The 57356-nt window shown below is 51.8% G+C and carries 59 protein-coding genes and 2 pseudogenes (1 of these 61 running past the window's edge); 44 read left to right on the top strand and 17 right to left on the bottom strand.

All coding sequences use genetic code 11. The features are described from left to right. The 17 genes from NK662_RS16065 to NK662_RS16145 form a co-directional block, all read left to right on the top strand. Positions 1-522, top strand: partial view of a beta-galactosidase gene (locus NK662_RS16065; RefSeq protein ID WP_254759959.1) — the 3' portion only. Its footprint begins 1401 nt before the window's first position; only the last 522 of its 1923 coding nucleotides appear in the window; its start codon lies off the left edge, out of view; its stop codon occupies positions 520-522. Positions 523-685: 163 nt separating this feature from the next. Beyond that, complete coding sequence (locus NK662_RS16070) at positions 686-1129, top strand: hypothetical protein (RefSeq protein ID WP_254759960.1); 444 nt, start codon at positions 686-688, stop codon at positions 1127-1129. A 29-nt stretch (positions 1130-1158) separates the two neighbouring features. Then, entirely contained in the window at positions 1159-2223 is a 1065-nt protein-coding gene (locus NK662_RS16075) for a phage tail sheath subtilisin-like domain-containing protein (protein WP_254759961.1), read from the top strand. Between the two features lie 12 nt (positions 2224-2235). Further along, the gene (locus tag NK662_RS16080; protein WP_254759962.1) at positions 2236-2670 is read left to right on the top strand and encodes a phage tail tube protein; all 435 of its coding nucleotides are present in this window, start codon (positions 2236-2238) and stop codon (positions 2668-2670) included. 56 nt (positions 2671-2726) lie between these two features. Next, positions 2727-3119, top strand: a complete 393-nt coding sequence (locus tag NK662_RS16085) for a phage tail assembly chaperone (protein ID WP_254759963.1) — start codon at positions 2727-2729, stop codon at positions 3117-3119. A 206-nt stretch (positions 3120-3325) separates the two neighbouring features. Beyond that, positions 3326-5938, top strand: a complete 2613-nt coding sequence (locus NK662_RS23770; RefSeq protein WP_254759964.1) for a phage tail tape measure protein — start codon at positions 3326-3328, stop codon at positions 5936-5938. Further along, on the top strand, positions 5938-6615 hold the full coding sequence (locus NK662_RS16095; RefSeq protein ID WP_254759965.1) for a LysM peptidoglycan-binding domain-containing protein: 678 nt from the start codon (positions 5938-5940) through the stop codon (positions 6613-6615). The genes NK662_RS23770 and NK662_RS16095 overlap by 1 nt, the downstream gene beginning before the upstream one ends. After that, the gene (locus tag NK662_RS16100; protein ID WP_254759966.1) at positions 6615-7634 is read left to right on the top strand and encodes an XkdQ/YqbQ family protein; all 1020 of its coding nucleotides are present in this window, start codon (positions 6615-6617) and stop codon (positions 7632-7634) included. The genes NK662_RS16095 and NK662_RS16100 overlap by 1 nt, the downstream gene beginning before the upstream one ends. Then, entirely contained in the window at positions 7631-8092 is a 462-nt protein-coding gene (locus NK662_RS16105) for a DUF2577 family protein (protein WP_254759967.1), read from the top strand. The genes NK662_RS16100 and NK662_RS16105 overlap by 4 nt, the downstream gene beginning before the upstream one ends. A gap of 26 nt (positions 8093-8118) precedes the next feature. Beyond that, a complete protein-coding gene (locus NK662_RS16110) occupies positions 8119-8559 on the top strand; it encodes a DUF2577 family protein (protein WP_254759968.1) in 441 nt (146 codons plus the stop codon). Beyond that, the gene (locus NK662_RS16115; protein WP_254759969.1) at positions 8559-8972 is read left to right on the top strand and encodes a DUF2634 domain-containing protein; all 414 of its coding nucleotides are present in this window, start codon (positions 8559-8561) and stop codon (positions 8970-8972) included. Before NK662_RS16110 ends, NK662_RS16115 begins: the two co-directional genes overlap by 1 nt. Position 8973: 1 nt before the next feature. Beyond that, positions 8974-10035, top strand: a complete 1062-nt coding sequence (locus NK662_RS16120) for a baseplate J/gp47 family protein (RefSeq protein ID WP_254759970.1) — start codon at positions 8974-8976, stop codon at positions 10033-10035. After that, positions 10025-10588 carry a YmfQ family protein gene (locus tag NK662_RS16125; protein WP_254759971.1) on the top strand — a complete coding sequence of 188 codons (564 nt, stop codon included), beginning with the start codon at positions 10025-10027 and terminating at the stop codon, positions 10586-10588. The genes NK662_RS16120 and NK662_RS16125 overlap by 11 nt, the downstream gene beginning before the upstream one ends. Before the next feature lie 15 nt (positions 10589-10603). Further along, positions 10604-11884, top strand: coding sequence for an interleukin-like EMT inducer domain-containing protein (locus NK662_RS16130; protein ID WP_254759972.1), 1281 nt, complete (start codon positions 10604-10606; stop codon positions 11882-11884). Further along, the gene (locus NK662_RS16135) at positions 11877-12320 is read left to right on the top strand and encodes a hypothetical protein (RefSeq protein WP_254759973.1); all 444 of its coding nucleotides are present in this window, start codon (positions 11877-11879) and stop codon (positions 12318-12320) included. Before NK662_RS16130 ends, NK662_RS16135 begins: the two co-directional genes overlap by 8 nt. Then, positions 12310-12522: a hypothetical protein gene (locus tag NK662_RS16140; protein WP_254759974.1), complete on the top strand. Its 213-nt coding sequence runs from the start codon at positions 12310-12312 to the stop codon at positions 12520-12522. The genes NK662_RS16135 and NK662_RS16140 overlap by 11 nt, the downstream gene beginning before the upstream one ends. A gap of 13 nt (positions 12523-12535) precedes the next feature. Further along, complete coding sequence (locus NK662_RS16145) at positions 12536-13321, top strand: N-acetylmuramoyl-L-alanine amidase family protein (RefSeq protein ID WP_254759975.1); 786 nt, start codon at positions 12536-12538, stop codon at positions 13319-13321. Between the two features lie 47 nt (positions 13322-13368). Here NK662_RS16145 and NK662_RS16150 read toward each other — a convergent pair whose 3' ends face one another. The 3 genes from NK662_RS16150 to NK662_RS16160 form a co-directional block, all read right to left on the bottom strand. Further along, a complete protein-coding gene (locus tag NK662_RS16150; protein ID WP_254759976.1) occupies positions 13369-15423 on the bottom strand; it encodes an ATP-binding protein in 2055 nt (684 codons plus the stop codon). Between the two features lie 106 nt (positions 15424-15529). Further along, positions 15530-16261, bottom strand: a complete 732-nt coding sequence (locus tag NK662_RS16155) for a cytochrome c oxidase assembly protein (protein ID WP_254759977.1) — start codon at positions 16259-16261, stop codon at positions 15530-15532. Further along, entirely contained in the window at positions 16254-16685 is a 432-nt protein-coding gene (locus NK662_RS16160; protein WP_254759978.1) for a DUF2243 domain-containing protein, read from the bottom strand. Before NK662_RS16160 ends, NK662_RS16155 begins: the two co-directional genes overlap by 8 nt. A 104-nt stretch (positions 16686-16789) precedes the next feature. Here NK662_RS16160 and NK662_RS16165 point away from each other — a divergent pair, with 104 nt between their 5' ends. Continuing rightward, positions 16790-17515: a ZIP family metal transporter gene (locus NK662_RS16165; RefSeq protein WP_254759979.1), complete on the top strand. Its 726-nt coding sequence runs from the start codon at positions 16790-16792 to the stop codon at positions 17513-17515. Positions 17516-17519: 4 nt separating this feature from the next. Here NK662_RS16165 and NK662_RS16170 read toward each other — a convergent pair whose 3' ends face one another. Continuing rightward, positions 17520-17783 (bottom strand): LapA family protein, encoded by a 264-nt coding sequence (locus tag NK662_RS16170; RefSeq protein ID WP_254759980.1) that lies wholly within the window; start codon positions 17781-17783, stop codon positions 17520-17522. Positions 17784-17855: 72 nt separating this feature from the next. Between NK662_RS16170 and NK662_RS16175 the strand changes: the two genes are divergently transcribed. After that, entirely contained in the window at positions 17856-18227 is a 372-nt protein-coding gene (locus tag NK662_RS16175; protein ID WP_254759981.1) for a gamma-glutamylcyclotransferase family protein, read from the top strand. Between the two features lie 255 nt (positions 18228-18482). On the opposite strand, the gene NK662_RS16180 is transcribed toward NK662_RS16175, so the two are convergent. The 4 genes from NK662_RS16180 to NK662_RS16195 form a co-directional block, all read right to left on the bottom strand. Then, positions 18483-20522 carry a methyl-accepting chemotaxis protein gene (locus NK662_RS16180; RefSeq protein ID WP_254759982.1) on the bottom strand — a complete coding sequence of 680 codons (2040 nt, stop codon included), beginning with the start codon at positions 20520-20522 and terminating at the stop codon, positions 18483-18485. 147 nt (positions 20523-20669) lie between these two features. Further along, a complete protein-coding gene (locus NK662_RS16185; protein ID WP_368736070.1) occupies positions 20670-22334 on the bottom strand; it encodes a ribonuclease J in 1665 nt (554 codons plus the stop codon). A gap of 24 nt (positions 22335-22358) precedes the next feature. Beyond that, the gene (locus NK662_RS16190; protein WP_254759983.1) at positions 22359-22856 is read right to left on the bottom strand and encodes a hypothetical protein; all 498 of its coding nucleotides are present in this window, start codon (positions 22854-22856) and stop codon (positions 22359-22361) included. Positions 22857-22862: 6 nt separating this feature from the next. Then, entirely contained in the window at positions 22863-23069 is a 207-nt protein-coding gene (locus NK662_RS16195) for a heavy-metal-associated domain-containing protein (RefSeq protein WP_254759984.1), read from the bottom strand. A 186-nt stretch (positions 23070-23255) separates the two neighbouring features. Between NK662_RS16195 and NK662_RS16200 the strand changes: the two genes are divergently transcribed. Beyond that, positions 23256-27254 (top strand): Ig-like domain-containing protein, encoded by a 3999-nt coding sequence (locus NK662_RS16200; RefSeq protein WP_254759985.1) that lies wholly within the window; start codon positions 23256-23258, stop codon positions 27252-27254. A 214-nt stretch (positions 27255-27468) separates the two neighbouring features. Continuing rightward, a complete protein-coding gene (locus tag NK662_RS16205; protein ID WP_254759986.1) occupies positions 27469-28266 on the top strand; it encodes a glycerophosphodiester phosphodiesterase family protein in 798 nt (265 codons plus the stop codon). A 329-nt stretch (positions 28267-28595) separates the two neighbouring features. Here the strand turns inward: NK662_RS16205 and NK662_RS16210 are convergent, their stop codons facing one another. After that, on the bottom strand, positions 28596-29636 hold the full coding sequence (locus NK662_RS16210) for an NAD(P)-dependent alcohol dehydrogenase (protein WP_254759987.1): 1041 nt from the start codon (positions 29634-29636) through the stop codon (positions 28596-28598). A gap of 146 nt (positions 29637-29782) precedes the next feature. Here NK662_RS16210 and NK662_RS16215 point away from each other — a divergent pair, with 146 nt between their 5' ends. After that, complete coding sequence (locus NK662_RS16215; RefSeq protein ID WP_254759988.1) at positions 29783-30196, top strand: MerR family transcriptional regulator; 414 nt, start codon at positions 29783-29785, stop codon at positions 30194-30196. An 80-nt stretch (positions 30197-30276) separates the two neighbouring features. Here the strand turns inward: NK662_RS16215 and NK662_RS16220 are convergent, their stop codons facing one another. Next, positions 30277-30672 carry a cupin domain-containing protein gene (locus NK662_RS16220; RefSeq protein WP_254759989.1) on the bottom strand — a complete coding sequence of 132 codons (396 nt, stop codon included), beginning with the start codon at positions 30670-30672 and terminating at the stop codon, positions 30277-30279. 83 nt (positions 30673-30755) lie between these two features. Then, on the bottom strand, positions 30756-31655 hold the full coding sequence (locus tag NK662_RS16225; protein WP_254759990.1) for a LysR family transcriptional regulator: 900 nt from the start codon (positions 31653-31655) through the stop codon (positions 30756-30758). 265 nt (positions 31656-31920) lie between these two features. On the opposite strand from NK662_RS16225, the gene NK662_RS16230 reads away from it, so the two are divergent. Further along, a complete protein-coding gene (locus tag NK662_RS16230; RefSeq protein ID WP_254759991.1) occupies positions 31921-33090 on the top strand; it encodes an MFS transporter in 1170 nt (389 codons plus the stop codon). A gap of 48 nt (positions 33091-33138) precedes the next feature. Here the strand turns inward: NK662_RS16230 and NK662_RS16235 are convergent, their stop codons facing one another. Then, positions 33139-34089: a hypothetical protein gene (locus tag NK662_RS16235; protein ID WP_254759992.1), complete on the bottom strand. Its 951-nt coding sequence runs from the start codon at positions 34087-34089 to the stop codon at positions 33139-33141. Between the two features lie 140 nt (positions 34090-34229). Here NK662_RS16235 and NK662_RS16240 point away from each other — a divergent pair, with 140 nt between their 5' ends. The 7 genes and pseudogenes from NK662_RS16240 to NK662_RS16260 all read left to right on the top strand — a co-directional run. Next, positions 34230-34886, top strand: coding sequence for a GntR family transcriptional regulator (locus NK662_RS16240; RefSeq protein ID WP_438503632.1), 657 nt, complete (start codon positions 34230-34232; stop codon positions 34884-34886). A 23-nt stretch (positions 34887-34909) separates the two neighbouring features. After that, positions 34910-35884 carry a DMT family transporter gene (locus tag NK662_RS16245; protein WP_254759994.1) on the top strand — a complete coding sequence of 325 codons (975 nt, stop codon included), beginning with the start codon at positions 34910-34912 and terminating at the stop codon, positions 35882-35884. A 157-nt stretch (positions 35885-36041) separates the two neighbouring features. Further along, positions 36042-36251 (top strand): hypothetical protein, encoded by a 210-nt coding sequence (locus NK662_RS16250; protein ID WP_254759995.1) that lies wholly within the window; start codon positions 36042-36044, stop codon positions 36249-36251. Between the two features lie 122 nt (positions 36252-36373). Continuing rightward, positions 36374-36955 (top strand): GNAT family N-acetyltransferase, encoded by a 582-nt coding sequence (locus NK662_RS16255; RefSeq protein ID WP_254759996.1) that lies wholly within the window; start codon positions 36374-36376, stop codon positions 36953-36955. A 14-nt stretch (positions 36956-36969) separates the two neighbouring features. Next, positions 36970-37095 carry a hypothetical protein gene (locus NK662_RS23620; RefSeq protein ID WP_279664890.1) on the top strand — a complete coding sequence of 42 codons (126 nt, stop codon included), beginning with the start codon at positions 36970-36972 and terminating at the stop codon, positions 37093-37095. A gap of 34 nt (positions 37096-37129) precedes the next feature. Continuing rightward, positions 37130-37336 (top strand): annotated as a pseudogene (locus NK662_RS23775) (alpha/beta fold hydrolase); the annotation flags it as partial. A gap of 41 nt (positions 37337-37377) precedes the next feature. Beyond that, a pseudogene (locus NK662_RS16260) lies at positions 37378-37806 on the top strand (alpha/beta fold hydrolase); the annotation flags it as partial. Positions 37807-37933: 127 nt separating this feature from the next. Here the strand turns inward: NK662_RS16260 and NK662_RS16265 are convergent. Then, entirely contained in the window at positions 37934-38446 is a 513-nt protein-coding gene (locus NK662_RS16265; protein ID WP_254759998.1) for a GNAT family N-acetyltransferase, read from the bottom strand. A 282-nt stretch (positions 38447-38728) separates the two neighbouring features. Between NK662_RS16265 and NK662_RS16270 the strand changes: the two genes are divergently transcribed. The 3 genes from NK662_RS16270 to NK662_RS16280 all read left to right on the top strand — a co-directional run bounded on the left by NK662_RS16270 (position 38729) and on the right by NK662_RS16280 (position 40287). Continuing rightward, positions 38729-39088 carry a hypothetical protein gene (locus NK662_RS16270; RefSeq protein ID WP_254759999.1) on the top strand — a complete coding sequence of 120 codons (360 nt, stop codon included), beginning with the start codon at positions 38729-38731 and terminating at the stop codon, positions 39086-39088. A 126-nt stretch (positions 39089-39214) separates the two neighbouring features. Continuing rightward, positions 39215-39985 (top strand): class I SAM-dependent methyltransferase, encoded by a 771-nt coding sequence (locus tag NK662_RS16275; protein WP_254760000.1) that lies wholly within the window; start codon positions 39215-39217, stop codon positions 39983-39985. A 35-nt stretch (positions 39986-40020) separates the two neighbouring features. Next, entirely contained in the window at positions 40021-40287 is a 267-nt protein-coding gene (locus NK662_RS16280) for a hypothetical protein (protein ID WP_254760001.1), read from the top strand. An 89-nt stretch (positions 40288-40376) separates the two neighbouring features. On the opposite strand, the gene NK662_RS16285 is transcribed toward NK662_RS16280, so the two are convergent. After that, positions 40377-41642: a glycosyltransferase family 2 protein gene (locus tag NK662_RS16285; protein ID WP_254760002.1), complete on the bottom strand. Its 1266-nt coding sequence runs from the start codon at positions 41640-41642 to the stop codon at positions 40377-40379. Next, positions 41635-43347 (bottom strand): DUF2334 domain-containing protein, encoded by a 1713-nt coding sequence (locus NK662_RS16290; protein ID WP_254760003.1) that lies wholly within the window; start codon positions 43345-43347, stop codon positions 41635-41637. Before NK662_RS16290 ends, NK662_RS16285 begins: the two co-directional genes overlap by 8 nt. 333 nt (positions 43348-43680) lie before the next feature. Between NK662_RS16290 and NK662_RS16295 the strand changes: the two genes are divergently transcribed. The 7 genes from NK662_RS16295 (at position 43681) to NK662_RS16325 (ending at position 49108) form a co-directional block, all read left to right on the top strand. Then, positions 43681-43974 (top strand): aldo/keto reductase, encoded by a 294-nt coding sequence (locus NK662_RS16295; RefSeq protein WP_254760004.1) that lies wholly within the window; start codon positions 43681-43683, stop codon positions 43972-43974. A 154-nt stretch (positions 43975-44128) separates the two neighbouring features. After that, positions 44129-44956: an alpha/beta fold hydrolase gene (locus tag NK662_RS16300; protein ID WP_254760005.1), complete on the top strand. Its 828-nt coding sequence runs from the start codon at positions 44129-44131 to the stop codon at positions 44954-44956. A 135-nt stretch (positions 44957-45091) separates the two neighbouring features. Further along, positions 45092-45472, top strand: a complete 381-nt coding sequence (locus NK662_RS16305) for a hypothetical protein (protein WP_254760006.1) — start codon at positions 45092-45094, stop codon at positions 45470-45472. A 203-nt stretch (positions 45473-45675) separates the two neighbouring features. Further along, entirely contained in the window at positions 45676-46257 is a 582-nt protein-coding gene (locus NK662_RS16310) for a hypothetical protein (protein WP_254760007.1), read from the top strand. A 163-nt stretch (positions 46258-46420) separates the two neighbouring features. Next, positions 46421-46774, top strand: a complete 354-nt coding sequence (locus NK662_RS16315; protein ID WP_254760008.1) for a helix-turn-helix domain-containing protein — start codon at positions 46421-46423, stop codon at positions 46772-46774. Between the two features lie 296 nt (positions 46775-47070). Then, on the top strand, positions 47071-48720 hold the full coding sequence (locus tag NK662_RS16320; RefSeq protein WP_254760009.1) for an FAD-binding dehydrogenase: 1650 nt from the start codon (positions 47071-47073) through the stop codon (positions 48718-48720). 187 nt (positions 48721-48907) lie between these two features. After that, on the top strand, positions 48908-49108 hold the full coding sequence (locus NK662_RS16325) for a hypothetical protein (protein ID WP_254760010.1): 201 nt from the start codon (positions 48908-48910) through the stop codon (positions 49106-49108). Between the two features lie 289 nt (positions 49109-49397). Here NK662_RS16325 and NK662_RS16330 read toward each other — a convergent pair whose 3' ends face one another. Further along, positions 49398-50282 (bottom strand): hydroxymethylglutaryl-CoA lyase, encoded by an 885-nt coding sequence (locus NK662_RS16330; protein WP_254760011.1) that lies wholly within the window; start codon positions 50280-50282, stop codon positions 49398-49400. Next, on the bottom strand, positions 50279-50947 hold the full coding sequence (locus NK662_RS16335) for a GntR family transcriptional regulator (protein ID WP_254760012.1): 669 nt from the start codon (positions 50945-50947) through the stop codon (positions 50279-50281). Before NK662_RS16335 ends, NK662_RS16330 begins: the two co-directional genes overlap by 4 nt. 199 nt (positions 50948-51146) lie before the next feature. Here NK662_RS16335 and NK662_RS16340 point away from each other — a divergent pair, with 199 nt between their 5' ends. The 4 genes from NK662_RS16340 (at position 51147) to NK662_RS16355 (ending at position 56965) form a co-directional block, all read left to right on the top strand. Next, on the top strand, positions 51147-51773 hold the full coding sequence (locus NK662_RS16340; protein WP_254760013.1) for an isochorismatase family protein: 627 nt from the start codon (positions 51147-51149) through the stop codon (positions 51771-51773). Beyond that, the gene (locus NK662_RS16345) at positions 51766-53829 is read left to right on the top strand and encodes a hydantoinase/oxoprolinase family protein (protein ID WP_254760014.1); all 2064 of its coding nucleotides are present in this window, start codon (positions 51766-51768) and stop codon (positions 53827-53829) included. Before NK662_RS16340 ends, NK662_RS16345 begins: the two co-directional genes overlap by 8 nt. Then, positions 53816-55573 (top strand): hydantoinase B/oxoprolinase family protein, encoded by a 1758-nt coding sequence (locus tag NK662_RS16350; protein ID WP_254760015.1) that lies wholly within the window; start codon positions 53816-53818, stop codon positions 55571-55573. The genes NK662_RS16345 and NK662_RS16350 overlap by 14 nt, the downstream gene beginning before the upstream one ends. A 189-nt stretch (positions 55574-55762) precedes the next feature. Next, positions 55763-56965, top strand: a complete 1203-nt coding sequence (locus NK662_RS16355) for a CaiB/BaiF CoA transferase family protein (RefSeq protein ID WP_254760016.1) — start codon at positions 55763-55765, stop codon at positions 56963-56965. Positions 56966-57356: the final 391 nt, after the last annotated feature.

A 57356-nucleotide genomic window follows, 5' to 3' on the forward strand; every position in this document is an offset into this window, starting at 1 on the left:
GAATTTGTCGAGCAGGGCGGAACCATTCTGTTCAGCTTCCGTACAGGATTGAAGGACAAGGACAACAACATTCATTTTAAAATGCTATCTCCGGGCTATGTGAAGGATCTTGTCGGCGCGGAAATTGAGGAAATTGAAGCGTTGGCACCGGGCCGCGGCACGACGGTGGCCGGGGGCGGCAAGCAGTTCGCCTGCGAGGTGTGGCGCGATATTTTGACGCCGACGACTGCCGAAGTGCTGTACAAGTACGAGGATCCGTTCTTCCCGCATGCAGCGGTGACGAAGAATCAGTACGGCAAGGGTACGGTGTACTACATCGGCGGCGGCATGGAGGAAGCGCTGGTGGCGGAGATTGCGCGCGAGGTGGTGCAAGCGCAGGGCATTTCCCATATTGAAAGTCCGGAGGGGCTGGAGGTATATCGCCGTGAGGACCATCTGTTCCTGCTGAACCATACGGATGGGGTGCAGGTGTTTAACGGCATGGAGCTGGCGCCTTACGAAAGCAAGATTGTAAAAGCCTAACAAGAAGGGTCTGACCCAAACGCTAATGCGTTTTGAGGTCAGGCCCTTTTTTCATGCCTCGTACTCTCAAAAGTTGAGAGTAACATGACATTGAATGTGAAAGTGTGCAAGTTCTATGATTCTTATGTACATGAGCAAGCAAAAAACGAAAGGGGGGAGAGGCTTGTCACTGTTGCAGGAGATCAGCAGCATCAGCGGTTTCATTTCGGAAAAGTATCCGGATGCGGCCGTGCATGAATTTCAGGAGCCGCCCGGTTTGGAAAGCAATCTGTTTGTCGTGCAGCTGAGGGAGGAGGTCAGGAGAAATGAAACTGCCTCCAGTATGCTGGTCGAACGGCAGTATATCATCACATTCTATGACAGCAATGTCGGCCAGGTCATGTCAACCATGGCGGAGCTGAGCCATTATCTGCTCAGCGAACCGATCCATATTCCGACTCTGGAAGCCGGAAGACTATTAAAAATAGACTCTTTCACTCTGCAATCGGCGGTTCAAGCAGATGGGGATTTGCTGGCTTGTACAGGAGTCTTTGCCACGCAGTTCCGGGAGCTGCGCCGGATGGAGCCGGCGGAGAAGGTCGGCCGTGTGCAGATTCAAACGCTGTAAATTTCAAAAGGGGAAAGGAAGGTGCCCGTATGGGTGGAAAATGGGATGCAACTTCATTGCCGGTGCGTCCGGGCCTTTACATCAACTTCGTAGAGGCGGCTGCCGCACAAATTAAAGGCGGTGCCAGGGGAACCGTTGCGCTGCCGCTGTTCCAATATGGCAAGGCTGCAGCCGGAGAGTTTTATACTGTTGAGAAGGAAAAGGAAGCATTCGACCTGTTCGGCAGTGAAGCCGGCCCGGTTATTCTCGTGCTGCAGGGCGGAGCCAAGGAGGTGCTTGTCTATACAGTGCCAGCGGCCGGAGAAGGAGCGGATGCTGTGAAAAAGCAGCATGCTGACCTGCTGGATGAATTTGAAGCCCGTCCGTTCAATGTATTCGTGTATCCGGATGAAATTGTCTCTACGCTGCAGGGAGAGGTGCAAAATAAGATTCTCTCCTGGTGCACGCGCAATCGTGATGAGGGCAAGCATTTTCTGACGGTGTTCGGCGGCTCGGCGGCAGATGACAAGAATCCGGCAGCCGGGAATACCCGTAGCACGAAGCTGGCTGATCATTATGCGGTGAACCTGATTACCGGGGTGAGCATGAACGGCAAGGAGTACAGCTCAGCCCAATTTGCCCCGTATATCGCCGGCCTGATTGCCGGTACAGGCATCAATAAATCCATTACCTACACGCAGGTGCGGGTGGATGATGTGACGAAGCGCCTGAAGAACAGTGAAATCAAGTCTGCGCTGGAGGCCGGATCCCTTGTGCTCGTGCATGATGGTGAAAAGGTAAAGGTGGAGCAGGGGCTGGTGACAGGCAAGAAGAAAATCCGGGCCATGCGCGCGCGGCAGGCAGTGGCGATGGATATCCCCAAAACAGCTTCAGAGTCCTACATAGGCAAGTTGGATAATAATGCGGACGGACAGGTGGCACTGATCTCTGCCATTAAGGCGTACCTGGAGCGGCTGGAGCTGAACAACGTCCTGACTGATATTGTGGTCGGCCTGGATCCGGGCCGGAAATCAGACGGAGACAGCGTATTCCTGATGATCTCCTTCACGGAAATTGACAGTATGGAACGCATTTTCTTGACTATTCAGGTGTAAGGAGGATATGGGATGCTGGATTCTACACGCGTAATCAATGGAACATTCGGCTATGTGTACCACAACGGGGAATGGCTGACAAACATTAAGTCGGCGGAAGCGACAGTGGAAATTGCGAAGGAAGAAATTAAGCGCGCCGGCACACGCTGGACGGCTCATAAAGTAACAGGGCTGACAGGCTCGGGGACAATCAGCGGCTACAAGGTGACAACGGAGTTTGTGGAGACGATCGGGAAAATTGCGGACGACACAGCAGGCACATTCATTACCGAGCTCATTCTGAAGCTGGAAGACCCGGAATCCTTTGGCGCGTACCGCGTGCGTTTAAAGGGTGTCACTTTTGATAAGATTCCGCTCATTAACTTTGAGGTGGGCTCCCTTGTGGAAGAGGAGCTGCCGTTCAATTTTACAGGCTATGAACTGATTGACACAATCAGCGCAGGCTGACGCATGAAAGCAGGCGGGCTTTCCCGCCTGCTGACTACAAAAAGGAGGTCATGAACATGACATTACAGGTACAGGATGACGTATTGCGGGCATTATTGGGCGCGGACAGCAAACCGGAACGAGATGTGCCCATGAAGCGATTGGGTGTGAGCTTCCGCATCCGGGCTTTGGACGGCAAAACCATTAATAAAATCCAGGAGCAATGCTCCCACTATATCGGCAAAGGCCAAAAGCGCGAAAAGGTGCTCGATGAGGAGCAATTCGGCGCACTGGTCATCCAAAAGGCCTGTGTGGTTCCGGATTGGTCCGCGCGTGAGCTGATTGAGAAATACGGCACACCGACAGAAGCGATCCTCGGCATCCTGCTGGCGGGCGAGATTGCCAGACTGTCCACGGAAATCATGGACATCAGCGGCTTCAACAGCGATGAGGACGACGTAAAAAACTAATCAAATCGGGCGGGGAGGCATTCCTGATCCACGTCATTTTTCAGCGGCACCACATTCCGCCCGATGAAATCTACAACAAGCCGGAGGGCGTCAAGCGGTTCATGTATGAGTCGATGCTCCTTCAGCTTGAAGAGGAAGAAAAAGAGCGCAAGGCGCAGGAACGGAAGTACTCCTCCAAACGGTAGGGAAAGCAGGAGGTGAAGAGTGTGAGTACAGGAAACGCAGCCAGTGCGGCAAGCACCCTGTCCAAGGCGACAGAGGGATGGCGCAAAGCAACACAGATGCTCGGCTCCTATAAGGCAGCCATCAAGGTGGCGGCGGAAGCTTCAGAGGAATTGTCCATGATGACAGGCATGACAGGAGCCAAGCTCAACGAACTGACCGAATCCTTTCGGGCAGTAGCAGCCAAGGTGCCCAACAATCTGGCAGAGGTGCGGGATGTGATCGGCAAACTCAGCAACGACACAAAGCTTGCCGGCGTGCAACTGGAATCTTTTGGGCAATCTGTTTTGACCGGCTCACGTTTGGCCGGTGTGGACGGTGCCGGCATGCTGAATACAGCCAGCAGCACCATGAAGGATTGGGGGCTGTCGGCCGTGCAGGGCATTGGCCTGATGGATACTTTATTTGTGGCGCACAAAAGGTCCGGCATGAGCGTTATGGATTTGAACAGTAGACTGAAGGAGCAGGGAGTCGCCTTTCGGGCACTCGGACTGGATTTGAATCAGACGCTGGCACTCTTTATGGGGCGGAACAACTTTGCAGGTGACTCCATCAAGGCTGTTGACACCATGCAGGCTGCCTTTCAGCATTTGGCAGATACGAAAGTGGAGCATCCAGGCAAGGCCTTGCAGGAGCTGGTGGAGAAAATAAAATCAGCCCAGTCGGAGTCAGTCAAGCTGGGGATTGCCTCCCGTTATTTAGGTGAAGAGCTTGGCAAAAAGCTGGTGGATGTCATGGAGACAGGGGCTGCTGCTGTAAACCAGAATCTGCTTGCGGAGCTTCAGTCTTCCTCCGGTGCCATGGAGCAGCATGAGAAGAAAACACAGTCCTTCCTCCAGAAAATGAAAGGTGCCTTCAGCGCCAATGCCTTTCGTCTAAGTGTCAATGCCGCCGCCATGGCTTGGCCAGTCTTTTTGGATTATGGCAAGAAGGCCGGAGAAGCCATTTTGACGGCCGGCGATAAAGCTAATGCTGCTTTTAAAACAATAAAAGTGGCGACTGGGGCGAACCGGGCTGAGATGGACGTTTTAATGAAGAGCTACAGCACTCTCGGCACGAAGGTGCCCGATGATTTGAGCAAGGTGGCCGAGGTTGTGGCGGACATTAAAAGCAAGATGAACGGGGATGACGGACAAATCCAGTCCTTCGGAAAAGCGGTGCTGGATGTGTCGCGTCTGATTGGCGGAGACAGTTCAAAGCTCATGGGAAGTGCAATCGATATTTTAAAAACATGGGGCGGCACAGCTTCTGATGGAGCCGGTCTCATGGATAAACTGCTGATTGCCAGCCAAAGATCGACAGTCGGCTTTGCCGACTTAGGGGCGCAGATCAATGAACAAGGTGCTGTGCTGCGGGGCATGGGCTTCAATTTCGACGAGTCTTTGAGCATGCTGGCGCAATGGGGAAAGGAAGGCAAAAGCGCCAAGGACACCGTTGACATGATGAACAAGGCATTCACAGCACTGAGCAAGCAGGAGGGTGTTACAGACCCGGTGCAATCCTTCAAGGATATGATTACGCTGATTCAGAACGCCAAGACAGAACAGGGGGCGTTGAACCTGGCGATGGCCGGCTTTGGCGAAGCGGGCAAAGGCATGGCGGAGGCAATCCGCAGCAGCACGTTTGTGCCGGATCCCAATATCCTGGGAGCCATCCAAACGTCGACGGGGGCGGTGGTCCAGCAAACACAAGAAACCATGACTTTAGGGGAACGCTGGGGTATCGTCGGTAATCAAATTCTTATCGCCCTGGCGCCGTTGGGGCAGGCTCTGCTGTATCTGGCGGAAACGGTGGTGCCGTTTGTCGGCGGAGCAGTCGGCTTCTTGGCCCGCAATGCGGACATTCTGGCTCCGGCACTTGCAGGAGTGGCAGCTGTGATTCTCTGGGCGCTTGCACCGTCTCTGTGGGCACTTGTGCCGTCACTGCTGGCATCGGCCGCGGGTGCCTGGGCGATTGTGGCACCGTTTCTGCCGATTATTGGGCTTGCTTTGTTGGTCGGTGCGGCAATCGGCGGTCTGGCTTATTTGTTCCGGGAGCACTTCGGCAAGATCCGCAACACCGTCATGGGTGTGGTGAGCGCGGTTCAGGAATTCTTCGGGCTTGTTGATTCCAAGAAGGACCTTAGCCTGAACACGTCACTCAACCATGACACTGCCATGCCGGCAGGATTTCCAAAGGAGCTGATGGCTGCGCCTTCATCTGTGCTGCCCCCGCTTCCGAATCCAACGGCGGCACAGCCGCTGTTTTCTGCCCCCGCCATGCAAATGCCTGGTCCGCTGGTAAAGCCTGCCGATGTTAAGCCGGATCCTGTACTGCCTTCAGGGGTGGCGGCGAAGCTGGGCAGCGCGGCATCCCCAAGTGCGGCAGTGCTGAACGCCATCCCGGCGGGAGCCGGTTCCCAGACAGGCGCCTATGCCAATCAAGTGTATCAAGGAGCGGCTGCAGCCAGCGCCGGAAAGAAGCCTGCTGCCGGCACCGGGGACATTCAAATTACTGTGACCGGAAATGAGTTTCATGTCCGCAAGGAGTCTGACATCGATGAAATTGCCCGGGCGCTTGCCAAGCAAATTCGCGCAGCAGGGGGGCTGATGGCATAATGGGGACCATGCAATTTTGGCTGCATTTTGATAACAAAAAGGAAAGCCTGCAGCTGCCGGTCAATCCGGAGCAAATCTCCGTGTCCGGCTCCCACAGCTACGAGGACGTTCATGTGACACAGCTGGGGGAATATACCGTCATCGGCAACCGCACGCTGAAAAGCTATTCCTTCTCTTCCTTTTTTCCGCGGGATTATCACCCGGGCTACTGCGAGTATGATGAAATTCCGCGGCCGTGGGAAACGGTGGCGCTGATTGAGCGCTGGATGCACTCCGGCAAAACGATGCGGCTCACCGTCACCGGAACGCCAATCAATGATGAGGTCACGCTGCGCTCCTTCAACTACCGGGAGCAGGCCGGCAGCCCCGGTGATGTGTATTTCGATATGGAGTTCAAGCAGTATGTGCATGTGGAGTTCCGGAAAATCAATGAGGAGAGCAAAGAGAGTGCCGCAGGCGGGCAGCAGGGCACCACTGTATCCAATGTGAAGAAGCGGCCGAACCCGAAGGAGAAGCTGTCCTCCTATGAGGTGCAAAACGGGGATACGCTTTGGAAAATTTCGCAAAAGACACTGGGCCGGGGAGACCGGTGGCAAGAGATTTATCAGGCAAATCTCTTACTAATTGGCAAAAATCCGCTGCGCCTCCGCCCCGGCTGGAAGCTGGTGATTCCGTAATGGAGCTGCAGATTGTTTACAACGACGGTCAAAAGGAAACGCAGATTGAACAAATTGTAAAATCCATCAAATGGTCCGGCGATATTAAGCAGGCGGCACGGCGGCTGGATTTGGAAATGACAAACACGGCAGACGGTCGCACCCGGCTCTTTGAGATTCAGAAGGGGCATGAAGTCCGTCTCCTGAAGGACGGCAAAGAGCTGTTCCGCGGCATCATTTTCACAGATTCCATCAATGCCGCCGGACAAATGTCCGTCACCGCCTACGATGAAAATATCTATCTCACCAAAAACAAGGATACGAAAATATTCCGGGATGTGACAGCCGGGGCGATTGTGAAGCGGCTCTGTAATGAGTTTGGCATTCCAGCCGGCCAAGTTGCCGATACCGGATATGTAATTAAAAAGCATATTTTCCGGGACAAAACACTGTTTGACATGATGGTGACGGCGCTGACGACAACGGAAAAGCAGACAGGGCGGCGCTTTTTCATCACGTCCAGAGAAGGCAAACTGCAGCTGTTCGAGCGCAAGGAGCAGAAGGTGAAGTGGATGCTGGAAAACGGCGCCAATATTATGGATGCTTCCTACTCGCAATCTATTGAAGAGTTGCGCAGCCAGATTAAGGTGATCGGCAGTGATGAGAAGAAGAAGGGTGCCACAGCCATGGCCAAGGATGATGAACTGGTCAAGCGCTTTGGAACGATGCAGCATTTGGAAAAGGTGGATGGCGACATGACGAAATCCCAAATGGAGCAACGGGCTAAGCAGCTGTTGAAGGATTTGGGCACCATCCATGATGAGGCGAGACTGGAGGCGATCGGAATCGATGGCGTCACGGCAGGCATGGCAGTATACGTGAAGGAATCCCTAACCGGCATCATTGGGGGCTACTACATTTCCACTGACGAACACACCTTTGAAAACGGGAAGCACACAATGTCATTGTCGCTCTCAGCGACGGATGACCTGCCGGAGCTGGCATATGAGGAGCAAGGGAAAGGCGGCAGTAAGCGATGACGGAACGCATGGAAGGATCCGGGGCAAGCCAGCTTGTCCAGCTCATCCGTATTTTGGCGTATAACACGGAGGTGAGCTTTGAACTGGCCACTGTGCTGGCTGATCCGCCCGATCTGAAAATTCAGATTGATCATATGGCGGTTCCGCTGGAGAAGGATGATCTTGTCGTGGCGGAGTCGCTGACCAAGCACCAAAAGAAAATGAAGCTGACAAGCAAGAAGACAACAGTCAAAAAGGACAGTCCCGCTCCTATTGGCAAAACGGATGAATACCCTGGCGACAATCAAATGCCGCCCCATCCCCACGGAATGACATCGGCAAGCTTTCGGGATGCGAGCTTCACCATCGAAGAAGGAATGATAGAGTACCAGCATGAGCTGAAGCAGAATGACCGTGTGCTGGTGGCCTGTAATCAGAATCAAAGCTATTTTGTGTTGGCCAGACTGGTTGCCTATTAGGAGTTTATGAGAAAAGGGGGAATAGCATGAATGAGCGAGTAGAAGGGTCCGGGGCTAGCCAGCTTGTCCAGCTGATCCGCCAGTTGGGATACAACACGGATGTCACAGTTGAATGGGCAACTGTAGTGGCCGCTCCCCCCGATCTCAAAATCCAGATTGATCATATGCCGGCGGTGCTGGAGAAAGACGATGTACTTGTGGTGGAGCAGCTGACAAAGCATAAGAAGAAAATTAAGCTGAGCGGGGGGAAGGCCACTTTGTCCGGCGGCACAATCGGCGGAAGCACGGATGCAATTCCCGGCCACTCCCATAAAGTGACGGATTTGTCTTTGTCGGATGCCAGCTTGGAAATTGCCGAGGCAGAGATCGAGTATGACCATGAGCTGAAGAAGGATGACCGCGTCATTGTGCTGGGCATTCATCACGGACAGACTTACATCATTTTAGACAGGGTGGTGATGAAGTAATGGCACTCTCTCCATTCAAGCGGACAGAGGAGCGGATTACGGCGGTGCAGCCGAAGACGGCACCGTATCGTACATACAAGCTGAATTTTGATACGGGGGAACTGGAGGAAGGAAGGATTGACGGCCAGGAGGCGCTGATTCAATTTGCGCAAAAAGCCCTTGTGACGCCGCGATTCCGCCATCTGATCTATGATGATCAATACGGCTGTGAGCTGGAGGACCTGCTTGGGCAGGATATTCCATATGCGCTGCTGGAAAGCGAAATCTCCCGCTTGATCCGGGAAGCGCTTATCTATGACGATCGTGTTGTAAACGTAAAAGACTTTGTGATCAGGCGGGAGGGCAATCAAGTATTTGCGGCCTTCACCGTGGTGACGCAGGAAGGCGCATTGGTGCAGGAGGTGATGCTGTAGCATGTTCGAGCAGCAGACAAAGGAGTCCATTTTAAAGAGGATGCTGGACGCATCCCCGGAGGAGCTTGACAAGCGTCAAGGGTCGGTGACGTTTGATTTGCTGTCGCCGGCAGCCATTGAGCTGGCACATGCTTATATCCAACTGGAGCAGGTGCTGACCTTCGGGTTCGCGGGTCCGGCCCAGCCCGGTGAATTTTTGGATAAACGCTGCCGGGAAATCGGGTTGTCGCGCCGTCCGGGCGTGAAAGCAAGCGGAAAGGTGACATTCACAGGAAAGAAGGACACCACCATTCCGGCAGGTGTTGAAGTATCCACCGAGGGGGAGAATCCTGTTTACTTTGTGACAAAGGAGCAGGGCATCATTACGGCTGACACAGTAACTGTGGCGGCAGAAGCGAAAGCAGAGGGGCGGAGCGGCAATGTCGCCGCCGGCATGATTAAGCTGACAACCGGAAACATTACCGGAATCATCAGCGTGACCAATCAAACTGTGTTCATTAACGGAGCGGACATTGAATCGGATGAGTCCCTGCTGCAGCGGTACTACGACCGGCTGCAGCGGCCGTCGACGAGCGGCAATGTCTGGCACTACCGGCAATGGGCGCTGGAGGTGGCGGGAATCGGCGATGTCAAGGTGACGCCGGTCTGGAATGGCAATGGTACAGTGAAGGTAACACTTCTTTCTGATGATAAGCGGGCGCCCATTCCATCGCTGGTGGATGCGGTGCGGACCAACATTGAGAAGTACCGGCCGGTCGGCGCCCAGGTTACTGTTGTACCCGCGGTGGAGTTTCCTGTTCATGTATCCGCCAAGCTCAAGGTGAACAAAGCTGGTACTGCGGCAGAGGTGACAGCCGCTTTTACAAAGGGGCTGACGCAATACCTGGCTGAGCTTGCCTTTAAGGAGCCGATTGTCCGCCACACCCGCATTGGCGCCATTTTATTAAATGTCCCGTATATGATTGATTTCAGCGAGCTGAAGATCAACGGCGGCACGGCCAATCTGGAGGTTCCGGAAGGCCAAGCGGCCGTGGCGGGGACGGTGAGCTTCCTTGAGTCTTGATATTGAAAAAGATATGCAGGACTACCTGCCGCGCTATTATGTGCAGTCCAAAATGGTCGGCAACCTGCTGAAGCAGGAAGCAGCGGAGATTTCCCTGCTGCATACGAGCTTGGAAAGCATGCTGGCACAGTTTTTTGTGGAAACGGCGACATGGGGCTTAAGCAAGTGGGAGGCTGTATGCGGCATTCCGGCGGACCCCTTGAAGCCAATTGATCAGCGCCGCTCTGTGGTGCTTTCAAAGCTGCGGGGCACGGGCACAGTGACGGCGGCACATATCAAAAACGTGACCGAGTCCTTTGAGAACGGGACGGTTGAGGTGCTGGAGCAATTCTCCAATTATGAGGTGATCATCACTTTTGTCGGCAAGCGCGGGGTTCCGCCGAATTTGCGGGACGTGGAGCGGGCTGTGCGCGAAATCGTGCCGGCGCATCTGCAGGTGACGTTCAAGTTTACGTATCTGCGCTGGGATGAATTGGATGCTGCCAAGTTGACTTGGAACCAGCTCGAGGCCATGAACAAAACATGGGAAGAGCTTGAGAAATGGAAGCCGTAGAAAGGAGGAGAGGGCATGGCGAATTTGCCAAGCGGTTTAAAAACGTTTGAGGCAAATGATAATGTGCTGCGCAAAGCGCAAAACGACAATATTGAAGCAACAGACCGGCTGTTCAATCCGGCAACCGGACACAAGCATACAGGGCTGCCGGGGGATGCGCCGAAGATTGGCAGCTCAGGGCTGGACGATCTCACAGGCACACTGACGATGAAGGGCGGCGGACAGCTTCAGATGCATAACCCGAACAATAACGGGGCTTATATGCGGGTTGCATGGGGTCTCGACCGGCCCAAAATTATGCTGGGCGGAACCGGGATTGGCTCTCAGGAGGCATTTCAAATTCAAAATATGGATGGCACAAGCCGGTTTGAAGTGGATAAGGATGGGAACGGAAAGTTAGGCGCCAATGAGATTTGGCATAAGGGCAATCTGAAGGCGCAGCGGATTGACGCCTTTCGGCTCATATCGGCTGGATTGGGAGCCATCCCGCCGGTTGCGCAGGCCGGGGTGCACCAAAATGGAACGTATGTATCCGGTACGACGATTTCCTATGGCCTTACTGTCATTGATAGAGCCACGCACAAAATTCTTTCCAACAAATCCTATGACGTGTATAACAGTGCGGAGCAGGCGACAGCTTTGGCAAATGCCTTAAATGTCCTTGGCAGCGATAAGATTGTAATCATTACCACCTATGATGAGCCGATGAGAAACAGACTGGCCGGGGACCTGCCAAAGGCAATCAAACGCTGCGGCGGCAGCCGGGCTATGTTTGAGAGCGATGCTTTCCTGTACCGCTGTGCTTATGTGCTTGTCGGGATTCCCGGGATTGGTGAGGGCAATGGCATGGAACGCATTTCGCCCACAGGCAACCAAACCGATTCCTGGCTGGATGTAAGCTTCACGCTGATTGACGGAAATCCAATGATTGGCGGAAGCGGAGTTTCCCCAGTAGTGAATGGAGGAATTAACTTCCGTTCAACAAACGGGTTTCTGGAATACAATGACGGATCGGGGTGGAAAGGCGTGGGGATTAAGAGTGTACAGAGGGGGCAAGTCTGGCTGTATGACAGCAATGTGGCATATTTCTATATTGCGCCGGTCAACATGGCAAAGTCCTTTATTAACATTTCAAGCACCGGCTACCACTATGAATGGAGGACGGACCGCTATTTGGCACAAGCAGCGACTGCCAGAGGCGTTATTTTTTCATCTAATCAAATTTCAGTGGTGGCAGTGGGAATCTTCCCTTATACATACTGCCTGGTGTCTTACGAGGTGATTGAGTATGCCTAATTTCTATGCGAATATTAACCCGGCAACCGGTAAAGTGATAGGCGTGAGTGAGTTGAGCGCTGAAGTCGTTTCTGAGACGCTTGTTCCCATTACACAGGAGCAGTATGGAAATCCGAACATCTTTTATACAACCTATATAAACGGCTCTTTCACCGGATATTTTCCGCAGGTGAAGGCTGATAAGGAAAGTATTATGGCCAACGGTACTGATACAGCGACCATTACTGCCTCCATTTATGATTGGCAAGGGGTTTTACAGACGAGTTACAAGGAGGAGGTTCTGTTTGAGGTGAACGGAATGCAGCTGTCGGTCCCGCCTGTAAAGGGCGCAGCCACCATGACCTTCAGCAGCGAGGAGTCCGGGGAGTATTACATCCGGACTAGGAATCTTGCACAAAATCGGAGTGTAAAGGTGGTGGCAGCAAGTGCCGGCTGATAAGAAGAACCACATTCATATCCCCGCCAATCCGGACCGCCTGAAAGCAAAGGAACTGAAGGATAAGCAAAAAAAGCGCCGGGACAATGTGAAGACAGACAAGGTAACGCTTGAGCTGCTGTACGATGTCATGCTGGACATCATGGATAAACAGGAGCTGCTGGAGAAAAAGCTGGACCAACTTGCTGGAAAAGTAGAATGAGGGGGTAATAGAGATGGTCAAGAAGATTTTTTGGGATAAGGGACACGGTGGAGCGGACCCTGGTGCGTGCGGCAACGGGCTGCGGGAGTCAGATCTGACGCATGCGATTGTGGAATACGCCATGGGTTACATGAATGCGAACTACAGTGGCTTTGAGCAGCGCACGAGCCGGGCCGGCGATCAGACTGTGCCGCTTGGACAGCGGGATGATCTCGCTGACAACTGGGGGGCGGACATTTTCATTTCTGTACACATCAATGCGGGGGGCGGCACCGGCTTTGAGAGCTATGTGTACAATGGCGGCGTGGACGCCCAAACCTTGGCGCTGCAGAAGGTGCTGAATGACGAGATTCTGGCAGCAATGCGCCAGTTTGGCAACATTCAGGCACACGGCGGTGCTGCGGCGCGGCAGGACAATTTCTCTGTCCTGCGCGAAACCAATATGCCGGCGGTGCTGACAGAGAATCTGTTCATAGATTCCAATGACGCACAGTATTTGAAAAACACGGCGTTCCTTCAGGCGGTCGGCGAGGCGCACGCGAGAGCAGCGGCGAAGCATCTCGGGCTGCCGGCGCAGAGTCCAAAGCAATTCTTCTTTTATACAGGCGGCTATTCCGGGGAAGGGCTGGCGAAGATCCACAGCTATTTGATGGGCAAAGGGCTTGGCTTCACACCAAGCCGCGGCAGGGAAGGACATTTATTCTTTACCGTGGGTCCGTTTCAGGAGACAGCCGCATCGGCTGACGTGGAGGGATTTTTGAAGGAGAACGGCTACTGGTACAGTAAGCAGCAGGGCTGAACCATGGATACCAGGCAGGGGTGCTGTGAGGCGCCCCTGCCGCCGTATTAAGAATCATAGAGTATATGAATGAGTTCCTGGCTCAGCTTATCAAAGCTTTTCTTTAAATAACGATAATAGGTGCTGGCGGACAAATTGAATTGGGATGCCACCTTTTCATGGCTGCCGGTCTTTTGTATGTAAAACATCTTCAGCATATGCGACAAAATCCGGTCCTCCTCCGACCGTTTTTCCAGGCTGGACAGGGCCTGAAGCAGACAGAACTTAAAGTCGCCGGGGCGGAGTGTCTGCCGCAGTGCAGGAAACGTTGCAAACAAGGAATCGATCGTCTCCTCTCCCTCTTTCTGGTGATAGTGGGTCAGAATGTGCTTCAATGCTTTCGGCAAAGCCTGCCGAAGCTCTTCGCAGTCCTCTGTCTGCTGTTCATATGGATTTTGCAGTGCAGCTGATAAGTCCCGGTTGCGCAAATCCAGCTGCAGCAGCTGAAATGGAACCTCCTCTGCATAATCCTCTTGATAGAACGGCAGCTCCTGGAATCCCAGCGTTTTCAGCATGCGTATAAAGTCCGGAAACGGGGACAGGGCGGTAACCAGCTTATCCTCCGTCATCTGCGAGAACAAGTAACGAAATAAATAGGAGGTCGCATCCGGATCGTATTCGGGCATGGAGGAAATCAGCCAGATTAAGTACTCCTTATCCTGTAAGCCGGAGTGCTCCACGTAGGGACGATACACAGGATTGCGCGAAAACAGCTGTCTCATCCGCTCGTGCAGCGGAAGAAAGGAGACAAAGCCTGCGAGTTGATTTCCGTGCCAAATGCCCGTAAAGGCGGAAGGTTCTGCCTGCCAGACCTCCCGGATATATTGCACCTGCTGCCATTTATCGTCAGCAAACGGGCGCAGTGTGAGGATATAGCGCGAAAACATGGACTCCACAGCAGGCAAATCCTGCGCCTCAATCTGCCGGCAGGAAAACTTGATGCCGCCGCCGGCAAAGCTCAGCGATTTCGGCACACCGTCCTGTATAAAATGCAGCAGATTGTATATGTAGTCCAGCCGCTTCTCCACAGGGGCCGTCTTCAGCCGTTCGCGCAGAACCTGAATCCCTTTTTTGGCGGCAGCCGCAAAATCGTCCGGATTGAACAGCTGGTATTCCCGGCTCATCCAGTCCCGCAGCATATCGTTGATGCGCCAATATCCATTTTCGCTGCGCTCGATCACGTGGAGCTGGCAGAAGTGGTAGAATTCTGCCGGTGTCAGCTTCTGATGGCACACCTCATTCAGCAGATGATAATCAAACCACCAAAACAGCGAAGCTGCCCGCAGCTGGTCGCGGAATTCTGCGGAAGAATCGCTGCAAGCGAGCAGCCGTTTGCTTAACAGCTGGGTCAGATGCCGGAAGGGGAAGCCTTCATCGAGCGGCACATGCCGGTTTTCCAGCACATACTTGCACAGAATCAGCAGGACGGCAGGAATTCCCTTGCAATCATTCCCAATGGCGTGCTGGAGCAGATTGTCATGGATGCCCCGCAGCCTGAGATAATCCTGCACCTCTTTTTTGCTCAGGGATCCCAGCGGCAGCTCGTAAATCATGTCAGTCCAGCCGGGCGTGCGGTGCCAGACCTCGCAAAGCCGGTAGCGAGCGGCGGAGATGAAGCGGACCCGGATGGAGAGCTGGGGAATCCAGTGTTCCCGCAGCCACATATGGATGGGGGCCCATTGATCGAGCGTGTCAAGCAGCAGCACCACACCGTCCCGCTCTGCGGCCAATGTATTCAGGGCGCCGGCCAGGGATTCTCCGTCCATCGGCACCTGCCCGATTTCCCCTTTGAGCGCGGCATGCAGGTCGCGCAGGAACTCCTCCGGTTCCCTGTAGCCTGCCAGCCCGCTGAAATAATAGATCCTCCGGCCGGGATGCATGTTGCGGAACTTCTTCAAGAGGGTGGTTTTGCCGATGCCCGGCGGCCCGCAAACATGGAGAAATTGCCAATCATGCTGTGAAAAGGTCAGGTTTGTCAGCATGCCGAGTTCATGCTCCCGGCCGACAAACCATTGATCCTCCACCTGGGAAAGAAGCTGGCCGATTCTCATTTGGTAATCCATTCCTTCCTACTTTTTTGTTTATTTTAATAGTTTCTTTTTCTGTTTTTTAAAATCCTTCCTTTCCGGTGCCCGGACATGAAAAGAAGAGACGCACGCACGTCTCTTTTCAGTCCGTCCCCGCAGGTGACAGCCGCGGCTGCGCCTTCTGAAACCATTGCCGGCAGAACATATATATAAGCAGCAAGTCGATAAGATCGCCGCCGTAGTACATGAGCATCGCGCCGGCCTCCGCCTGCGCTGCAGAGATGCCTGCCGGCGGATGGGCATAGATGTATTTCGTCAAAATCCCATGTCCGGCAAGTGCCAGCACAAATACAGTTGCGCGGTACGGAAAGCTGAAGCGGCTTGGCACCGGGTCTATATATATAATAGAAGCGGTAAATAGATATCCGGCGAACAGCACATGGATGTGAATCAGCGTATGCAGGAGCGGGCTGTGGTGCATATGGCCGTACAGGCCGCCGGCGTACAGCACCCAGAGTCCGCCGATGTTCAGCAGTGCGGCAACTACTGGATGGTGGTACACCTGCACAGCCGGACTCCGCAGAAAGCGTGTCACCTGCCGGGCTGCGGCTGTGGGCAGTGTTTTCAGCAGCAGCGTCACCGGGGCTGCCAATACAAGCAAGAGCGGCGCCAGCATGCCGAGCAAGAGGTGCACCAGCATATGGACGGTAAAATCCATGTGCGCCCGCTTCATCAGCAGGACGGCTGTTTCCGCCGCAAACACCCCGGCAATCCAGCACAGCGACCTCAGCTTTGGCCATTCCTGCCGGGACTCAGCCGCCAGATAGACGACAATCGCCAAGGCGAAGGGAAGCGCCCGCAGGATTTCATTCATAGGCTGCCTCCCGCCTCTTCATGAGGTACAGGCCAAGTGCGATGGCGGACACTGCCGCCACGTTCCATAAAATATCGTACGGCAGAATCTCAACATTGTAGCGGATTTGATGCAGGCGCATCACCTTATGCTGGATCGTGCCGTCATAGAAGTTGAAGCCGCCCGCGCCAAGCAGCACCGCTCCCGCCCAGTGCTTCGGCTGCCAGGCTTGCCGCCGGCGCAGATCGGCTACAAGAAAGAGGGAGCCGACTGTGGCGAACCAGCTGACGGCATGAAACAGGCCATCTGATACAAGGCCGATGGCCATGGTCGATTTGTCATAAAAATGATGCCAGTGCAGCAGCTGATGAAAGACGGTTTCATCGATAAAAGCCGCCACGCCAAGCCCGAAGAGGAGACCGGCCCATACATTCTGCTTTTCCATGCTCTCACTCCTTTTTTCCTCAGTGTGGACGGGCGCCGGGCGCTTCAAACATAATTCCGCCGGCTTGTACATATATAAGTAGAAAAACGAGTATGGGAGAGCCTATGGACGAAACGTATATCGGAAGTGCCCTGACTGCAGCCTGTACTGTGCTGGGCGCGCTGCCGGCCATCTTTTTTCAAAATGTGTCACACCGCAAAAAAGACACGCTGCTTGCCTATACAGCGGGCATTATGGTGGCGGCTTCCACCTACGGGCTGATTCCGTCTGCCCTGAAGCTGTCGAATGTGCCTGTTTTAACAATTGGCATTTTGCTTGGGACCGTAACACTGACTATATTGGAGAAGTACATAGCGGGAGGGGAGCAGCACCTGAAGGGATCGCTGAACCGGCGGCGTGCGCTGGTGCTCCTGATGTCCATGAGCATTCATAATTTGCCGGAGGGGCTGTCGGTCGGGGTGAGCTATGCGAGCAACCCGTATGAGCTCGGGCCGCTTGTATCCTTTGCGATGGGGCTGCAGAACATTCCGGAAGGCTTCCTCATGGCGCTTCTGCTTGTGTCGAATGGCATTGCCCCGTTCCGGGCGTTTTTATATGTCACCTTCACCGGGCTTCTGGAGCTGTTCTCCGCCGCCATTGGCATTACGTTTGCCGGTGCCTTTGCCCATTTGATTCCGTATGGCTTGGCATTTGCAGCCGGCTCCATGCTGTTTGTCGTGTACAAGGATTTGATTCCGGAGAGCCACGGCGACGGCAACGAACAGCCGGCCACCTTTTCCTTTATCTTCGGGCTGCTGACGATGATCAGCCTGACGCAATGGCTCAGGTAGGTGTTCACTGCTCCCTGGCTTCCTGAAGCTCCGCTTTTTCCTTTTCCAGCGCTCTGACCTGCCGCTGCAACACGAAGCTGCGGAACAAGCCGATGGAGCCCATGATGAGCCCGCCGAGCAGGGCGGAGCCGAGAATCACGAGGATCAGCGGGATGCTTGCTGTTCCAAACACGTAGCTCACCTGTACAGGCTTCACGTTCACAACTGCGAGCACCGCGATGATGATCGCAAACAGCAGGGCAAAGATAAGATTCCATTGCAGCTTCATGACTTGCCTCCGTTCCTCTTTTCTTTTATTATGCAAAGTAATCCAGCACGACATACAAAGGGAGGAAAAGAGATGCTGTTGTTTGTGTACGGCACATTGCGCAAGGATGAGCATAACCATCATTATCTGGAGGGGGCGGAATGCGTGGCTGAGGTCTGCTGGACGGCGGGGCGGTTGCACGATACCGGCCTTGGCTATCCGGCGCTGGAGGAGGCGGAGGGGCAGGTATACGGAGAATTGTACCGCATCACCGAGGCGCACCTGCCGGCCATTGATGAATTGGAGGACTATGTGGAGGGCAGCACCGACAATTTGTATGAGCGGGTGACCCGGCAGATTATGACGGAAACGGGGGCGCATGAGGCATTTGTGTATGTCATCCATCCGAATTACCGGCATCTGCTGCAGGTGCACCTTGCCGGTGGCGATTGGAGGAAGCGCTGAGCGGGCCGATTCTAATTGTAGGAAAAGCGCGGTGAATTGTAGGAAGCATGCTGTGATTTGTAGGAAAGTCCGTTTGATTTGCAGGAAAAGCAGGCTGACTGTCGGGAATCGCGCTCAATTGTAGGAAAAGCACGGTGAATTGTAGGAAGCCTGCTGTGATTTGTAGGAAAGTCCATTTGATTTGCAGGAAAAGCAGGCTGACTGTCGGGAAGCAAGAGCAAAAAGAGCCAACCCGATGCCGGGTTGGCTCAGCAATTATATCTTGAAGACAGCAACGAGCTCTTCGAGGCTTTGGGACATGCCGCGCAGCTCAGTTGTCGCGGTGCGCATGCTTTCCACCGAAGCAAGCTGCTCCTGCATGGCTGCCGCGGCTTCCTGCGTGCTCACAGAGGAGTGGCGGGAAATGCCGGACAGGTTCTCGACAGAAGCACTCAGCTCTTCTGCGCTGGCTGCCATCTGCTCGGAAGCTGCGGACACCTCTTGGATCTGGGCGCTGACCTGCTCCACCAGTGCCACGATGCTTGCAAAGGTATGGCCTGCTTCCTCCACGACAAGCTTGCCGGCCTTCGCTTCGGCTGTGCCTTTTTCCATTGCCTGCACAGCCTGGTTTGTGTGCCCCTGTATATAGCTGATCAGGTCGCTGATTTGGGCTGCCGATTCGGCGGACTGCTCCGCGAGCTTGCGCACTTCCTCCGCCACAATCGCAAAGCCGCGTCCATGCTCGCCGGCACGGGCTGCTTCAATCGCAGCATTGAGCGCCAGCAGATTCGTCTGATCGGAGATGGAAGAAATCACGCTGATGATCTCGCCGATTTCTTTGGAGCGCATGCCAAGCTCGGCGATGACGCCGGCTGACTGTTCCACTGTTTCATGGAGCGCCGCCATCTGCTGGACAGAGCGTTCAATCGCTGCTTTTCCATCCTTCGCCTGCAGCGCTGCCTGCCGGGAATCCGCAGATACACTGGAGGAGGCCTCCGCAATGACCTGAATGCCCTGAGACATTTCCGTCATGGCGCGCACACTTTCCTCCAGGCTGTTCAGCTGGGTCATGGAGCCGGCTGCGACCTGCTGCATGGCTGCTGTAATCTGCTCGCTTGCCGCGCTTGTCTGGCCCGCATTCTGCTCCAGCTGCTCCGCTGTTTGCAGCACATGCTGCGCATTGTCAGATACCTTGCCGATCATTTGGCGCAGGTTCTCTGTCATGGCATTAAAGTTCTCTGCCATATCGTGGAATTCATCAGCGGAACGAATGTCCAGCTGTGCTGTCATATCGCCCTCCGCCATGACCGTGGACAGAGCATTGACCTTCTGCAGGTTTTTGGAGATATAAGAAATATACAGGTACACGGCAATGCCGATTACGACAAGAGCCACCACGCCGATAACACTGAGTGTCAGCAGCAGCTGATTGGCCGGACCGTTGATTTCGGCATCCGGCATGGTCAGCACCAGCACCCAGCCGGTCTGCTCAATCTTCTCGGCATACACATGAGTGCCGTCTGCCAGCCCGGTTGTTTTATCCTTGGACAGGATGGAAGCAGCCAGCTGCTTCAGTTCTTTGCCGGAATCCTTCTTCAGGTTCGCTTTCATAACTTTGCTGGCATCCGGATTGGCTAGATACACGCCGGAACGGTCCACCAGAAAGGCGGAGCCGGTCTTGCCAACCTTCAGCTTTCGCACCATGGACTGAATCTGGCCGATTTCAATATCGCCTGTTACCACACCCATCAGTTTCTTCTCGGCATTATAAAATGGAATGCTGGCGGTAATGGTCGTGGCATTAATTTTTGGATCATAAAACGGATCGGTGTACACCACTTTGTCTGTCTTGTTTTCGGCACCCATGGAGTACCAAGGCTGGTCCGGATAGTTTACGCTTGGATCGCTGTACTCCTCAGTCAGCTTCACGCGGCTTCCGTCATGGTAGCCGTACGTGGAGAAAAATTTCGTGTCGCCCTTGTACTGATACGGGGCAAAAAAGACACCAAGGCCGTACAGGATATCGCCGTTTTTCTCCAGCATATTTTGCACCATGCTGTGGTAATCCTCCAGCGTATATTGGCCGGCCTTCTGCTCAATGGTGCGGGCAAAGCCCTGAGCGAGAGAGGAGTGGGCCGAAATGCGGGCACGAATCACGTTGGATGTGCTGTCGAGCAAATGGTCCATCTTTTGGTCCGCTTCATTCTGAATCAGCGTACGTGCAAACAAGAAGGATACGCTGGACATAACCAGCAGGGTAACTAGAATAACAGGCAGAATAATAGCAAGCGCCTTTGTTTTAATCGTTCTCAGCACAGCTTCATTTCCTCCTTATGATTATTATAATAAGATTTTATAATATTACTCATTGATTATATCCGGGATGGTCTGACCATGCACTAGGAAGACCCTCCTAATTTTCACATGAAAAACAGCCTGCCCCCATAGGACAGACTGCACATCTTATACTTCAATAATAACCGGCAAAATCATCGGCCGGCGCTTTGTCCGGGCAAATACGAACTGGCTGAGCTTTTCCTTCATTTCCTTCTTCATCACGCTCCACTGATGCACATGCTCCCGCTGCAGGTTGCGCATCGTGGTCGCCACAAGATTGGTAAGCTCGCGGATGAGGTCTTCAGAATCGCGCATATGCACGAAGCCGCGGGAGATGATGTCCGGTCCGGAAATAATTTTGCCCTCGGAACGGCTGAGCGTCACAATGACAACAAGCATGCCATCCTCCGCGAGCTGCTTGCGGTCGCGCAGCACCACCGTGCCGACCTCTCCGATGCTCAGGCCGTCGACATACACGTTGCCTGCCGGAACAGTGCGCGTGCAGCGGGCTTCGCCGCCCTGGATGTCCACGACATCGCCATTTTTAATAATGAAAATATTCTCCGGCTTCACGCCGACGGACTCCGCCAATTGCCGGTGATGATGCAGCATGCGGAATTCGCCGTGGATTGGCACAAAGTATTTCGGCTTCATGAGCGTGAGCATGAGCTTCAGCTCCTCCTGGTAGCCGTGGCCGGAAACGTGCATGCCGGTTGAGCTGCCGGAGCCGTAAATGACGCGGGCGCGCAGCGCGAACAGATTGTCAATCATCCGGGATACGTTGCGCTCATTGCCCGGAATCGGGCTCGCCGCCAGGATGATGGTATCCTCCGGCAGCACCTCCACCCCGCGGAAGCTGTTCGTGGCAAGACGCGCCAGCGCCGCCATCGGTTCGCCCTGGCTGCCGGTGCAAAGAACAGCGACCCGTTCCGGCGGCAGCGTGTTGATGTCCTGCTGCTCAATCAGCATGCCCTCCGGAATGTGGAGATAGCCTTGCTCCATTGCCACATTCACGACATTGACCATGCTGCGGCCAAGCAGGGCGAGCTTGCGGTTTGTTTTCATCGCAGCTTCGACGACCTGTTGGACACGGACGACATTGGAGGCGAAGGTGGAGACGAAAATTTTGCGCTGTGCCTTCAGAAAGGCTTCCTCCATGTGCTTGCCCACCATCTGCTCAGACGGGGTGAAGCCCGGCCGCTCCGCGTTCGTGCTCTCGGAAATAAGGAGGAGCACACCTTCCTCACCGATACGCGCCATTTTATGAATATCCGGATATTGGCCGTTGACCGGGGTCAAGTCGAAGCGGAAGTCGCCTGTATGCACCACAACTCCCTCAGGCGTGTGAAAAGCGATGCCGAGGCAGTCCGGGATACTGTGATTCGTCCGGAAAAAGGTGAGTCTCATCCCCCCAAACTGCAGCTCCGAGTCCAAGGTAATCGTATGTAATTCTGTCTCCCGCTGCAGCCCATGCTCCTGTAGCTTCAGGTCGATGAGCCCGAGCGTAATGCGCGTGGCATAAATCGGGACGTTCAATTGCTTTAAAAAATAGCTGACGCCGCCAATATGGTCCTCATGGCCGTGGGTGACGACGAGCGCCCGCACCCGGTCCCGGTTTTCCAGTAAATATGTCACATCGGGAATGACCAAATCAATGCCGGGCAAGCCCTCATCGGGAAACTTGGCCCCCGCATCCACGACAATGATGTCCTCGTCATATTGAATGGCATACATATTCTTTCCAATTTCGTTAATGCCGCCGAGGGCAAAAAATGATAGTGCTGCCGCCACAGTCCGCGACCTCCTTCAAAAATCTCATTCTTCTGTTACCATTTCCCTATTTTTACCGGTTTTATTCTGCCTGTACCAGCAGAGCCCCTTATAAAACAGCAGCAGGGACGACATGGCAAGGAGATATACGGGCAAGGGGTAAATCAAATGCCAGCCGTGATAGGAAAACACCCGGATGCGGACAAGCAGATATTCAAAGCCGACCGCAAACAGCGACCAAACGACAAAATAGAGGATGGGAGCGAGCTTTCGCGGCTTGAGCCAATCGTACAAATAGATGAACAGGTAGCCGAATGCCGGATATACCCCGTACAGGAGCAAATTAAAGAACCCGTATCGTTTCATATCGGTAATATCGTACAGGTCGTACGGAGCAACACCCAGTGTGTGGTCCGCGATTTTCGGAAAAGAAATGCTCAACAGTACAAGCAGTGGCGTAATGTCGCCGGGCAGCCTGCGCTCCCAGGAGAAGGTGACCAGCAGCAGGAGCACGAGGATGCACAAAAACAGAGACAGGATCATAGCGTCTTATTGCAGGTGAAAGCCGTGCTGCTGCAGGGTGATGACGATGCGCTCCTGTGAGACGAGCGTGTCGTCATACTGGATTTTCACCTCGCCGTCGCTCGTATCCACAAGCGCGCGTTCCACACCGTGCAAATCCTTCAGAATGCCCTCAAGCGCCTGGATGGACTCTGCGGAATTTGCGTCTGTAACATGTAACGTTGCTTCAGCCATTCGTAAAACCTCCTTATTTATACATGCTTAGTATGAGCAGAATGAGGGCAAGTACACATGCTATGTAATCTGCATGTCATTTCCAATATGTGCATAGCCGGAGGGAGAGGAAAACGATTGCTTTAAAGTTTTATAAATATATAATTAGATATATAAATTATAAAACGAATTACAGGGGGTACCCATTTGAAAAAAGCTGCTATTGCTGCTTCTCTTGCTCTCATGACAAACACACTCCTTCCGCAAAGCTCCCAGGCCGTCACATCCGTATCCACACCGAACTACACCCCGGCAGCGTGGCCTGCCGATTTTGACACATATACAAAGAAGAACGGGCAGCTGATTTTTGATGAAGCAGGCGAATCCGGCATCAGTCCGGGCGCAGCTGATTTGACAAGCGGCCTGGATGATGGCACAGGCACAAAGCCGACTGTGTACTACTCCTCTGACGGCACCAATATGTTTTTCCGTATTCGCATTAAGGATGATCCGTATGATGTGAAGGGCGGCTATACATCGACGTTCTGGCTGGTGAACCTGGCGGTGAACGGTGTGCACAAGGCGACAGTCGGCTTGTACGGCAAGGAAACCTCACAGGACTATGTGTACGTGACCGATAACAACGGCGCTACAGTTGTGCCGATTTACAAAACGGACAGCTCAGGCGACCATGTGCCGGGCGCACGCATCGTGCCGGCAGAGAACGGACAATATTTCGTGGACTTCCAGGTGCCGATTGCGGCGATTACACAGGTGGCGCCAAGCATCACCGCGACAACACCGGTGCAAATCTTCTTCGGCTCCTCCCAAGCAGCCAATTTGGCTGTAATCAACAAGGACTACATGAGCGGATCAAGCGTCGTGTTCACGGACCTTATGACAGTCCGCCTCGGCAGTATTCCGGCAGTGAGCATTGACGGGGGCAGCCAACAGACTGTCACGGTGACGCGCCCGACGCTGACCGGCACAACAACAGCAGCGGATGGCAGCCAAGTAAGCTTAGTGATAGACGGCCACACCTACACGGGAACAGTGACCGGCGGCAAATGGAGCATTCCAGTTGCACATGACCTGGCAGCGGGCAGCTATCCGGTGACAGTGACCATTGTGGATGACCTCGGCAATACGATCAAGGATACCCAAACGCTTGTGTGCGATACTGTTGAACTGGCCATTGCGGGGGGCGCGAGAACAGCGGATCCAACACCGGTTGTGGCGGGCACAACTGATGCGGCAGACGGCAGCACGGTAAAGGTGAAGCTTAACAATCATGAGTACACCACAGCGGTATCCGGCGGCACATGGTCCCTGACAGTTCCGGATGGGGATTTGCTCCCTGACGGCTCCTATACAGTAGAAGCGGAGGTAACAGAGACAGGAACGAATCTGAAAGCAAGCACGACAAAGCAGCTCACTGTGGATACGCAAACCCATGTGGAGATTGGCAGCCCGGCTGACGGGGCAGTCGTGACCACAAAGCGGCCAAGTATGGCCGGCACCGTGGAAGAGGGTGCGGCAGTTCAAGTACAGCTGGATGGCGGTGCATGGATGAACGCAACTGTGACAGGAACAACGTGGACGTATACGCCGGCGGCAGACCTTGGCGAGGGCGGCCATACGCTTGTGGTGAAAGCAACGGATGCAGTTGGCAACGAGGCGGTGGACAATGGCTCCTTCCTCGTGGACACAGTAACTACTGTTACAATTGACAGTCCGGCAAACGGCAGCACTGTGCCGCAAAAGCGTCCGGACATCACTGGCACAGCCGAGATCGGCGCAACAGTCGAGGTGCAGGTCGATGGCGGTGCATGGACGGCAGTTCCGCTGGAAGGGCTGCATTGGACGTATCAGCCGGATGCGGACCTCACCGAAGGCAGGCATACCGTGACGGTCCGGACAACGGACGAAGCGGGGAACAAAGCAGTGAAAGCAAGCACATTCACGGTTGGGTTGCCCATCACGACGACGATTCTCGGCGGAGAGGAAGTTGTGACTGCCGATTCAACTCCGATGTTGGCCGGCACAACCGATGCGGCGGACGGCAGCCAGGTGAAGGTGTTCATTACAGATCAAGACGGCAAGGCAGTTCGCATGCTGACAGGCAGCGTGCTGGGAGGCGAGTGGCAGTTTGCACTGGAAGAACCTCTTCCGGCGGGTGTATATACGATTCGGGCCGAGGTGAAAAACAGCATAGGCATGACGGCTGAAGACACACAAACGCTGACTGTCCAACAGGAAGCGGCGGCGCTGAAGCTGTCCACCTCCCGCCAGGCAATCGTGGGCGACGGCCAGTCGCAATCCGAAATTGTGGCAGTGCTGCGCGATAAGGAAGGGCGGCCACTTGTTGGGGAGCACGTCAGGTTTACGGCAGAAGCCGGCACTTTGTCTGCAGCTGAAGCCATCACGGATGCACAAGGACGCGCCGCAGTGGTGCTGACTGCCCCGGACATGAGCGGCACCATCACGCCAACGGTCAAACTGGTGAAGGCTGTTGTGGAGAATGAAGCAAAGGGCCTGTATGCGGAAGAGCAGATTGCGATGCAATTTCTGCCGGCCGCACTGAAGGGGCAGGTCATTGACTCCGTCACGAAAAAGCCGCTCGGCGGGTCTGTGATTACGATTCGCGAGGACTTCAACAGTGACGGTGTGATTGATTTCAACACGAGGGTTGTCACAGACGCGCAAGGAAATTATGAAATTGCGGTGCCGTATGGCAACTGGACGTACAAAATGAAGATCGAGGCCAAGATGAAGTTTAAGGGAGAAGAGGTGCCTTTCAGCTTTGTCCAGCAGGCGACTGTCGGCCAGCTGTCCGGCAACGGCGGCAAGGTGCAGGCGGAGCAAACCTTCTCCGGGCAGCTGCTTGTGGCGGAGCCGGGGACAAATAAGCCGGTGAGCCTGCAGGAGCTGTTTGGCAATGAGGTGACACTGCAGCCGAATGTGCTGAACGACCCATCAAGTTCTCTGCAGGTGCATGTCCACGATGGAGGTACGTTTGAGGTTGCCGGCGGCGAGCCCGGCAAAACGTACGAGGTTGTGCTGAATGTTGTGGCGGATGGCAAGGTGCTTGTCGGCAAGAAGATGTTTGTACAAATTCCGCAAGACGGGGTGGCAGCTGTACAGGCTGAACTTATCGACCCGTACGGCATTGTACGCGACAAGGAAACGGGAAAGGGCGTAACAGGCGCGGAGGTGACGCTGCATTGGGCGGATACCGCACTGAACCGGGCGAAGCACCGTCCAATCGGGGGGCTTGTAGACCTTCCGACGCTGAAGGACTTTGCGCCAAACCAAAACAAAGATCCGCAGTATACAGATCAAACAGGCGCTTATGCCTGGATGGTATATCCGGATGCGGACTACTATATTGTAGCGAAGAAGAATGGCTATGTTGTGTATGACAGCCGCAGCGAGAAACGTGACGTGGCGCAGCAGCCGGGAGAGGACAGCTATATTCATGATGGCGTCATTCATGTGGGGCAAACAATTATGAACTATGACTTCTTCATGTCCCAGCTGTCGGCCGGCGGGCTGAAGATTGCCGACAGAAATGTGGAAACAAAGGTCAACACGGCCGTCACCGGTACAACGAACACGCCTGCCGGCCAAAGCGGGCCGTTCACCTACACGCTGGGCGCCAAGCCGCTGCATGGCACGGCTGTGCTGAACAAGGACGGCAGCTACACGTACAAGCCTGCGGCCAACTACGCCGGCGGGGACAGCTTCACGGTTGTCGTGACGAACGAAAAGGGACAAAAGGGCAGTGCGACTGTGTATGTCGAGGTGGAGCGCAACGCGCTGAAGCTAGCAGATCAGCAGGTGAACCTCGGCTCCGGAGCGGCAGTAAGCGGACGGACGAAGGGAACAGGCCTGGAAGCGGACGGTCTGGTGTACAGCATCGCCGCACAGCCGAAGCATGGCACTGTGGCGATTGGCGCAGATGGAACGTGGACGTATACGAAGACTGGTGATTTCACCGGCCAGGATATGTTCCGGATCCGCGTGAAGGATGCGACTGGCGCCACTGCCACTGGGGCGGTGTATGTGTCCATGGATGGCCTGGAGGTGCGGGAGCTGCCGAAGACGGGTTCGCCAATGGACCGCAGCCTGTTCTTGACACTGGCATCTTTGCTTACGTTGGGCGGCTTCACGCTTCGCCGCCGCAAGCGCACGGACAAGCAATAAAAGCATGGGGGGTGCAGCGGCACCTCCCCTTTTTGTTGTGCACCGGCCGGAGAACGGCTCCTTGGCCGCAGGGTTCGCTTTGTATAAGGGAGAATATCCCGGTATATGATAGGGCACAGGAACGTCCAGGCAGCAGGCTTTTCCTTTTGCTGCCGGGATGCAGAACGGCCTCTTTCTTCATAATAAGAGGAACAGCATGAGAGGGGATATGAGAATGGCTTTCCCACGCACAATCTGTACGGCCCTGCTCTTTTTGTATTTCGGAAGCAGTCCCTTGCAGGCCTCCATATTAAACATCGCCCACGGCGGCGCCTCCGGCTACATGCCGGGGAATACGCTGGCTGCCTTCAAGCTGGCCCGGCAGCTGCACGGCGATTATATCGAAATGGATGTACATATGACGAAGGACGGCCAGCTGGTGGCGATCCATGACGCCACCCTGGACCGGACAACAAATGGGACGGGCTTGATCAAGGAGCATACGCTGGCGGAGATTCAGCGGCTGCGGATGGACATGGTCTGCGAAAATTGTGCAGTGCCCTCCCTGGCCTCCATTCTGGAGCGGTTTGGCACAGGTGCCAGGTACTATATTGAACTGAAGTCGCCATGGAGATATCCCGGCATGGAGAGGAAGCTGCTGGAGGTGCTGTGGACGCATGGGCTGACCGGCCCGCAGGCGCAGCCAGGCGGAGTTATCCTCGAATCCTTTGACGCCCGCAGCCTGCAAACCATCCATCGGCTGGAGCCGGACATTCCCTTAATTCAGCTTGTCGGCAGCACCCCGGCCACAGAGCGGCAGCTGGCAGCGTACCAAACGTATTGCGCCGGCCTCGGCATCCCTTATCAATCCCTCAGCCAAGCCTATGTGCAGCAGGTGCGGAAGCATGGCCTGCAGCTGCATGCCTTCACTGTGAATGAGAAGGCTGACATGCGCCGCCTTGTGGAGTGGGGCGTGACCGGGATTTTTACAGACTTTCCCGACCGTTTGTATGAAGTGTTGCAGGAAATATAGGAAGGGAATGCTGAAAAATAGGTAAGAATCAGCATGGAAAAGATGTATTGCGGGGGATTTTCCGGAGGTGCTACGCTGGATGGCCAGCTGGTTTGATAACATCGCCCCCGTCCTTTGCAAATATGACAGGGGATCAACAGGAATTGTTTCACTTTTTGATTTTTTTGTTTCATTTTCGGAAAGGATTGTTTCAGTTTTTAGATTTTTTGTTTCATCTCATCAGAACGGCACCTCCGGTTTGTTTCATCATCCTCTTGATTGGTTCACGCCAGTAAGCCGCCAAACGAAAAAGGGCGCTGGCCATGTTAGACCAGCGCCCCGACATATGTTCACATAGTACTGATGTCAATTACGAAGCGGTACTTCACATCGGAAGCCAGCACGCGCTTGTAGGCTTCATCAATTTCGTCCGCGGAAATCACTTCAATTTTCGGTGCAATATTGTGCTCCGCACAGAAATTCAGCATTTCCTGCGTCTCGCGGATGCCGCCGATCAGGGAGCCGGCGAAGGAACGGCGATGGCCAATCAGCGAGAATACGTTCACAGCCAGAGGCTCTGGCGGCGCACCGACATTGACAAGCGTGCCATCCAGCGTCAGCAGGGAGAGGTACGCATTGAGGTCAATGGGAGCACTGACCGTGTTGATGATCAGATCAAAGTAACCCGCAAGCTGCTGGAAGGTTGCAGGGTCCTTTGTCGCATAGTGGTTCACGGCCCCGAACTCCAGGCTGTCCTCTTTTTTGCTCAGCGATTGTGACAGCACCGTCACTTCGGCCTCCATGGCATGTGCAATTTTCACTGCCATATGCCCAAGGCCGCCCATCCCGACAACTGCCACCTTCTTGCCCGGGCCGGCGTTCCAATGCTTCAGCGGCGAGTAGGTTGTGATGCCGGCGCAAAGCAATGGCGCTGCCGCGTCAAGCGGAATGCTGTCAGGAATGCGGACGACAAAGCCCTCTGTCACGACAATATGGGTGGAATAGCCGCCTTGTGTAGGCTCGCCGTATTTGTCCACGCCCGCATAAGTCGGGATGTTGCCCTTCAGGCAGTATTGCTCTTCGCCCTTTTGGCAGTTCTCGCATGCGCCGCAGGAGTCCACCATGCATCCAACCCCTACCCGGTCGCCAATCTGATACTTGGTCACCTCAGGGCCGACAGCGGCGACAACGCCTGCAATTTCATGCCCCGGTACAAGAGGATAGTTCACAGGGCCCCATTCGCCGTGGGCTGTATGAATGTCGGAATGGCAAATGCCCGCATAGTGGATCTCAATCAAAACATCGTGTGAATCCAGGTCGCGCCGTTGAATTTCGGCAGCCCGAAACGGTTTGTCCGGTCCGTCGACTGCCCGTGCTTTTGCAATAACCATGCAGAAAACCTCCTGAAATATAATTTTTTTCCATGTCACTATGTTAAGCCCTATAGTTAACTCTAGGTCAACCCTCAAATTTTCGTGGCTTTGACAGACAGCATATGCCGTGATAGAATTTTCGCTAAAAATCAGGGGGAGTAGGGATGAAGACATATTCAATCGGCGAGGCGGCCAAGGAATTGCATCTGACGGTGTACACCTTGCGCTACTATGACAAAGAGGGGCTGATGCCGTTCGTGGAACGGACACCAGGCGGTGCGCGGGTATTTACGGAGTCTGATATCGGCGCTTTGCGAATTATTGAATGCCTGAAGGCCACCGGGATGCCGATCAAGGAGATTAAGACTTTCATTGATTGGTGCGCGGAGGGAGACGCCACGCTGCAGCAAAGATATAACATGTTTTTGGAGCGGAAGGCCATTGTAGAAGCACAGATGGAGGAGCTGAAGCGGACAATGGATTTGATTGAGCATAAATGCTTCTATTATGAGACTGCATTGGATGCAGGCACGGAAGAGATCCATAAGCACGAGGCAAAGCTTGCTGGTACGAGGTAAGGGGAAAGCCGGAGCAAAGGCGTCTCGTATGATGTGAGACGCCTTTTGATGTATTCGAAGTATTCGTTGGAATATTGGCTTTACAGCCCATTAAACCATTCGTCGTCAACAGGCTCCAGCCAGTCTGTTTCCCCTGGCGTGATTGCCAAATGGACAAACCAGCTATCCTTGGTTGCCCCGTGCCAATGCTTGACATGCGGCGGAATATTCACCACATCGCCAGCTTTCAGTAGTTGCGCTGGCTTTCCAGCTTCTTGATACCAGCCTTCGCCTCCTGTAACCAGCAGAACCTGGCCAATTTTGTGGGAGTGCCAGTTATTGCGCGCCCCTGGGGCAAAGGTTACATTCCCAATCGGCGCATTGAGCGGCGTTGGGTCTGTAAACACCATGTGCAAGTATGCATCTCCGATGAAATTTGTCTCAAGCTTTGTTCCTAATGGAAAGATTGTGCTGTTGCTCAGTTCCTCATGAGCCATATTTCCATTCCTCCTTTCCAACTTCTGTTTGCTACAGTATAGACCCTAGAGTGCACTTTAAGTCAAGAGGTGCAATGGCTGTTTCAGCTTGACGTATCTAATGCCGCCTGCATTTCCTGTAAAAACAGCTTCGCGGGGGCGGAAAACATCTGATGCTTTCTCCAAACAATATGCAGGCCGGATGACAGCTGCGGCTGCAGCGGCCGGAAGCAGAGGCTGCTGTCACGGGACGTATTTACAATCTTATCAAGAGCAACTGCATACCCCACCCCTTCATCCACCATAATGGCTGCGTTGTAGGCCAGGTTGTAGGTGGCCGCAATGTTCAGCTTATGAAAGTCCTCCCCAAACCAATCGGCAAACTCATTTTTGGAGAATGTTTGCTTCATCACCTGCCGCGAGCAGATGAGCGGGACCTCCAGTAAATCCGCTGCTTGTATGGCGGCTTTGGCGGCAAGCAGGCTGTCCTTCCGCATCACAACACCCCATACATCCTCGCCCGGCATGTCGATGTAGTTATATTTGGATACATCTGCCGGCTGAATGAGGACGCCAAAGTCCAGCAGCCCTTTGTCGAGCCGTTCCGTCACATCATCTTCATTTCCGCTGTAGAGGTGATAGCGGATATGGGGATACTGAGGCTGTAAATCCTTGACCACCCGCGCAATCTGCCTCATCATGTCCGTTTCTCCGCCGCCTATGTACACATCCCCGCTTATTTCCTCCTCCAGGGAACGGAATTCCGCTTCCATTTTATCGACCATCTCAAGAACTTCTTCCGCTCTCTTTCGCAGGAGCAACCCTTCCTCAGTCAGAAGGATGCTGTGGCTGCTGCGGACAAACAGCTTTTTTCCGAGTTCTTGCTCGAGCTCCTTCAACTGCCTGGACAGGTTCGGCTGGGTCACATGCAAAGCATTTGCAGCGCCTGTAATGCTTCCTTCTCTGGCAACCGCCAGAAAATAGCGTAGTATTCTGAGTTCCATATGAACCACCTCTTCTCACAGTATATACCATTCAGAAATGCCTTTAAAGCATATCTTGATATAAGACATAAGTATTTGGCATAGGGGAAGGATGCCGTTAGAATGGATAACAACAAGGGAGGGTGTTCAAGCCCGGAGCTGAGTGGAGCATCGGCCTGAAAGCAGAGGATGTATGCGATCGGCACACCTGAAACAATTGCCGTCAGTGAAATCATTCTTCGCCCGGCACAGCAGGTAGATTGACAGATAGAGAGGGGGAAGCTTTTTGAGAAAGGGAAATCATGTATTGGTGTTCATCTTAGCTGTAGGCGTATTCGGCATCTTAAATACTGAAATGGGCGTAATTGGGATCTTGCCGGCCATTGCGGATCATTTTCATATCAGCATTGCCAAAGCAGGCTGGCTGGTCAGTTTGTTTGCCCTGGTAGTAGCTGGCGCCGGTCCAACAATGCCACTCTTATTTTCAGGAGTCGACCGGAAGAAGGTCATGCTGCTTGTGCTCGGTGTTTTCGTTCTGGGGAACGTGGTATCCATATTCACCTCCAGCTTCACGGTTCTATTGCTTGCCCGGATCATCCCGGCCTTTTTCCATCCGGTTTATTGCTCATTGGCATTTTCGGTGGCTGCCGCATCCGTAAGCAAGGCGGAAGCTCCCAAAGCGGTTGCGAGAGTATTCGTGGGCGTATCCGCCGGCATGGTGGCCGGCGTGCCAATCGCAAGCTTTATTGCCAGTGCGGTCTCTTTACAAGCGGCGATGGCCTTCTTCGCTGTTGTGAACATCATTGTATTTCTTGCGACATGGGCTGCTGTACCGTCCATGCCGGTTACAGAAAGACTTTCGTACGGTTCACAGTTCTCCGTATTAAAAAAATCTCTGACATGGCTTTCCATCCTGACGGTCATTCTACTAAATGCGGCTATATTCGGCGTATACAGCTATCTGGCGGACTATCTGAAAACGGTAACGCATATGCCTGCCAGTCTCGCAAGCTTCGCCTTGTTCGTGTACGGCGGAGCCAATATAATTGGAAATATGGTAGGCGGCAGGCTGCTGAGTGCCAATGCGAACAAATTCGTTGCCGCTTTTCCTTTTGTATTAGTGGGACTCTACACACTATTATTCTTATTCGGACAGTACAGCCTGCCGATGCTCGCCATCACCTTCATCTGGGGCATCTTGGGTGGAATCGGGGGGAACATCAATCAGTATTGGGTGACATCCGCAGCTTCCGAAGCGCCTGATTTCGCCAACGGCTTATTCATCTCCGCCTGCAACGTCGGCACAACCCTCGGCGCAGCCGCGGGCGGGCTGCTGGTATCGGGACTGGGCACCGGATATGTTGTGTTCCTGGGCATTCTGGCCGCAGTGCTGGGCTGGGTGACAATTAGGGTGAGAAACAATATGTACAGCCCTGTGAAGCAGCTCTCCGCGTAAGAGGGCTTGTTCACAGCAAAAAACCGCTGCGGAGAAGCAGCGGTTTTTTTATTGCAGAACCGCAATCCCGTAGGACAAATATACCTGGTTCTTTCCGTTCACCTTTTTGACGACAGGATCCACGCTCAAGGTAACCACTTCCTCGGAAGTGCCGGGTTTCACCCAGTACGCGCTCATAGAGTAGAATGTTTTGCCGTCCACCTTGGTCGGAAATGCCTTGTAGTTGGTTTCCAAAGGCTTGCCGTACAGCTTTGTCAATCGTTTCACCATGTCATCAAATGTCGCTTTGCTTTTCGCCTGAATGGTCTTGTCGTCTGTTGGCTGGTAGACTGCAGCAGTCATGTCTGCGCCTATTGCTATGCCGCACAGCTTCTCCTGGTTAAAGATCAAGAGTGTCTCAGTCTGCACGCTTCCAATTTGAAATGCCTTGGCACCAGACCAGTTTTTGTAGGTAAATACGCCGTCCGTCACGGTCTTCTTGCCCTCTTTATGGGGGAAGAAAACAGCCTGTGACGCTTGTCCCAATGCTTTCTCCGCATCCATAATCATCATGCCGTACTCCAGCTGCGGCGCAATCTTATTCAAATACTGCCGGCTGCTGGCGGCTGTTTTCAGCTGAACCTTCACCGGTTTTTGCGCAGTCTTCAGCTGGTCGAGCACCGCCTTCGGGACAGCCTCAAATGTCACTTTGCTTTTTTCGATGTACCCGTCCCGGTCCGGGTCCCCACCGGACACATGATAATACTTGCTGTCAGCGGAAAGTGCCAGCAGCGTTTGGCCCTTGGTCACTTTCCATGCCGTATTCACCGTATATTTGCCGGTGCTGCTTTTCGCGGATAAATAGGAATCTGCCCGTACCACAACTCTTCCTGTGATGTCCTTCGTGGCGTATATGTCTCCCCATTTGACAGCAGTGGCGGCATGCGCTGGCTGTACAGGGAGGATGCCAAATAATAAGGGTGCCGCAAGAACTGCGGGAATTAGCTTTTTGAACTTCATTGTGTCCCCCTGGTTTTGTTTTATATGACATATTTATTGTAATTTATCTTGATTCAGGAAACATTCTGTAAAAAATGGAAGCCTAGCGCTTTCTCCCTTCATGTCTACACCATGAAAAAAGAATTGTCTGAAAAATTGATATGCGATATATTGGTTGTATGGAAATTCAGCCAATTAAACGTCTGTCATTTCGGGATGAAGTCTATGGAGCCTTGAAAAAATCAATTATTACCTTGGAGCTGCAGCCGGGGGAACGCCTGAGCGACAAGGAGCTGGCGGAGCGGTTCGGCATCAGCCGGACCCCGGTCAGGGAAGCGCTGAAGCGGCTGGAGGATGAGGGGCTGATTCAATCACTCCCCGGGTCCTCCACTCGTGTGGCGCCATTACAATGGGAGGAGGCAAAGCATGCTTTCACAGTGGTAGCCGCCTTGCACGCGTTGGCGGCCCGGCTGGCATGCCCGGTGTTACAGGAAACAGATATCCAACAGCTGGAGCAGCACAACAAAGAGCTGCATCTCGCAATTGAGGCAGGAGATGTGATTGGAGCGATGGAAGCGGACGAACGGTTTCACCAGGTGTTCCTGGATGCAGCGGGAAATCCGGAAATTGTCGCAGCTTTACGAATGAGCCTGCCGAAAATTCAAAGGCTGGAGGTTTCGCAGTTCACCTCCCAAAACGGGCTCGCCTCGGTTGCGCAGCACGATGGAATCATTGCAGCCTGTAAAAAGAGGGAGCACGAAGCAGTTGTCCGCCTCGTCGAGGAGAACTGGCTCAGTCTTGGCGGGCTGCTCATCTAACAATCAGAAGCGAGGGAAAACAGGTGAAGCCCATTCTAATCGGTATATGCTCCGCACTCTTTTTTGCTTCCACATTCGTTTTGAACGCATCGATGGAATTGTCCGGCGGCAGCTGGATTTGGAGCGCCTCGCTCCGGTATATCTTTATGGTTCCGTTTTTACTCTGTATTGTCATGATGAGAAAAGGCCTGCGCCCGCTCTTTCATGAAATGAAGAAGCAGCCGGGGACGTGGCTGCTGTGGAGCTTCGTCGGATTCGGGCTGTTCTACGCCCCATTATGCTTTGCGTCCGCCTATTCGCCAGGCTGGCTGATTGCAGGCACCTGGCAAATCACTATTATCTCTGGCGCGCTGCTGGCACCGTTGTTTGTGGAAACCATCCAAACAAAGAAGGGACCTGTGCAGATCAGGGGACGGATTGCCTTGAGAGGTCTCATGATGTCGCTCATCATTTTGCTGGGAATCGTGCTCATGCAGGTGGAGCATGCCAAGCGGCTGCCGCTGGAAAGCCTGCTGCTCGGCGTTCTTCCCGTCTTGGTGGCATCGTTTGCCTACCCGCTCGGCAACCGGAAAATGATGGAGGCCTGCGGCGGCAGATTGGACGCGTATCAGCGCGTATTGGGGATGACGCTCGCCAGCCTGCCGTTTTGGCTTCTGCTTTCCATCTACGGCTTCTTCACGGTCGGGCTGCCAAGCGGGGGACAAAGCCTGCAATCGCTGCTGGTGGCGCTTTGCTCCGGCATCATCGCCACGGTTCTGTTCTTCACGGCCACTGATATGGTACGAGGAAATATGCAGCGGCTGGCCGCCGTGGAGGCAACGCAGTCCATGGAGGTGCTGTTTGCCTTGATGGGGGAGCTGCTGTTCCTGTCCATCCCGATGCCGTCTCTGTTGTCCTGGTGCGGGATGCTGGTCGTCACGCTCGGCATGATTTTGCACAGTCTTGTTTCAAATAGAAAGCCGGCAAAGAAGCTGGAGCAGTCTGTGAATATAGGTTGATTTGAATTGCATTGTATGAAGCCGCCTCCAAAGCATGGAGGGGGCTGTTTTTATGTCGTGAAGATTTCTGAGCATGTATTCCTTTTCCAGTCAAAGGGGTGTAAAGCTACACCTATAGAATAATTTTAGACTTGGTTCACAGATAGGGGATGTTGGCATGGGCAGTGTAAAGATAAGAAAGATTCGTATGTTCATACTCTGCTTGTACTGTTTTCCATTTGTGTATGCTGCTATGTATCAGGATTTTCAAAACCGTTCCATGCTTGGGCACTTGCTCGTGATTGCTGCGCTGTTTCTAATCGTTGTAAGTGTCTTCGACCTGCTGCCCCAGCTTTTGGAAATAAGATTGGCGAAAGGAAAAAGGTGACCGTAAAGCACAGAAACAGCAGGCTGCCCAAAAAGCTGAAATTTTGCGGGACCGCATAGAATTTCCGGATGGAACTGTCTTCTGCTATAGCATAACCACCTATAATATGTAATTCTATTAGTATGACAGGTGCTAAAAGCAGTCATTTCTATTACATTGTTGAGGTGGTTCATTTGGAAATCAGACAAGCAAGCCGACAGGACATAGCGGGCATAGCCAAGGTCTACGTTGACGGATGGCAAACTACATATCAGGGGCTGGTGCCCGATTCATACCTCAATGGACTATCCTATGAAGAGGCTGAAGAGCGATGGAATCAATTTTTGGATACTGGGCATGAGCCATTTATATATGTAGTGATAAATGGGGAAGGGAGCATGGCAGGCTTTGCAGCGGGGAGGAGCATGGAGGGAGAACCTTCTGCCGGTGAATTATATGCGCTGTATTTGCGGCAGGAATGCAGAGGCTTGGGCACAGGTAGGCAGCTTGTCGCAGCCGTTGCCCGGCACTTTCAGGAAAGCGGCATAGACTCCATGCTGGTATGGGTTATGGAGCAAAATAAGTCCGGGCTTGGCTTTTATGAACGGCTGGGGGGAAAGGAATACAGCCGCAGAACCAGTACGTTTGGAGAAACAGTGGTGGACGATGTGGCCTATGTCTGGCGTGACATTTCGATACTGTATGAAGCACATGGATCACTGTAGGAAGGGGGATTTTTTTGAAGTATAACAGAGTGGGGACGTCAGGCTTACGGGTGAGTGAAATCAGCTTGGGCAGCTATCTGACCTTCGGGGAAAAGGTTGTAGAGAAAGAGTCTGTTCAGACCATCCATAAGTATGTGTAAGACTAACTATATGAAGATGAAGGGGGCGAATCAAATGTCCACGGTTGAAATCAATGGGGCATCTATACATTATGAAGTTGTCGGAACGGGAGAGCCCATCCTGTTTCTGCACGGAATGGGTGCAAGCTGGCCCATGTGGGAGCCGCAGATTGAGGCATGCAAGGAGCATTTCCAATTCATATTGGTTGATTTGCACTTTCATGGCAAGTCCACGGAACTCGGGGATCAAGCCTTTTCCTACAAAGAGATGATGGAGGACCTGCCAGGGCTGCTGGGGTTGCTTCTGCGCACGTGGTCGGCGTATCAATGGGCGGTGTTGTGGCGCAAATGCTTGCTTACAGCTATCCGGGCTATGTCAAAAGCCTGGTCCTGGCCGATACGTGGTGTGAAATGCCGGATCAGACGAGCAAATTGGTTATGGCTCTTACCGTCCTTTTGACCAAGCTTCTTCCTGTCCAGTTCATCAATTCAGCTACATACTCCCTGTATAAGGGAAAACAGCCGGATCAAGTGTACACGCGGGAGATACTCAGCAAATCGCTCAAATTTACCAAGAAAACGTTCCTTGTCATGAAAACCACGCCGCTTCCTAAGATCAAAGAGCACCTTCATCGCATTGCTGCTGATACGCTGGTGATGTACGGGGACAGAAAGTCATATGGCATTGATGAAGAAAGAGGGGCTGCCTGCGCTGGATGGCGTTTCCTATGAGTATAAGTAAAACAGGCAGCCATTTTTGCAACCTGTCCCTCTCTTTGGGAGGAGTGACAAGTGAAAGGAGCAGGGTGATCTCATCTCTGCTCCTTTCACTTGCTTATGGGAACATGGAAAGTATATGTCAATCTTCTAAGGGCGTTGCAGGTCCTTGTAAATCCAATTGATAAAAGGCAAGATCCAGCCATCTGCCAAATTTGAATCCGGCTTTTTTAATGGTGCCGGAATATGCAAATCCCATGCGCTCATGCATTTTGATGCTGCCTTCATTTGCCGCATCAATGCCGGCCACAAGCGTTGCATATTCCCGCTCGTTCGCAATTTGTATGAGCTCCTGCATTAATTGTGTGGCAATGCGCTGCTTTCTATAATCCTTATGGACATATACAGAATGTTCTATTGTATACTTATAAGCCGGCCAAGGCCGGAAAGGACCGAATGTAGCAAAACCGGCGACTTTGCCGTCCTGTTCGCATACTAAGACGGGATAGCCTTCCTCCAGCTTTTGCTTGTACCACATTTGTCTGCTTTCAAGAGTCTGGGGTTTGTACGTATAGATGGCGGTGGTAGTAAGAATGGCATCATTATAGATGTCCAAAATCTCTATTAAATCTGTTTCAGTAGCTTGTCTGATCATGTTTGTCTCCCTTTCAGCATACGTTTGGCTTTCTATATGTATTGTAGAACTCTCCATGCCTGACGTAAAGCTGAACTTTTTTGTTTCTTGCTTTACTTCCTCAGGGAAATCATCATCTGCGGAGGAGGTTTCTTCTTGGATTACATGTGTTCCTTTCTCAATGGTTTTAGTGTAAAATTACACCATGCAGGGTAATTTTTGTATAACCCGTAGATGGGAGGAAGCTGGCATGGGAAGTGACTGTAATCGCTATACATAAAATGACAGGGAGGTTGCGGGGAAATGAAAAAGATTCCTATATTCATCATTTGCTTGTACTGTTTTCCTTTTGTATATGTTGCTATGTATCAGGATTTTCAGCACCGTTCTATGCTTGGGTACTTACTCATGGTGACAGCGACACCTCTCTTTGCATTCTGCGGCACCTTCTTTGGCAACACAAAGATTCCAATTGCCGGCAATCTATTATCCGCCGCTTCCTCTTTGTATTGGATCAGCAGGATGATGGGAGTTGTGGGGTGGGATGGCTTCTTCAAGCCGCTTACACCTCAGCTGCTGCTGGCTGCTGTGAGTGTCCTCAACCTGCTGCCTCAGCTTTTGGCGATCAAGCTGGCAAGAGGTTTAAACAGCAATCAGAAATGAGGCAAAGAAGAAGGCAGAGGCGGAAACACAGGCGCAGGAATGTACGACCGGCAAAATTTCCTCACACATCCCTTATAATGAATGGTATAATAAGGAAATATTTTTGATGCAAAGGGGGAATTGGTGATGGGAGACTCTCAAGTAAAGAATGTATGGAATGCGGATTTATACGATGAAAAGCATTCCTTCGTATCAGCATTCGGGCGGGGAATTGTGGAGATTTTGGATGCGCAAGAAGGGGAGCGGATTCTGGACCTGGGCTGCGGGACTGGGGAACTGGCAAATCAGCTGCACCAGACGGGGGTCCATATTGTTGGCATGGATAAGTCCGGGGAAATGGTTGCGAAGGCGCAGGCCAAGTATCCCTATATTTCCTTTCAGACGGGAGATGCGGCGGCACTGCCATTTCAAGAGGAATTCGATGCCGTGTTCTCCAATGCAACCCTCCATTGGGTGAAGCCTCCGAAGCAGGCGCTGCAGGGCATCTATCGAAGCTTGCGGCATGGCGGCCGCTTTGTGGCTGAGTTCGGCGGAAAAGGAAACGTCCAAATCATCACGGATGAGATGGTCCGGCAGCTGGAGGCGGCCGGGACAGCGCTTGAAAAAGAGCAGTTTCCCTGGTACTTCCCAAGCATCGGAGAGTACACGGCACTGATGGAGGAGGCCGGGTTCCAGGTCGTCTTTGCCCAGCATTTTGACAGGCCCACACCGCTGGATGGAGAAGAAGGCTTGTGCAACTGGATTCATATGTTCGCCGGCGGCATGCTGGAACACCTGAACCCTGAAGCGAAGGAACAGGTGATTGCAAAAGTGGAAGAGCAGCTCAAGAGCGTCCTTTTCACAAAAGATGGCTGGGTCGCGGACTACAAACGAATTCGGGTGGTTGGAATCAAGTAATCGATGCAAAACTTCCTTCAGAAGGAGTTGTACGCATGCTGCGGATTAAATTTATGATAAAGCAATTCTTGAAAGAGCCTTTATGGTTTAAATTACTAATTTCTACAACTTTACTTATTTCAATCATTTTTAGCAGTTCATTTTTTGCAAATCATGCTTATTATCGAAGCTTCTCAAAAGTGGCAGCTGCTATCTTTTTTTGTGCATATGGAATTAAATTCAGGAAGAGTCGTGTAACTTCTGTCATTTTGTTAGCTGCATCAGCTATATGTATATCTCTATCCATTCTGGCTATATCTTAGCGAAGATTCTGTTCTGCTTTCACAAAAAAGCTCCCCTGCCTGAAACGCATCCAGGAGAGCCTCTATTTGTAATATAAGTCCCGACGCGGCTACATGTCCTTCGGCTGCTGGAACCGGCTTGTTTTGTACCAGCGGACTTCCTGCTTGAACAGCACGCGCTTGATTTCGAGATAGAGCGCGTAGACAACAAGGCCGATCCATACCTGCGAGTAGGTGAAGTACATAATCAAGATGGTCAGGATGTTCTTCAGCGTCAGCTGCTTTTGTTCAATTGTGATGGTGAGCGCTGCTTCGACTACGAACAGCAGATAGGCGAGCACCATGAACCAGAAGGTGATGCGGACGGCAGGCAGCTGCAGGCCGAATAGAAGGCCATACAGGAAGATGCCGTGGGAAATCAGAATGCCGGCCAAAAAGACAATGTATGTAAAATACAGATACACGATGTCAAAGTACAGCCGTTTCACGCGCAGAGAGCGGAAATTGGCCAAGTATTTCAGGAGCACATACAAATTGCCGCGTGCCCAGCGTGTCCGCTGCTTCCACCATACCTTCCAGTTCTCCGGCTCCTGTTCCCATGTCACCGCGCCCGGATAGAAGCGGATGTGATAGCCCAGGTCGTAGACACGCAGGCTGAGCTCGGTGTCCTCGGATAATGCGTCCACATCCCAGCCGCCCAGCTGCTCGAGCACGGAACGGCGGATGGCGAAGTTGGTGCCGGGGATGGTGCAGAGCTTCAGCCAATACCAGCGGCCGGCCTGCGCCATCCATTGAAAGCAGATGGTCTCGATATTGATGAAGCGCGTCAGCAGATTGCGCGTGGCGTTGATGACACGGAACTTCCCGACAACGGCGCCCGCCTTTTCATCATGGACCAGTGCCATTGCCAGCTTGTATACCGCATCCGGCTCCGGCTCATTGTCAGCATCATAGATGGCGATGATTTCGCCTGTCGCGGCGGCCAATCCCTGGTTCAGGGCGCTGGACTTGCCGCGCCCGGCAAACGGAGGCTTTGTGGTGATGCATCGGATGAACGTATACTGCGCCGCGAACTCCTCGCAGATTGCGCCGGTCCGGTCCGAGGAGTTGTCATTGATGACAATGACCTCCAGTTCCGTTTTCGGGTAGCGCAGCCGCGCCATGGCAGTCAGCGTCTGGCGAATGACAACCTCTTCGTTATGCGCCGGAATGAGGACGCTCACCCGCGGCACCACACGCTTGGTGATAAAGTTCCATTCCTTTTCCAGCCTGCGGAATTGCAGCGCATGGAGGAAGCCGCCCTGCATCAGGAAGATGTAGTACAGCAGGATGAACCAGATAATATAGAAGGAAGAGAGATATAACACTTCAGCCATGGAGCTGCTCCTTTCTTTTCCAAATCAGATAGCCGATGTTGAGAAGAAACAAGAGTACGGCCGTTCCGGAAATCCATAGAATGACCAGCAGTGTGTCACTTTGCGCATGGCCGAGCATTTCTTTCACTTTATAGACCGACAGCGGTGTATCGTCTTGTACATGAATGCCATTGGCGTCAGTGTGGATTTTCAGATTCGGAATCTTAACGGTGTTCGGCTGCTTCTGCAAATCAATCCAATGCAGATGTGGCACCTTCTTCAGTTCTTTAATGAGAACGCGGAGGTGTGCAACGCCGAGTGCCGGGTGGTAGAAGCCAGCGATATAGCTGTCGGAAAACTGTGCCTGCTCCTTTGCGTGCGACAGCATATCCCGGATCGGGTCCTTGCCCTCCTGCACCATCGCCATGTCATAAAAGCCGATTGTCTCGGGCAGCAGGCGCATACCATGCAGGAAGGACGGACGTGTTTCGTATGACGGCACGTATGAATGTGTCCACGTTTCGTCGCTGATTTGCACCCGGCCGACGTAGGTGGAGAAATATTCCGACGCGACCTGATAGCCGGTCTGTGACATCGTGTAATGCGGCGCTTCAAAGGCAAGCGGGTATAGCTTGTGCACGGTAAGCTCCTGGACGCCATGTTCAATGCGCTTGCGGATATAATTCTCTTCAAATGTCCGCCCGGCTTGTATATATGCCTTGTACGCTGCTTCGTCAGCGAAGTCGGCTCTTGTTTTTCGCTTACTGTTCAAGTCTGCTTCTTGAAAGATGGGCGAGTTACGCAAGACATCCCAAAATTCAAAGCCCTCGCCTGTTTTTTCATCCGGGCGGTACTGATGGGAGTAGCCGTGAAGGACAATGCTGCCTCCGTTTTTCTGCATATACTGCAGCACATCCACGAGCTCCGGCACGTCCGCCATATGCTGTCCGGTGTCCATATTCACAGGGATGACACTCATGATATAGGGAATGTGCTCATCCTTCAGGTAGTCGGCAATTTGCCGCAGTACTGCGGGATCGGAGCCGGGCCGGATGTCCTCCAAGCGCAGATAGGCATTGTGTCCCGATGCGGGTTTGGTTTTAAATAATGGAAACATGGCTTCGCCGAGCACCTGTCCATAGGGATTATCAATTTTGTCCGACGCAAAGTAGTAGCTCTGCCCATCCTGAAGCAAAATCGGCACCGGCTGTCCATCCTCCAAGCGGTTGGCATACAGGATGACAGAGGCAGAAGGCGCGGCGCTTGTCTGAAATAGAGCATAGGAGCTCGCCTCGCCATCTGCATGTACAATCGGCAGCGGCTGCTTGGCGTCTGGCGGGAAAATACCGCTTGCATTGATATCCTCCCCGATTGTGACAAAGGAAAAGCGCTGCAACTGTTCTGTGTTATAGCCCATCGCCAATAGCGGGCCTGAGAAGCTGTTCAGATAGGCGGCAGCGGCTGGCGGCAGCTTGCGCCGCTTCAGTCCGGCATAGAATACGTGCGTATAGCCTGCGGCCGTCTGCGGTGTGAAGGCTTCATCGCTGACGACGGCAATGTCCCCGGCAAAGTGCCCGAGCAGTGAATCAAGAATGCGTACCTGCGCCATGTCTTCTTCGCTGTCGGCGCTGTACAGAAGGAGCACCTTCGAGGCAGCGGCAGCTTGAAGCGGCACAGACTGTCCCAGAAGGAGGAAGCAGAGGAGTGCGGACATAAACTTTTTCATAGGCAGGATATCTCCCCGTATGTATTGTTCTTAATACAGAACATAATGGATAACTGTATATTATAAGGAGTGAATGGAGGTGGTCAAGCGGTAATTCCTGGGTAAATTTTGAGGGCTCTCTCTTTCCCCTGGTTTCTGAGAGACCATCCTGCAGCCGTTTTGAATACGGGGGCTATTTGCTGCCATACATGCTGAAGGAAATATTGCAGGTTTTGCAGATGGGAGAAAGGGAGATATCTACAAAATCAGCATGCTCGGAGGCACAAGCTTGGACGATGCGGCGTGTGGCTGGAATGACCGTTTCGTGCTGTATGAAGCAAATGAATTTATAAGATGGTAAAATTTTATTTGAATGGCGGAAAGGGGATATTTTTCAAATATAACAGATTGGGGACATCAGGTTTACAGGTGTGTGAGCTCAGCTTGGGCAGCTATCTGACCTTCGGGGACAAGATTGGAGAGAAAGAATCTATTCAAACCATCCATAAGGCATTTGAGCTGGGCATCAATTCATTTGATACGGCCAATGTCTATCAGAATGGGGAAGCCGAGCGCGTTGCTTGGCGCCTCCAGCCCGGAGCAGATAGTGGAAAATGTAAGGGGGACTGTCGAGCAGATTTCAGATGAGATGGCATTGGAAATTGAGAGAGTATGTCTAAGGCAGATGCAGCTGTCCGCTTCCCAAATCATAAAATGAGCTTTGAAACAAGGCATACCACTTAGATTATCATTTTAAGAGTACAGCATGACCTATGCGTCAGGATGAAGGAGGGCGAATCAAATGGCCACGGTTGAAATCAATGGAGCACCTATACATTATGAGGTTGTCGGAAAAGGAGAACCCATCCTGTTTCTGCATGGAATGGGCGCAAGCTGGTCCATGTGGGAGCCGCAGATTGAGGCCTTCAAAGAGCATTACCAATTAATATTGGTTGACCTGCGCTTCCATGGCAAGTCCAATCCAGAGTTTGGGGACCAGGCATTTTCCTACGAAGCGATGATGGAGGACCTGCCGGGGCTGCTGGATCATCTTCAGATTGCTGCTGCGCACGTGGTCGGCGTATCAATGGGAGCGGGTGTGGCGCAAATGCTTGCCTACAGCTATCCGGGCTATGTGAAAAGCCTGGTCCTGGCCGATGCGTGGTGTGAACTGCCGGATCAGACGAGCAAGCTTGTGATGGCGCTTACCGTTTTTTTAACCAAGCTTCTTCCCGTCCAGTTCATTAATTCGGCTACATACTCCCTGTACAAAGGAAAACAGCCGGACCAAGTGTACACGCGGGAGATCCTTGGCAAATCAATCCAGTTCACCAAGAAAACATTCCTTGCCATGAAAACTACGCCGCTTCCTAAGATCAAAGAGCACCTTCACCGCATTGCTGCGGATACGCTGGTGATGTACGGGGACAGAAAGTCATACGGCATTGATGAAGAAAAAGGGGCCAGAACCATTTTCCATGAAATTCCGCACAGTACGCTGGTTGGATTCAGGGATGCATTTGATCCCGTAACTTTAATGAGGAAAGAACAATTCAACTCCATCTTGCATGCTTTCCTAAAGAAAGAGAGGTTGCCTGTGCTGGATGGCGTTTCTTATGAATACAAGTGATTCTTCACCTGCCTTGTTCCTGAAGCAGGAAAAGATGCCCCTGGAATGAGGCAAAAAGGTCCTTTCTCTTTGGGAGTATGAATGCTCTCCAAACAGAAGGGGGCTCTTAGATAAATGAAGAGAGAGGGGATTACTTTGAAAAAAATAATATTGCTGACGGTCTCAGCGGTGCTGGTGTCGGGTGTGATGGCCTGCTCCAAGCAGGAGAAAACAGAAACAAGCCATGGATCCGCTGCAGGCAACAGCACAGCAGCAAGCAATATGACAAAAGATATGAAACAGATTGCCTGGGAACACTTATCGCAGGAGCAGCAATCTCATGTGAAGGGTTCATGGGAGAGTGCAACAGTGCGGAAGCTCACCCTGAAGAATAGTGTGTTAAAAGGAACAAAATATGATGGAAAAGAAGTCTATCTGGTGGATTTTCCATCCGATGAAAACCCGACTCTTGGCGGCATTGGTGTATATATCAGTACAGATACAAAGGAATTCATTCAGCTGGCTCCGAGGGATTAGAAAAGCATAGCTGCCAAAACAATCAATCATTCATACTGAGAGCACGGTGAACCAGCAACTTCTGTCCGGGAGTTGCCTTTTCTTGTATGCCGCTGGATTCTTTCCTGGCAATGCTGCGGGGGCGTGCTTCTCCTCATATGTCTTCTGCGGCCGCAGATGGGATACACTGGATGCTATGCAGAGGCAGGAAGAGAGGGGCACATATGAGAAAAAAGGTAATGATGGGATTGGGTTGCATCCTATTGGGTGCGGGCGGGTATCTTGTGCACGCAGCATCTAATGGCAGTCCGCCAGTGTCTGTTAAGGAAGGGATGGAGGTTGCCAAGAGCCTGATCCAGAGAAAAAGTCCCGAGATTCACCATAGCGAGCTGGTCTTCGTCAGGAACATCTATGATGTGGATGATATCGCAATTGCTTATCAGTACGACATGATTACGGCCGGCCAAAGAAACGGATATATTGTGATTGGCTCCCGAACGGACCTTCCTGTATTGCTCGCGTACGCTCCCGGCAGCTCCTTGGAGGAAATGCCGGTTTCCCAAGAGAAAAAGCTATATTATGTGGGACCTATGCAATTCCTGGCAGCGCAGAACAAAGAGCAGCTGCAGGCAGCTTTTCAGGCAAAGAAGAACAAAATGCTGGAGCTGTTCAGGCAAAATCGAAAGGAACAGACCAGTGAGTTTAGAAGTCTTCAGAGGAGAGAATTGCAACCCATTCAGAGAGACGCCAAGTACAAAGAGAAATGGGGCGAGATAAGGGGAGAAGCTCCAGGATTACCCGAATGATGCGAAATGTCCAACAGCAGCAAGCTTTGCGAAAAAGGCCAATGGAAAGGAACAGCTGGCGCACAAGGCAGCAGCTTCCTCTCGAATCGTAAGAAAAATCGGATTGTTACAGCCTTGATTCTGTAATAAAATGGTTGTAATTCTTGTATTTGGACGAAAAATCATGGAGCAGAGAAGTGCTTGGATTATCTTTGTGGCCTTGCTCATGTTGTCGGGTGCCATCATTTGGAACGGCCAGTCGGGAAAGCTTGTGGAGGCTAAACCAACAGCCGCCAAGGTTGAGGAACAGGGGGCGTCAAAGGATGTGCTGAGTTTTTCGGAGGCGGCAAAGTATTTGCAGGTATCAGAGGAGTACCTTCAGTTTATGATTGACCGGGAGGAGGATGCATTGAAGAAAACAGGTGCATTTGTCGGCATGAGGCTCCCTTACATAAAAATTGGAAAGAAATACGTATTCAGCAGGGACTCCTTAAAACTTTGGTTGGCTGAGGCTGCCAAGGAGAATAAAGCATATTAAATGGCGGCAGATAAAAAATAGAATAATAGTAGCTGTATAGTCTGCGACTGCTATCAGTCTTGTGCTTGGGTGAATGGCTTTACTTGTTTCTGTTTTTATAAGGTTGCGTTCAGATCCCATAAGCAGGATATACTGGGCCACTTGTTATTTTGGCGGATCCTGAGACGAAAAAGGTTTTGCGTGATGAATAGGCAATTCCAATCGCTGCAGATGATTTTCATTTATGTAGCGCTACAATAATTATATTGATATAATTAAATGACGTTATCTGAAAATAGAAAATAGGGGGACACAATGTGGATTTTGACGCGATAGTAGTGGGCGCCGGGCTTGCTGGTTTAACAGCAACAGCCGAAATAGCCGATGCCGGCAAACAGGTGCTGCTTTTGGACCAAGAGCCGGAAGCCTCCATGGGCGGACAGGCTTGGTGGTCCTTCGGCGGCTTGTTTATGGTCGATTCACCGGAGCAGCGCCGGATGGGGATAAAGGATTCCAAAGAGCTGGCATGGCAGGACTGGCTGGGCACGGCCGGGTTCGACCGGGAAGATGACGAGGATGATTGGGCAAGAAAATGGGCCGAAGCGTATGTCGATTTCGCTGCAGGTGAAAAGCGTTCCTGGCTGTATGAGATGGGTGTCCGCTTCTTTCCGGTCGTAGGCTGGGCGGAGCGCGGCGGGTATCTTGCCGACGGGCATGGAAACTCTGTGCCCCGCTTCCATATTGTCTGGGGAACCGGTCCCGGTCTTGTTGCCCCGTTTGAGCGCCGGGTTCGTAAACACATGAAAAACGGATTGGTCAAGTTTCTGCCGCGCCACCGGGTAGATCAGCTTATCACAAGCAATGGTGCGGTTGTCGGGGTCAGCGGCTCCGTTCTGGTCCCAAGTTCGGCAGCCCGCGGGGAGGACAGCAGCCGGGAAGTGATTGGCGGCTTTGCATATCGTGCACCGGCGGTATTGGTATCGAGCGGCGGTATCGGCGGCAACCTTGACTTGGTGCGGCAAAATTGGCCAAGCCGGCTGGGTGAGCCTCCGAAGCACATGGTTACCGGTGTGCCGGCCCACGTTGACGGCAGGATGCTGGCCATCACAGAGGAAGCGGGCGGCCGAATTGTAAACCGTGACCGGATGTGGCACTACACGGAGGGGCTGAAAAACTGGAATCCGATTTGGAGCAACCATGGAATACGGATTCTTCCCGGACCATCCTCACTTTGGCTGGATGCCACAGGCAAGCGGTTTCAGGCTCCGAATTTCCCGGGCTTTGACACATTGGGCACCCTGGATGCCATCAAAAAGACTGGATATGATTATTCCTGGTTCATCCTGACACAGAAGATCATTGAAAAGGAATTTGCCCTTTCCGGGTCGGAGCAGAATCCGGATTTGACAGGAAAGAGCATTCGTCAAGTATTGGGAAGAGCATTGCCCGGTGCCTCAGCCCCTATCAAAGCTTTTATGGACAAAGGCGAGGATTTTGTGATTGCCGATAACCTGGCTGACCTTGTGAAGGGTATGAATGCACTAACCGGTGAAAATCTGTTGAACCTGTCCGATATGGAACGGCAAATACAGGCAAGAGACCGTGAAATCGACAATACTTTTACGAAGGACCTTCAGATTACGTCTATACGCGGGGCCCGCAATTACCTGGGCGACAAATTGATCCGAGTGGCTCCTCTGCATAAAATACTGGATCCGAAAAATGGGCCGCTGATTGCTGTCCGCCTGAACCTGCTAAGCCGCAAAACCTTGGGGGGACTGCAAACCGACTTGTCGGGCAGAGTCCTGAATGCTGCAGGGAACCCGGTTCCCGGACTGTACGCAGCCGGTGAAGTTTCCGGATTCGGCGGCGGCGGGATGCATGGATACCGCTCACTCGAAGGGACTTTTGTGGGCGGCTGCCTCTTTACAGGACGTGTGGCCGGCAGGGCGATAGCTGCCGAATAGTGCTGTTGGTGCTCCTTTTCGCATACAAGGGAGAATGAACGAAGAGGGGTGCCGACGGTCATCAACCTAACCAAAATAAACTGTCCCAAGCCGGTAAAAGTGGGCGGTTTCTGCAAAATTTTCGCTTTGGGGGTACGATTAAATTCTTAGACGGACAGAACCCTTCCTGCAGCTGCACGGAGCATCCATGGTCAGCCTGCTCTATTTCATTTTCGGCGGATTCGTTTCTGGTGGATTGACATATACCTCAATGAAAGAAGTGGGGAGCCGTTTAAAAAATACAATGTACGATTCTTTAAACGATTCAACAGAGGAATTGCAAAAGGATTTGGAGGAAATCAAGAAAGAAATGCCTGACGTAATTGATGTAGCATTTGAAAAGGTATAGAATTAACTTTCAGTTAAATCCCCCCAGGGAGCGTAAATATTTTTGTGTAAATGGTTTTCCAACTATATGATGAGACACGGCATGACTGGGAGAGGGGGACATGATAGGCCGGTGTGCCGGGCGCTGCCTTGCCTTTTCAAAGGTAGCGCTCAAGCAATGGGCATCATGCCCGAGAGACTCCCTGTCAAGCCGGACTAGCCAAACATCACCAAATATTATCAACTATTCAGATACAACCGTCCCCATTGGATTCCGTCCTATTTCCACATTTTCTAATAAACATAAACTATCAAGAAACCCCTACCTTCATAAGCATACCATCAAGAGGACGATCCATTTGTGCTTCCAACCACTTAGCTGTTTCTATTAATGCTTTCAAGTTGACATCCACTGCAACGCCCATCTGCAGAAACATATTCACCATATCCTCTGTACACACATTCCCCACAGCCTTAGGTGCGAACGGACAGCCCCCAAGCCCTGCAATGGAAGAATCAAAGCGTCTAACACCCGCCTGATATCCAGCTAACGTATTGGCCAAACCCAGTCCCCGAGTGTTATGGAAGTGTAAGCCCAATTTGCACGAAGAGCCAAACGTGTTCATGAAAGTTTGTACGATTTCTATAACTTGTGCAGGATTCGCCATTCCGGTTGTATCAGCCAAGGTAATCTCTTCAGCACCTGCTGTTAGGAATGCTTCTGCTACCCGCAGCAAGCGCTCAACGGGAACTTTGCCCCCATAGGGACAGCCAAAGGCTGTTCCGAGAATGCCAACACTCTTTTTTCCCGCATGCATTCCATCTCGTATGACTTCAACAAGTTCAGAAACGGATTGGTCAACGGTTCTTCTTGCGTTTCTCATATTGAATGCATCACTTGTAGCGGTTACAACATGGATGGTATCAACTTGTGTGTGGGCAGCTCTCTCCATTCCCGAACGGCTTAGAACAAGCCCCGCGTAGGAAACGGCCTCTCGTTTGGGGAGCCGGGCCATGACTTCTTCCGCATCCGCCATTTGTGGAATGACTTTAGGATTTACAAAAGAAACTGCCTCAATCTTTTGAATACCGGCTTCTATCAACTTTAGAATGAGATTTACTTTTGTGTCAGTTGAAATCTGTTGTTTCTCATTTTGCAAGCCATCCCTTGGACCCACTTCACAAATATGAATCATACAAATTCCCTCTTTTCCATCCGATTTTGTATTTCCTCCAAATGGTCGAGTACATGGTCTCTGGCCTGGTATACGTGTTCTTGCATCACAATCTTGGCTCGTTCGGCATCTTGACGCTCAATGGCTGTAACCATTGTCTCATGCGCCTGCAAGGAAGCTTGGATTTGCCCTAAATCATACCAGTAGAAGGAGTGGAACATCAGCGGCAGCATTACTACTTTAGAAATATGGAATCGCAGGTGCTCATTTTGGGAAGCTGTAATCACAGCTTCATGGAAGAGCTGATTGATTTTCATTACTTCGTGAATGGTGTGAAGATCTAAGGAAGACTCCTTTTGTAGGGCTTCCTTATAACGAAGGTTTGCTGCACGCATGCTTGCAATGTCATCCACTGAACGATAGACAGCGGCCTGGCTAGCAGCGTAGCTTTCTAACAATGCCCGCAGGTTGTAGATTTGTTGAATGTCCTCTCTCGTAAAAGAGCGAACAGACACCCCTTTCTTTAATGCTGTAACCAGCCCATCGTGCTCTAACTGCTTAAGGGCCTCCCGGATTGGCGTTCGACTGACATGGAACTCACTTGCCAGCATCTCTTCTGTTAACCTCTTTCCGGGTTCAAACGTACCAGTAATGATTGCATTTTTAATAGCTTCATATAAATCCATATGTCACCTCTATAACATTGTATACAATGGTGCCTTTCTACAGAAATATTCCATGATTGCAAAATTAAAACGATGACTGATAAATAAGGGATTTACCCATATTTCTCTATATCCATTGTAAAAAAATATTGACTCTTTGTATACAGTAATGATATATTTTTTTACAGAATTATCAGAATATTAAGGAGGGTGGTGTGCGATGAAACAGGATGTGTTTGAAGGTTTTGGGTCGGCAGTGGGACCCGGGGTGCGACCTGCCATCATTGTGGTAGATTTTATCCACGGATTTACAGATCCCGATTGTCTGCTTGGGTCTAACATGGACAAGGAGATTGCCGCTACGAAAGAACTGTTAGATATTGCAAGAGAAAAAGGGATTCTCATTGTTTTCACCACAGTCGTGTATGAGACTCACTATAAGGATGGGGGACACTTTATTAAGAAAATCCCAGCTCTTAAGGCTTTGACTGCAGAGAGTGAATGGGTAAAAGTGGACAAGAGACTCACAAGAAACGCAGACACAGAACCTTTAGTGATTAAGAAATATGCAAGCTCCTTCTTCGGCACTTCACTTTCCTCCATGCTGACAGCTGAGAAAATCGACACGGTAATCCTTGCAGGCTGCACAACATCAGGCTGTGTCCGGGCCACAGCTGTTGACGCGCTTCAACATGGCTATCGTGTCATCATCCCTGAAGAGTGTGTTGGCGACCGCTCTTCACAAGCACATCAAGCAAACTTGTATGATATTCAAACAAAATACGGGGATGTCGTAACGCTTGAAACTGTAAAAACCTATTTGAAAGGGGAATTTGTTCATGTTTAGGGTTGCTGTTGACGTAGGAGGAACCTTCACTGATATCGTGCTGCAAGATGAAGCGACGGGCCAGATTTATGGCACAAAAACACCGTCTACTCCATCAGACCAGTCTATTGGCCTGATGAATGGAATTGAGAAGATTTGTAAGGAAACAGGAATAGACATGGGTGAGCTCCGTTCCATTATTCACGGGACAACAGTGGCAACCAATGCTGTATTAGAAGGGAAAGGGGCCAAGGTTGGTTTAATTACAACGATGGGCTTTGAACAAATTCTCCATGTGGCGCGTTCCTGGACACCGGCTCCTGTAAGTGCCTGGATGGGGTTCCTGAAACCAGACCCATTAGCAGACCTGGTGCTCACCCGGGGAGTGAAGGAACGAATTGCATCAAACGGGGAAGTTCTAGTACCCATTGACATTGTAGATGTAAAAGAGAAAATCCAAGATTTATACGCAAAAGGCGTAGATAGCCTGACCATTAGCTTGATCAACTCCTATGCCAATCCTCAACATGAGAAGTTGATTCAAGACATTGCTGAATCAATCAATCCAACAATCCCTGTCACCATCTCCTACGATATCCTTCCTGAATTCAGAGAATATGAAAGAACCCTAACAACCGTAATGAACTCCTATGTCCGTCCATCCATGCAAAGGTATCTCCGTAACATTGAAAATAAGCTCCAAGATCAGAATTTAGATAAAAGAGTCAGTATTGTACGGTCTGACGGCGGACTGATGAGCATTCCAGCTGCAGCTGCGCGTCCTGTTCATACCATGCTGTCAGGTCCTTCAGGCGGTGTCACGGCCTCCGCGATGATTGGTGTCCAAACAGGCTATCGGAATGTCATTTCATTTGATATTGGCGGCACTTCTACTGACGTCGCACTGACTTATGATGGCAAACCACGGGTGTCAAGGGAAACCAAGGTAGGCGTGTTCCCGGTAAAAGCCCCTTCACTAGAAGTCGTAAGTATCGGGGCAGGCGGCGGTTCCATCGCTCATGTTCCTTTAACCGGTGCGTTGCGGGTAGGGCCACAAAGTGCAGGTGCTGAACCAGGTCCGGCTTGCTACGGCAAAGGTGGGACAGAACCAACAGTAACAGATGCCAACGTCGTGCTCGGCTACTTGCCTCCAAACCTCGTCGGCGGGGAAATGCAGTTGGATGTGGAGGCAGCGAAGGAAGCAGTTAGAACAATAGCTGATAAGCTGGATACGGACATTTACCGGGCTGCCAAGGGAATCTACGACATTGTAAATGAGAATATGTACGGTGCAATTCGCGTCGTATCTGTCGAAAAAGGATATGACCCGCGTGAGTTCTCGCTTCTCGCACTCGGTGGAGCAGGTCCATTACACGGCAACGCGCTTGGCAGTCTTTCCGGCAGCTTCCCGGTTATCGTTCCACAAACCCCGGGCGTTCTGTCAGCTCTTGGATTTTTACAATCAGATATCCGGAATGAGTTTTCCAAAACCTTTATCCGGGTACTGTCACAAATTACAGAATCTGATATTACAGAGGAACTGCAGGCTTTAGGTGCAGAGTGTATTTCATGGTTGGAGCAGGAATCCGTAGAGAAGTCACAGAGCATAGTGAAATATGAAGTAGACGTGCGATACTTCCGTCAGGGCTTCGAGATTCCAATCGAAATCACACTTGCTGATGTAGCTCAACAGGGGCTGAACTTGCTGAAGGACCGTTTCGATGCAATTCATCAGCAAATATACGGCTTTACCATGGATACGGAGCTTGAAATTGTCAATGTGCGGGCCGTAGCAATTGGACAGGTCATGTCGCCTGAGCTGCCAATTAGCGAGCCGGGATCGGAAGATGCTTCCCATGCCATCGTGGATGCAGAGCATCAGGCGTACTTCGACGGGGCGTTTCAAAAGACTCCGATTTACGACAGAAAGCTGCTGCAGCCTAATAACCGGATTGCAGGTCCGGCGATTGTGGTGCAGAAAGATACAACAACACTTGTGCAGCCGGGGTTTTATGCAGAGGTTGACCAGTATATGAATCTGTTAATTCACAGGAGGGATCGGAATGAAGAAAATTGATTCAATTACCGTTGATATTATTGAGAATGCCCTCAAAAATATCAAAGAGGAAATGGATGTCACTCTGTTTCGTTCCGCTATGTCACCCGTTATCCGGGAACAGCATGACTGCTTTCCGATGATTACGGATCCAGAGGGCAAAATGGTTGTGGGGAATTTTGGCTCCCACGTACCTGAAGTTGTGAATCAATTCCCTGAAGGAATTCATGAGGGCGATGTGATCTTTTTAAGTGACCCGTACAGCTGCGGCGGCTCCATCTCCCACATTAACGATTGGATGATTATCAACCCAATTTTCTTCCAAAAGCAAATTGTGGGGTATGCATCTATGTTTGGACACGTCATGGATGTTGGTGGGCCAGTGCCGTCCAGTATGCCTGTAGCAGCAACTACTATTTTTGGTGAAGGTGTACGTTTTCCTCCTGTCAAGCTGTTTGAGAAAGGGAAACTAAACGAAGCCATTATTAAGATCATAAAGGCAAACACAAGAACGCCTTTGGAAAACTACAGTGATCTGATGGCCATTGTTGCCTCCTGCCGCACAGCAGAAAACCGGGTGAAAGAGCTCTGTGAGCGCTTCGGGGCAGAGGCATATCTCGGAGCACTTGATGCGCTGCTGGAACGGACAAATCGCATGATGCGGCAGCTTATCGTGAATTTCCTTCCTGAGGAGCCTGTATCCTTTGCGGACTACATTGATGACGATGGCTTGGGAAATGGTCCGTTTAAAATGAACCTGACCATCTGGCGGGAAGGGGACCAAGCGTACTTTGACTGGACAGGAACAGATAAGCAATCCCCTGGTCCAATCAATTATTACCTCAGTGATTCCATGTTCAAGATGTTCATTGGTTCATTCTTAATATCAGTCTTTGACCCTGCCATTATGTTCAACGACGGGTTTTATGATGTACTGCACATAAAAACCCCGGAAGAAAGCTTGCTGAGACCGAAGTTTCCAGCCGCGTTAGGGTGTCGGACACATGCGTTAAGCCGTCTGTTTGACGTACTGAGTGGAGCCCTTTCTATTAAGACACCACAAAACAGCCCTGCGGCAGGCTACGGTACAAGTCCATATTTCATCTACTCCGGGCATGATCAGGAAGGCCGCTACTTCAACCTCATGGAGGTCATGTACGGAGGTCTGCCAGGCAGACCAATTGGAGACGGTTTGGATGGACACTCCTGGTGGCCGGCTTTTGTTAACATTCCGACGGAATACCTGGAAACCTACTATCCATTGCGTGTGGAGCTCTACGAGACAGGCATGGACTCCGGCGGGGCAGGCTTCCATCGTGGTGGTAATTGCAATAGAAAGCTGTATACTTGTCTCGCAGCAGGGACTGTGTCCATCCATGATGATCGTTCGTCCATCCAACCGTGGGGTATTAATGGAGGGGAGCCGGGCTCTTCATCTCACAAAACCCTCATCAAAAAGGATGGGACTAGAATCGAACTTCCTTCCAAAATTGACAATGTAGTTGTGGAAGAAGGAGATCAAATTTTGTTTGTGACTGCCGGAAGCGGCGGTTGGGGTGACCCGCTTGAACGTGATCCGCAAAAGGTGCTTTTGGATGTGGACAGAGGGCTGGTAAGCGCAGAAAAAGCTCTACATTCCTATGGGGTTGTCACAGGCCAAACTGGAGAAATTGACGAGCAAAAAACAACTGAAATGCGTGCAAAGCTGGCGGCAGAAAGAGGAGAATTGAAGTCATTCCATTTTGGAAATCGTGTGTTTGCTTAATTTCTTTGCGCCGTTTCAGCAGCCTTGCCAAGCTATCTTGGCAAGGCTGCTTTTACAGAAGAAAAGGTGCAGTCCTGTCGGGATTGTTTGGTTTCCATATATCCCCTGCTATTTGAAATTTATAAAGATAATGTCTTGTGCCATTCGTAGATACTGCTGTTTCAATATAAGAGATTGGGAGGAATATATATGACTCAAGAGCGTCTCCCTTTACAGGGAATTCGTGTTTTAGAGCTAGGGACACTCCTGGCTGGTCCGTTCTCAGGAAGGCTGCTTGCTGATTTTGGTGCTGAGGTCATTAAGATTGAGCCGCCTGATAAACCGGACCCTATGCGAAAATGGGGGAAGCAAGTAGAGGAACAAGGGTTATGGTGGCCAATTCAATCGCGAAACAAGAAATCCATTACTCTTAATTTACGGGAAGAAGAAGGGCAAAGAATGTTTAAAGAATTGGCGGCGAAAAGTGATATCATTATTGAAAACTTCCGGCCGGGCACCATGGAAAAGTGGAACCTGTCATATGAAGAGTTGGCAGCCGTAAACGAGAAGTTAATTATGGTCAGAACCTCTGGGTTTGGCCAGACGGGCCCCTATAAAAACAGAGCTGGTTTTGGAAGCGTTGGGGAGGCAATGGGTGGGCTTCGTTATGTAACCGGCTTTCCGGACCGTGCGCCCTCACGAATTGGAATTTCTATTGGAGACACATTAGCCGCATTATTTGCCACCATCGGCTGTCTGACAGCACTGCAGGAGCGAAATCATTCAGGAAAAGGGCAAGTAGTGGATACTGCACTATACGAGGCGGTATTTGCCGTAATGGAAAGCATTATTCCGGACTACATGCTTGCCGGATACATTCGTGAGAGAATGGGAAACATCTTGCCGGGTGTTGCACCCTCTAATATATACTTTACAAAAGATAAGACCTACGTAGTCATTGGAGCAAATGCGGATGGTGTCTTTAAACGTCTATGTCAAGCGATGGAGAAGCCGGAACTGGCGGAACATCCTAACTACGCAACCCACACGGCACGTGGTGAAAACATGAAGGCTTTAGATGCCCTGATTGAAGAGTGGACAAAGACATTGCCGGCAAAAGAGTGCCTGGCAAGATTAGAAGACTTTGGCGTTCCATCCGGGCTTATTTATTCCGCAAAGGACATTTTGGAAGACCCGCACTATCAAGAAAGAGAAATGATTATTAAAGTAGAGCATCCCACATTAGGAGAGTTTCCAATGCCTGGAGTTGTACCAAAGCTCAGCAGAACACCAGGTAGAGTAAGCCAGCCTGGCCCTGAAAAAATGGGAAAGCACAATGAAGAGATTTATGGTGAATTGCTCCAAACATCTCATCATGAGCTTACTCGCTTAAAGGAAGACGGCATCATCTAATGGGAGCTGTTTCCTGGTACTTGGAAGATGACAGAAAGTCTGAATAGTCTTACCCCCCTAATGTTTTATCTTGAACAGTCCTGTGGCTTTGCTAGGGACTGTTTTCTGTTATAGTGTATGTCTTGTAAGCAAGAAGATATTTTTTGATGCTGTGTCTACAAACTGTTAGGGCAGACGAAACTGATTTTTGTGACCTGTCTAAGGGAGTAAACAATTTCTGTGCAAAATACACTTGTCATTTCGACAAAAAGTTGCCATAGGTAACTTGGAATGGTCTAAAAAAGGCCTAAAACCCCGCGTAACCATGTAATCTTATTAAGATGGCAGCCTTATTGCCAGCTTCTTTTTCTTCTTGTACAACTTGCAATTTAAACTCTTTGGAATACTTGCT

Origin of the sequence: Ectobacillus ponti (assembly GCF_024294785.1) — a bacterium.
GTDB lineage: Bacteria > Bacillota > Bacilli > Bacillales > Bacillaceae_G > Ectobacillus > Ectobacillus ponti.

Coding starts and splice junctions, on each gene's coding strand:
- NK662_RS16290 (WP_254760003.1), bottom strand. CDS start 43,347: ATGAAAAAGTTTATGTCCGCACTCCTCTGCTTCCTCCTTCTGGGACAG.
- NK662_RS16100 (WP_254759966.1), top strand. CDS start 6,615: ATGGAGCTGCAGATTGTTTACAACGACGGTCAAAAGGAAACGCAGATT.
- NK662_RS16120 (WP_254759970.1), top strand. CDS start 8,974: ATGTTCGAGCAGCAGACAAAGGAGTCCATTTTAAAGAGGATGCTGGAC.
- NK662_RS16340 (WP_254760013.1), top strand. CDS start 51,147: ATGAAACAGGATGTGTTTGAAGGTTTTGGGTCGGCAGTGGGACCCGGG.
- NK662_RS16155 (WP_254759977.1), bottom strand. CDS start 16,261: ATGAATGAAATCCTGCGGGCGCTTCCCTTCGCCTTGGCGATTGTCGTC.
- NK662_RS16330 (WP_254760011.1), bottom strand. CDS start 50,282: ATGATTCATATTTGTGAAGTGGGTCCAAGGGATGGCTTGCAAAATGAG.
- NK662_RS16175 (WP_254759981.1), top strand. CDS start 17,856: ATGCTGTTGTTTGTGTACGGCACATTGCGCAAGGATGAGCATAACCAT.
- NK662_RS16310 (WP_254760007.1), top strand. CDS start 45,676: ATGAGAAAAAAGGTAATGATGGGATTGGGTTGCATCCTATTGGGTGCG.
- NK662_RS16255 (WP_254759996.1), top strand. CDS start 36,374: ATGACAGGTGCTAAAAGCAGTCATTTCTATTACATTGTTGAGGTGGTT.
- NK662_RS16210 (WP_254759987.1), bottom strand. CDS start 29,636: ATGGTTATTGCAAAAGCACGGGCAGTCGACGGACCGGACAAACCGTTT.
- NK662_RS16095 (WP_254759965.1), top strand. CDS start 5,938: ATGGGGACCATGCAATTTTGGCTGCATTTTGATAACAAAAAGGAAAGC.
- NK662_RS16350 (WP_254760015.1), top strand. CDS start 53,816: ATGAAGAAAATTGATTCAATTACCGTTGATATTATTGAGAATGCCCTC.
- NK662_RS16280 (WP_254760001.1), top strand. CDS start 40,021: ATGCTGCGGATTAAATTTATGATAAAGCAATTCTTGAAAGAGCCTTTA.
- NK662_RS16115 (WP_254759969.1), top strand. CDS start 8,559: ATGGCACTCTCTCCATTCAAGCGGACAGAGGAGCGGATTACGGCGGTG.
- NK662_RS16190 (WP_254759983.1), bottom strand. CDS start 22,856: ATGATCCTGTCTCTGTTTTTGTGCATCCTCGTGCTCCTGCTGCTGGTC.
- NK662_RS16220 (WP_254759989.1), bottom strand. CDS start 30,672: ATGGCTCATGAGGAACTGAGCAACAGCACAATCTTTCCATTAGGAACA.
- NK662_RS16325 (WP_254760010.1), top strand. CDS start 48,908: ATGGTCAGCCTGCTCTATTTCATTTTCGGCGGATTCGTTTCTGGTGGA.
- NK662_RS16160 (WP_254759978.1), bottom strand. CDS start 16,685: ATGGAAAAGCAGAATGTATGGGCCGGTCTCCTCTTCGGGCTTGGCGTG.
- NK662_RS16240 (WP_438503632.1), top strand. CDS start 34,230: ATGCGATATATTGGTTGTATGGAAATTCAGCCAATTAAACGTCTGTCA.
- NK662_RS16295 (WP_254760004.1), top strand. CDS start 43,681: ATGGTAAAATTTTATTTGAATGGCGGAAAGGGGATATTTTTCAAATAT.
- NK662_RS16080 (WP_254759962.1), top strand. CDS start 2,236: ATGCTGGATTCTACACGCGTAATCAATGGAACATTCGGCTATGTGTAC.
- NK662_RS16270 (WP_254759999.1), top strand. CDS start 38,729: ATGAAAAAGATTCCTATATTCATCATTTGCTTGTACTGTTTTCCTTTT.
- NK662_RS16315 (WP_254760008.1), top strand. CDS start 46,421: ATGGAGCAGAGAAGTGCTTGGATTATCTTTGTGGCCTTGCTCATGTTG.
- NK662_RS16265 (WP_254759998.1), bottom strand. CDS start 38,446: ATGATCAGACAAGCTACTGAAACAGATTTAATAGAGATTTTGGACATC.
- NK662_RS16145 (WP_254759975.1), top strand. CDS start 12,536: ATGGTCAAGAAGATTTTTTGGGATAAGGGACACGGTGGAGCGGACCCT.
- NK662_RS16235 (WP_254759992.1), bottom strand. CDS start 34,089: ATGAAGTTCAAAAAGCTAATTCCCGCAGTTCTTGCGGCACCCTTATTA.
- NK662_RS16215 (WP_254759988.1), top strand. CDS start 29,783: ATGAAGACATATTCAATCGGCGAGGCGGCCAAGGAATTGCATCTGACG.
- NK662_RS16285 (WP_254760002.1), bottom strand. CDS start 41,642: ATGGCTGAAGTGTTATATCTCTCTTCCTTCTATATTATCTGGTTCATC.
- NK662_RS16300 (WP_254760005.1), top strand. CDS start 44,129: ATGGCCACGGTTGAAATCAATGGAGCACCTATACATTATGAGGTTGTC.
- NK662_RS16105 (WP_254759967.1), top strand. CDS start 7,631: ATGACGGAACGCATGGAAGGATCCGGGGCAAGCCAGCTTGTCCAGCTC.
- NK662_RS16150 (WP_254759976.1), bottom strand. CDS start 15,423: ATGGATTACCAAATGAGAATCGGCCAGCTTCTTTCCCAGGTGGAGGAT.
- NK662_RS16170 (WP_254759980.1), bottom strand. CDS start 17,783: ATGAAGCTGCAATGGAATCTTATCTTTGCCCTGCTGTTTGCGATCATC.
- NK662_RS16355 (WP_254760016.1), top strand. CDS start 55,763: ATGACTCAAGAGCGTCTCCCTTTACAGGGAATTCGTGTTTTAGAGCTA.
- NK662_RS16130 (WP_254759972.1), top strand. CDS start 10,604: ATGGCGAATTTGCCAAGCGGTTTAAAAACGTTTGAGGCAAATGATAAT.
- NK662_RS16165 (WP_254759979.1), top strand. CDS start 16,790: ATGGACGAAACGTATATCGGAAGTGCCCTGACTGCAGCCTGTACTGTG.
- NK662_RS16110 (WP_254759968.1), top strand. CDS start 8,119: ATGAATGAGCGAGTAGAAGGGTCCGGGGCTAGCCAGCTTGTCCAGCTG.
- NK662_RS16195 (WP_254759984.1), bottom strand. CDS start 23,069: ATGGCTGAAGCAACGTTACATGTTACAGACGCAAATTCCGCAGAGTCC.
- NK662_RS16345 (WP_254760014.1), top strand. CDS start 51,766: ATGTTTAGGGTTGCTGTTGACGTAGGAGGAACCTTCACTGATATCGTG.
- NK662_RS16335 (WP_254760012.1), bottom strand. CDS start 50,947: ATGGATTTATATGAAGCTATTAAAAATGCAATCATTACTGGTACGTTT.
- NK662_RS16225 (WP_254759990.1), bottom strand. CDS start 31,655: ATGGAACTCAGAATACTACGCTATTTTCTGGCGGTTGCCAGAGAAGGA.
- NK662_RS16135 (WP_254759973.1), top strand. CDS start 11,877: ATGCCTAATTTCTATGCGAATATTAACCCGGCAACCGGTAAAGTGATA.
- NK662_RS16205 (WP_254759986.1), top strand. CDS start 27,469: ATGGCTTTCCCACGCACAATCTGTACGGCCCTGCTCTTTTTGTATTTC.
- NK662_RS16085 (WP_254759963.1), top strand. CDS start 2,727: ATGACATTACAGGTACAGGATGACGTATTGCGGGCATTATTGGGCGCG.
- NK662_RS16250 (WP_254759995.1), top strand. CDS start 36,042: ATGGGCAGTGTAAAGATAAGAAAGATTCGTATGTTCATACTCTGCTTG.
- NK662_RS16275 (WP_254760000.1), top strand. CDS start 39,215: ATGGGAGACTCTCAAGTAAAGAATGTATGGAATGCGGATTTATACGAT.
- NK662_RS16075 (WP_254759961.1), top strand. CDS start 1,159: ATGGGTGGAAAATGGGATGCAACTTCATTGCCGGTGCGTCCGGGCCTT.